The organism is Streptomyces sp. CoH27, from assembly GCF_020181035.1.
GTDB classification, from domain to species: domain Bacteria; phylum Actinomycetota; class Actinomycetes; order Streptomycetales; family Streptomycetaceae; genus Streptomyces; species Streptomyces camelliae.
In genome coordinates, this window is record NZ_JAIQYY010000004.1 from 75,213 (window position 1) to 132,883 (window position 57,671).

At 73.0% G+C, this 57,671-nt stretch carries 48 protein-coding genes and 4 pseudogenes; 24 read left to right on the plus strand and 28 right to left on the minus strand.

The features are described from left to right. The 4 genes from LE548_RS45945 to LE548_RS07385 all read right to left on the minus strand — a co-directional run. Positions 1-998, minus strand: a 998-nt coding sequence (locus LE548_RS45945; RefSeq protein WP_225095845.1) for a WD40 repeat domain-containing protein, incomplete at its 3' end; no start/stop codon positions are given. Then, positions 995-2,017: a GTP-binding protein gene (locus LE548_RS07375; RefSeq protein ID WP_225095846.1), complete on the minus strand. Its 1,023-nt coding sequence runs from the start codon at positions 2,015-2,017 to the stop codon at positions 995-997. The genes LE548_RS07375 and LE548_RS45945, both read right to left, overlap by 4 nt. Positions 2,018-2,026: 9 nt before the next feature. Next, the gene (locus tag LE548_RS07380) at positions 2,027-2,239 is read right to left on the minus strand and encodes a hypothetical protein (RefSeq protein WP_225095847.1); all 213 of its coding nucleotides are present in this window, start codon (positions 2,237-2,239) and stop codon (positions 2,027-2,029) included. Positions 2,240-2,247: 8 nt separating this feature from the next. Then, on the minus strand, positions 2,248-2,742 hold the full coding sequence (locus LE548_RS07385) for a Fur family transcriptional regulator (protein WP_225095848.1): 495 nt from the start codon (positions 2,740-2,742) through the stop codon (positions 2,248-2,250). A gap of 322 nt (positions 2,743-3,064) precedes the next feature. Between LE548_RS07385 and LE548_RS07390 the strand changes: the two genes are divergently transcribed. From LE548_RS07390 to LE548_RS07410, 4 genes and pseudogenes are all read left to right on the plus strand, one after another. Continuing rightward, positions 3,065-3,868: a trypsin-like serine protease gene (locus LE548_RS07390; RefSeq protein WP_225095849.1), complete on the plus strand. Its 804-nt coding sequence runs from the start codon at positions 3,065-3,067 to the stop codon at positions 3,866-3,868. Between the two features lie 774 nt (positions 3,869-4,642). After that, on the plus strand, positions 4,643-5,167 hold the full coding sequence (locus tag LE548_RS07395) for a peptidylprolyl isomerase (RefSeq protein ID WP_225095850.1): 525 nt from the start codon (positions 4,643-4,645) through the stop codon (positions 5,165-5,167). A 516-nt stretch (positions 5,168-5,683) separates the two neighbouring features. Next, positions 5,684-5,986 (plus strand): annotated as a pseudogene (locus LE548_RS07405) (FUSC family protein); the annotation flags it as partial. 137 nt (positions 5,987-6,123) lie between these two features. Further along, the gene (locus tag LE548_RS07410; protein ID WP_225095851.1) at positions 6,124-7,161 is read left to right on the plus strand and encodes a lactonase family protein; all 1,038 of its coding nucleotides are present in this window, start codon (positions 6,124-6,126) and stop codon (positions 7,159-7,161) included. Between the two features lie 100 nt (positions 7,162-7,261). On the opposite strand, the gene LE548_RS07415 is transcribed toward LE548_RS07410, so the two are convergent. The 4 genes from LE548_RS07415 to LE548_RS07430 all read right to left on the minus strand — a co-directional run bounded on the left by LE548_RS07415 (position 7,262) and on the right by LE548_RS07430 (position 11,154). Then, positions 7,262-8,188 carry a sirohydrochlorin chelatase gene (locus LE548_RS07415; RefSeq protein WP_225095852.1) on the minus strand — a complete coding sequence of 309 codons (927 nt, stop codon included), beginning with the start codon at positions 8,186-8,188 and terminating at the stop codon, positions 7,262-7,264. A 152-nt stretch (positions 8,189-8,340) separates the two neighbouring features. Further along, positions 8,341-9,306: a BadF/BadG/BcrA/BcrD ATPase family protein gene (locus LE548_RS07420; protein WP_225095853.1), complete on the minus strand. Its 966-nt coding sequence runs from the start codon at positions 9,304-9,306 to the stop codon at positions 8,341-8,343. After that, complete coding sequence (locus tag LE548_RS07425; protein ID WP_225095854.1) at positions 9,303-9,980, minus strand: uracil-DNA glycosylase; 678 nt, start codon at positions 9,978-9,980, stop codon at positions 9,303-9,305. The genes LE548_RS07420 and LE548_RS07425 overlap by 4 nt, the downstream gene beginning before the upstream one ends. Before the next feature lie 88 nt (positions 9,981-10,068). Beyond that, entirely contained in the window at positions 10,069-11,154 is a 1,086-nt protein-coding gene (locus LE548_RS07430) for an exo-alpha-sialidase (protein ID WP_225095855.1), read from the minus strand. 273 nt (positions 11,155-11,427) lie between these two features. Here LE548_RS07430 and LE548_RS07435 point away from each other — a divergent pair, with 273 nt between their 5' ends. Beyond that, entirely contained in the window at positions 11,428-12,030 is a 603-nt protein-coding gene (locus LE548_RS07435; protein ID WP_225095856.1) for a DUF3592 domain-containing protein, read from the plus strand. A gap of 89 nt (positions 12,031-12,119) precedes the next feature. On the opposite strand, the gene LE548_RS07440 is transcribed toward LE548_RS07435, so the two are convergent. Both LE548_RS07440 and LE548_RS07445 read right to left on the minus strand, forming a co-directional pair. Continuing rightward, positions 12,120-14,114, minus strand: coding sequence for a HEAT repeat domain-containing protein (locus LE548_RS07440; protein WP_225095857.1), 1,995 nt, complete (start codon positions 14,112-14,114; stop codon positions 12,120-12,122). Between the two features lie 206 nt (positions 14,115-14,320). Beyond that, positions 14,321-16,018, minus strand: coding sequence for an acyl-CoA dehydrogenase family protein (locus tag LE548_RS07445; protein ID WP_225095858.1), 1,698 nt, complete (start codon positions 16,016-16,018; stop codon positions 14,321-14,323). Positions 16,019-16,091: 73 nt separating this feature from the next. Here LE548_RS07445 and LE548_RS07450 point away from each other — a divergent pair, with 73 nt between their 5' ends. Then, complete coding sequence (locus LE548_RS07450; protein ID WP_225095859.1) at positions 16,092-16,856, plus strand: PaaX family transcriptional regulator C-terminal domain-containing protein; 765 nt, start codon at positions 16,092-16,094, stop codon at positions 16,854-16,856. Further along, positions 16,853-17,257 (plus strand): DUF6221 family protein, encoded by a 405-nt coding sequence (locus LE548_RS07455; protein ID WP_225095860.1) that lies wholly within the window; start codon positions 16,853-16,855, stop codon positions 17,255-17,257. Before LE548_RS07450 ends, LE548_RS07455 begins: the two co-directional genes overlap by 4 nt. 288 nt (positions 17,258-17,545) lie before the next feature. On the opposite strand, the pseudogene LE548_RS07460 reads toward LE548_RS07455, so the two are convergent. Beyond that, positions 17,546-18,323, minus strand: a pseudogene (locus LE548_RS07460) (pectate lyase). A gap of 240 nt (positions 18,324-18,563) precedes the next feature. Here LE548_RS07460 and LE548_RS07465 point away from each other — a divergent pair. Both LE548_RS07465 and LE548_RS07475 read left to right on the plus strand, forming a co-directional pair. Continuing rightward, complete coding sequence (locus LE548_RS07465) at positions 18,564-19,916, plus strand: SGNH/GDSL hydrolase family protein (RefSeq protein WP_374116032.1); 1,353 nt, start codon at positions 18,564-18,566, stop codon at positions 19,914-19,916. 1,259 nt (positions 19,917-21,175) lie between these two features. Next, on the plus strand, positions 21,176-25,441 hold the full coding sequence (locus LE548_RS07475; RefSeq protein WP_374116033.1) for an HAD-IC family P-type ATPase: 4,266 nt from the start codon (positions 21,176-21,178) through the stop codon (positions 25,439-25,441). A gap of 178 nt (positions 25,442-25,619) precedes the next feature. Here the strand turns inward: LE548_RS07475 and LE548_RS07480 are convergent, their stop codons facing one another. Further along, positions 25,620-26,699: an NADH:flavin oxidoreductase/NADH oxidase gene (locus LE548_RS07480; RefSeq protein WP_225095863.1), complete on the minus strand. Its 1,080-nt coding sequence runs from the start codon at positions 26,697-26,699 to the stop codon at positions 25,620-25,622. A gap of 158 nt (positions 26,700-26,857) precedes the next feature. Between LE548_RS07480 and LE548_RS07485 the strand changes: the two genes are divergently transcribed. Next, entirely contained in the window at positions 26,858-27,214 is a 357-nt protein-coding gene (locus LE548_RS07485; RefSeq protein ID WP_225095864.1) for a helix-turn-helix transcriptional regulator, read from the plus strand. Here LE548_RS07485 and LE548_RS07490 read toward each other — a convergent pair. The 6 genes and pseudogenes from LE548_RS07490 to LE548_RS07520 form a co-directional block, all read right to left on the minus strand. Further along, positions 27,182-28,546, minus strand: coding sequence for a nucleobase:cation symporter-2 family protein (locus tag LE548_RS07490; RefSeq protein ID WP_225095865.1), 1,365 nt, complete (start codon positions 28,544-28,546; stop codon positions 27,182-27,184). The genes LE548_RS07485 and LE548_RS07490 overlap by 33 nt on opposite strands. Positions 28,547-28,667: 121 nt before the next feature. After that, complete coding sequence (locus tag LE548_RS07495) at positions 28,668-30,017, minus strand: FAD-dependent oxidoreductase (protein ID WP_225095866.1); 1,350 nt, start codon at positions 30,015-30,017, stop codon at positions 28,668-28,670. A gap of 177 nt (positions 30,018-30,194) precedes the next feature. Beyond that, on the minus strand, positions 30,195-30,863 hold the full coding sequence (locus LE548_RS07500; RefSeq protein ID WP_225095867.1) for a TetR/AcrR family transcriptional regulator: 669 nt from the start codon (positions 30,861-30,863) through the stop codon (positions 30,195-30,197). Positions 30,864-31,041: 178 nt separating this feature from the next. Further along, positions 31,042-31,734 carry an HAD family hydrolase gene (locus LE548_RS07505; protein ID WP_225095868.1) on the minus strand — a complete coding sequence of 231 codons (693 nt, stop codon included), beginning with the start codon at positions 31,732-31,734 and terminating at the stop codon, positions 31,042-31,044. A gap of 285 nt (positions 31,735-32,019) precedes the next feature. Continuing rightward, positions 32,020-32,796, minus strand: a pseudogene (locus LE548_RS07515) (M56 family peptidase). Positions 32,797-32,889: 93 nt separating this feature from the next. Continuing rightward, on the minus strand, positions 32,890-33,441 hold the full coding sequence (locus LE548_RS07520) for a DUF5134 domain-containing protein (protein WP_225095869.1): 552 nt from the start codon (positions 33,439-33,441) through the stop codon (positions 32,890-32,892). A gap of 175 nt (positions 33,442-33,616) precedes the next feature. Here LE548_RS07520 and LE548_RS07525 point away from each other — a divergent pair, with 175 nt between their 5' ends. Both LE548_RS07525 and LE548_RS07530 read left to right on the plus strand, forming a co-directional pair. Beyond that, on the plus strand, positions 33,617-35,299 hold the full coding sequence (locus LE548_RS07525; RefSeq protein WP_225095870.1) for an FUSC family protein: 1,683 nt from the start codon (positions 33,617-33,619) through the stop codon (positions 35,297-35,299). A gap of 638 nt (positions 35,300-35,937) precedes the next feature. Further along, positions 35,938-36,495 carry a MarR family winged helix-turn-helix transcriptional regulator gene (locus LE548_RS07530; RefSeq protein ID WP_225096112.1) on the plus strand — a complete coding sequence of 186 codons (558 nt, stop codon included), beginning with the start codon at positions 35,938-35,940 and terminating at the stop codon, positions 36,493-36,495. Between the two features lie 77 nt (positions 36,496-36,572). Here LE548_RS07530 and LE548_RS07535 read toward each other — a convergent pair. From LE548_RS07535 to LE548_RS07545, 3 genes and pseudogenes are all read right to left on the minus strand, one after another. Beyond that, positions 36,573-36,816 (minus strand): annotated as a pseudogene (locus tag LE548_RS07535) (aldo/keto reductase); the annotation flags it as partial. Positions 36,817-36,876: 60 nt separating this feature from the next. Further along, entirely contained in the window at positions 36,877-37,641 is a 765-nt protein-coding gene (locus LE548_RS07540; RefSeq protein ID WP_225095871.1) for a VOC family protein, read from the minus strand. A 255-nt stretch (positions 37,642-37,896) separates the two neighbouring features. After that, the gene (locus tag LE548_RS07545; protein ID WP_225095872.1) at positions 37,897-38,289 is read right to left on the minus strand and encodes a VOC family protein; all 393 of its coding nucleotides are present in this window, start codon (positions 38,287-38,289) and stop codon (positions 37,897-37,899) included. A gap of 70 nt (positions 38,290-38,359) precedes the next feature. Here LE548_RS07545 and LE548_RS07550 point away from each other — a divergent pair, with 70 nt between their 5' ends. After that, on the plus strand, positions 38,360-38,899 hold the full coding sequence (locus LE548_RS07550) for a GNAT family N-acetyltransferase (protein WP_225095873.1): 540 nt from the start codon (positions 38,360-38,362) through the stop codon (positions 38,897-38,899). A 3-nt stretch (positions 38,900-38,902) separates the two neighbouring features. On the opposite strand, the gene LE548_RS07555 is transcribed toward LE548_RS07550, so the two are convergent. After that, a complete protein-coding gene (locus LE548_RS07555) occupies positions 38,903-39,586 on the minus strand; it encodes a glycerophosphodiester phosphodiesterase family protein (RefSeq protein WP_225095874.1) in 684 nt (227 codons plus the stop codon). A 393-nt stretch (positions 39,587-39,979) separates the two neighbouring features. Between LE548_RS07555 and LE548_RS07560 the strand changes: the two genes are divergently transcribed. From LE548_RS07560 to LE548_RS07570, 3 genes are read left to right on the plus strand one after another with little or no spacing between them, the layout of a single operon-like run. After that, positions 39,980-41,377: a DUF6421 family protein gene (locus tag LE548_RS07560; RefSeq protein WP_225095875.1), complete on the plus strand. Its 1,398-nt coding sequence runs from the start codon at positions 39,980-39,982 to the stop codon at positions 41,375-41,377. 41 nt (positions 41,378-41,418) lie between these two features. Further along, complete coding sequence (locus LE548_RS07565) at positions 41,419-42,165, plus strand: SDR family oxidoreductase (RefSeq protein WP_225096113.1); 747 nt, start codon at positions 41,419-41,421, stop codon at positions 42,163-42,165. Beyond that, on the plus strand, positions 42,162-43,232 hold the full coding sequence (locus tag LE548_RS07570) for a low specificity L-threonine aldolase (protein WP_225095876.1): 1,071 nt from the start codon (positions 42,162-42,164) through the stop codon (positions 43,230-43,232). Before LE548_RS07565 ends, LE548_RS07570 begins: the two co-directional genes overlap by 4 nt. 89 nt (positions 43,233-43,321) lie before the next feature. Here the strand turns inward: LE548_RS07570 and LE548_RS07575 are convergent, their stop codons facing one another. After that, positions 43,322-44,050, minus strand: coding sequence for a 1-acyl-sn-glycerol-3-phosphate acyltransferase (locus LE548_RS07575; RefSeq protein ID WP_225095877.1), 729 nt, complete (start codon positions 44,048-44,050; stop codon positions 43,322-43,324). Between the two features lie 190 nt (positions 44,051-44,240). On the opposite strand from LE548_RS07575, the gene LE548_RS07580 reads away from it, so the two are divergent. From LE548_RS07580 to LE548_RS07600, 5 genes are all read left to right on the plus strand, one after another. Next, positions 44,241-44,630, plus strand: a complete 390-nt coding sequence (locus LE548_RS07580) for a thioredoxin family protein (RefSeq protein WP_374116039.1) — start codon at positions 44,241-44,243, stop codon at positions 44,628-44,630. A gap of 207 nt (positions 44,631-44,837) precedes the next feature. Continuing rightward, positions 44,838-45,347 carry a flavin reductase family protein gene (locus tag LE548_RS07585; RefSeq protein ID WP_225095878.1) on the plus strand — a complete coding sequence of 170 codons (510 nt, stop codon included), beginning with the start codon at positions 44,838-44,840 and terminating at the stop codon, positions 45,345-45,347. 217 nt (positions 45,348-45,564) lie between these two features. Continuing rightward, positions 45,565-46,353: an electron transfer flavoprotein subunit beta/FixA family protein gene (locus tag LE548_RS07590; RefSeq protein WP_225095879.1), complete on the plus strand. Its 789-nt coding sequence runs from the start codon at positions 45,565-45,567 to the stop codon at positions 46,351-46,353. A 53-nt stretch (positions 46,354-46,406) separates the two neighbouring features. Next, entirely contained in the window at positions 46,407-47,369 is a 963-nt protein-coding gene (locus LE548_RS07595) for an electron transfer flavoprotein subunit alpha/FixB family protein (RefSeq protein WP_225095880.1), read from the plus strand. Positions 47,370-47,554: 185 nt separating this feature from the next. Continuing rightward, on the plus strand, positions 47,555-48,859 hold the full coding sequence (locus tag LE548_RS07600; RefSeq protein WP_225095881.1) for an aldolase/citrate lyase family protein: 1,305 nt from the start codon (positions 47,555-47,557) through the stop codon (positions 48,857-48,859). A 69-nt stretch (positions 48,860-48,928) separates the two neighbouring features. Here the strand turns inward: LE548_RS07600 and LE548_RS07605 are convergent, their stop codons facing one another. Together LE548_RS07605 and LE548_RS07610 are read right to left on the minus strand one after the other, a co-directional pair. Next, entirely contained in the window at positions 48,929-49,657 is a 729-nt protein-coding gene (locus LE548_RS07605; RefSeq protein ID WP_225095882.1) for a hypothetical protein, read from the minus strand. A 7-nt stretch (positions 49,658-49,664) separates the two neighbouring features. Then, complete coding sequence (locus tag LE548_RS07610; protein WP_225095883.1) at positions 49,665-50,714, minus strand: LacI family DNA-binding transcriptional regulator; 1,050 nt, start codon at positions 50,712-50,714, stop codon at positions 49,665-49,667. Between the two features lie 262 nt (positions 50,715-50,976). Between LE548_RS07610 and LE548_RS07615 the strand changes: the two genes are divergently transcribed. After that, positions 50,977-51,927 (plus strand): ROK family protein, encoded by a 951-nt coding sequence (locus LE548_RS07615; RefSeq protein WP_225095884.1) that lies wholly within the window; start codon positions 50,977-50,979, stop codon positions 51,925-51,927. Positions 51,928-52,102: 175 nt separating this feature from the next. On the opposite strand, the gene LE548_RS07620 is transcribed toward LE548_RS07615, so the two are convergent. Continuing rightward, positions 52,103-54,142, minus strand: a complete 2,040-nt coding sequence (locus LE548_RS07620) for an NPCBM/NEW2 domain-containing protein (RefSeq protein WP_225095885.1) — start codon at positions 54,140-54,142, stop codon at positions 52,103-52,105. Positions 54,143-54,356: 214 nt separating this feature from the next. Next, positions 54,357-55,127 (minus strand): maleylpyruvate isomerase family mycothiol-dependent enzyme, encoded by a 771-nt coding sequence (locus LE548_RS07625; RefSeq protein ID WP_225095886.1) that lies wholly within the window; start codon positions 55,125-55,127, stop codon positions 54,357-54,359. Between the two features lie 270 nt (positions 55,128-55,397). Between LE548_RS07625 and LE548_RS07630 the strand changes: the two genes are divergently transcribed. Together LE548_RS07630 and LE548_RS07635 are read left to right on the plus strand one after the other, a co-directional pair. After that, entirely contained in the window at positions 55,398-55,592 is a 195-nt protein-coding gene (locus LE548_RS07630) for a hypothetical protein (RefSeq protein ID WP_225095887.1), read from the plus strand. Positions 55,593-55,734: 142 nt separating this feature from the next. Continuing rightward, positions 55,735-56,778: an NUDIX hydrolase gene (locus LE548_RS07635; protein WP_225095888.1), complete on the plus strand. Its 1,044-nt coding sequence runs from the start codon at positions 55,735-55,737 to the stop codon at positions 56,776-56,778. Between the two features lie 156 nt (positions 56,779-56,934). Here the strand turns inward: LE548_RS07635 and LE548_RS07640 are convergent, their stop codons facing one another. Then, entirely contained in the window at positions 56,935-57,639 is a 705-nt protein-coding gene (locus tag LE548_RS07640) for an MBL fold metallo-hydrolase (protein WP_225095889.1), read from the minus strand. Positions 57,640-57,671: the final 32 nt, after the last annotated feature.

Genomic DNA, 57,671 nt, shown 5'->3' on the forward strand with positions numbered 1-57,671 from the left:
TACGTCCGGATCCGGCCGTCCCGCCAGGCGACGGCCAGCAGATGGGGACCCGCCCAGGCCAGTGCGGCGACCGGCGCGCCTGGGCCGTCCAGTTCGCGCACCGGCCGCAGGCGCGCCTGCGGCCGCCCGGCCGTGGCGTGCCACAGAGCTACGGTGCCGTCGGCGCCGCCGCTGGCCAGATGCCCGGCCGCGCCCGGCCGCCAGGCGAGCGCGGTGACCGTCTCGTGGCAGCGCAGGGAGCGCGGTGCCGTGCCCTCCGGGCCCTTGCCGGAGAAGTCCCACACGGTCACGTCGGGTGCGCCGTCGGCGGCCAGCCAGAAGCCGGTGTCGTCGAAGGCGAGGCGGGAGACCTTCTCCGGGTAGCCGGACATGGTCAGTTCGCCGCCGTCGCGGGCACGCCAGATGTGGATGGAGGCGTCCTGGTTGCCGCTGCAGATCCACCGCCCGGTGGGTGCGACGGCGAGTGCGAGGTGGGAGCCGACGTAGGGGTAGGTGGCGACCGGCTTCTCGGTGTGCCGTTCGTGGCAGCGCACGGCGCCGTACGCCGCGACGGCCAGGCGCCGTCCCTGTCGCATCCAGGCGAGGTCGGTGACGGTGGACGCGGCGGGTTCCGTGCGCCACAACTCGTCGCCGTCCGTGTCGAGTACGAGGGCGCGGCGGCCGGAGGCGACCGCGACCCGGGTGCCGTCGGCCCAGGCGGCGGCGGCCGACCAGGCGCCGGACTCCCGCACCGTCGTACGCCCGTCGGAGCGGCGCCACAGGGCGTACCCCAGGGGGCCGGTCGCCACCACGTGCCCGGCATCCGGGGAGAGCGCGACCGCGAGTGCGCCTCCGGGAAGCTCGAACGCCCCGATCTCGGCGCCCATCGCCGCGTCGAGGACCTTCACGGTGCCCTCGGCTCCGGCGACGGTGACCAGATCACCTCGCGCACTGAGCGCGACGGGTGCGTCGTCGACGTCGGCCTCCCAGGCGAGCGGGGACTGAACCGTCGTACTCACGCGGCCGCTCCCGCCGTGGCCAGGCAGTCGGCGAAGCCGCGTTCGAGGGCCTCGCGGTCGAGGTTGCGGCCGATGAACACCAGCTTGTTCGTACGGGGTTCGCCCTCCCGCCAGTCACGTCCGAAGGTGCCGTCCAGCAGCATGTGCACGCCTTGGAAGACGTACTGCCTGGGCGCTCCGGCGATGGCGAGGATGCCCTTGGAGCGGAACAGGTCGACGCCCTTGGTGCGCAGCAACTGGCCGAGCCAGGCGTTGAGCCGGTCCTCGTCGAGCTCCCCGGTCAGCTCGATGCCGACCGAGGTGACGGTGGTGTCGTGCTGGTGCTCGGTCTCGGTGAGGAAGGCGGGGTCGTCGGCGAGCACCCGCTCCAGGTCGAACGCGCCCACGTCCAGCACTTCGTGGAGATTGATGCGCGCGTGCTGTGCGGGGATGATCCGCACTCCGCCATTGATGCCCCGGATGCGGCGCACGACCTGTCCGATGGTCTCCTCGTCGGCCAGGTCGGTCTTGTTGAGGACGACGCGGTCGGCGAAGGCGATCTGCTCGACGGCCTCGTTCTCCACGCCCTCCGGCTTGACCTCGTCCAGGTGCTGGAGCACGTGGGCGGCGTCGACGAGGGTGACGATGGCGTCCAGCCGCAGCTGGGCGGCGATCTCGTCGTCCATGAAGAAGGTCTGCGCGACGGGTGCGGGGTCGGCGAGGCCGGTGGTCTCGATGAGGATGTGGTCGAACTTCTCGCGGCGCCGCATCAGCGCACCCAGGATGCGGATCAGATCTCCGCGCACGGTGCAGCAGATGCAGCCGTTGTTCATCTCGAAGATCTCTTCCTCGGCGTCGAGGACGAGGGCGTCGTCGATGCCGACCTCGCCGAACTCGTTCTCGATGACCGCGATCCTCATGCCGTGGTTCTCGGTGAGGATGCGGTTGAGGAGGGTGGTCTTGCCGGAGCCGAGAAAGCCGGTCAGAACGGTGACGGGGACCCGTTCGTCGCGCGGCTCGCCGGGTTCGGGGGTGGTCAAGTCGGTCTCCTAGTTGTGCTGTTCAGGTGTGGCGAGGAGGGCGGCCCGCAGGTCGTCCTCGGTGATCTGGTCGGTGGGGCGGTGCAGCGTCCAGCGGCGGGCGTCGCCCTCCATCGGCAGCACGACGACGACCGTTTCCAACGGCGGGCAGCCCGGTTCGGTGCAGGCGAGCTGGCGGATCAGGACGGCGGTGTCGTCGTCGAGGCCGAGCAGGGCGCGCACGGTCTCCTTCAGCTCGCGCAGCTGCGGACTGGGTCCCGGAGGCCCGGGCCGCGATCCCAGTGGCATGGCTGTTCCTCTCCTCCCTCTCCGTCGCCGGACGGCCGGCCTCCGCCGGTGTGGGGCAGACAGTCGGCGCAGACGCCGGTGAGTTCGACGGTGTGTTGCACCGCGGTGAAGCCGGTCGCGGCGGCGATCCGGTCCGCCCACTTCTCGACGACCTCGGAGTCCACCGGCCGGCTGCGGCCGCAGTCGCGGCACATCAGGTAGTGGCGGTGTCCGTCGGCCGGGCGCAGCCGGTAGAGCCGCCCGCCGGTCTCGTCGCGTACGACGTCCACACCGCCGTCCGCCTCCAGTTCGCGCAGGGCGCGGTAGACGGTGGTCAGGCCGATCGCGTGGTCGCCGGCCACCAGAAGGGCGTACAACTCCTGGGCCGACACGAAGTCCTGGCAGCCCGCGAGTGCCCGCGTGACTGCCTTGCGTTGTCGGGTCGTCCGGCCGCCCATGGCGCATCACCCCCTGTGGCTCGTGCCGGGTCGGCACGCTCCACCGTAGATGGAAATGAAATCCATGTCCATATGAATGACCAGTCATGTGCGGATTGGTTGACGACACCTGGTTCAGCAGTGCTGCCGGGACAATCGGACGGCAGGTCCTTGCGGGTGCGGGCTGACAGGCCGGTGCCTTCGGGACGGCGGATTGTGACGGGAATCTCCCCGTGGAGCACCTCCCGGACTCCCGACCCGCGTCGATGATGACCTTGTGCGCTCGCTAGCCAGGAATGCCGTCCTGCCCCTGACGCTGGTCATCGTCGGGACAGCCGCAGTGGTGGGCGACACCGCTTGGGAAACTCATACGGCCAGAAGCAGCGGGCGCAGCGGTTTCGGCAAGTCCGGCGAGCGGGGCCAGTCCCCGCAGGACCAGGACCAGGCCCTCTCCGCGACGGCCCCGGCCAAGGACGGCACCGCGTACACCCCCCGCAGGACCGCGGAGAACGCCCGGATCGGCGCGGTCTTCGAAAAGGACGACAAGGGCGCCCACTTCTGCACGGCGAGCGTGGTGCAGAGTCCGGGCCGGAACATGCTGATCACCGCGGCCCACTGCGCCTTCGACGCCGACTCCGGTCAGCCGGTGAACGACCTGGTCTTCGCCCCCGGCTACCGCAACGGCGACGAGCCCACCGGCCTGTGGAAGGTCAGCAAGGTGGTCGTCGACGACCGCTGGGCCAAGTCGCAGGACGAGGACCTGGACGTCGCCTTCCTCGTCCTCGGCCAGAAGGACGGCAAGGACATCCAGGACGTCCTGGGCGGCAACACCCTCGGCATGAACCACGGCTTCGACAACAAGGTCAAGATCACCGGCTATCCCACCAGCCGTAACACCCCCGTCTCGTGCCAGAACCGCACCACGAAGTTCAGTAACACCCAGCTGCGCATCCAGTGCACCGGCCTTGAGGACGGGACCAGCGGCAGCCCTTGGGTCGCCGGCTACGACTCCAAGAGCCAGACCGGCACGGTCATCGGCGTCCTGGGCGGCCACGAGGGCGGCGGAGACCAGGACGATGTGTCGTACGCCGCGTACTTCGACGACGACATAGCCAAGCTCTACCGGCGCGCTCAGGACGAGGACTGACCCAGTTCATCCGCACCGCGCTCATGGCGAAGGGCCGTACGGGGTTCCGCGGCGACAGCCTGCTGCTCACGCTGTGACGGCGTAGGCACCACCCTTGAACGTCCCTGCGTCGCGATCGTCCTCCGACTTTTCACGGGCAGGCGGCACAACGGAAGGCTCCCGCGAGGCGGGTCCTCGCGAGAGCCTTCCGGCTGCTGATCCGGCCCCTGGCCGAGCCGGATCAGCCCGCGTCTGCGGTGCGGGCGTTTCAGCGCTCCTCTGCCTTGGCCAGGCGCCAGTAACCGATGGCCAGGGCCAGACCGCCACGAGGAGGCCGACGATGACGAGCGTTCGGTGAGGGCCTCTGCGTGGACTGGGGAGGCCGCTCGACCGGGTTCGGGGAGCATCCGTCGTGCACCGGGTGGACGCCCTGATCGGTCGGCCGACGCTGTGCCGCATCCGAACGTGGTGGCCTGCGGCCGCGGGCCGAAAGCTGGGAGGCCGATGTGGCTTGCGGGTGGGTTCTCGCCCGCCGGGCCGCGCTTTAGGCTGCGACCGCTCCGAAATCTGGCGATCTTTTGGAGGGTGTGCAGGATGAACCGAGCTCTCATGACCGCATTGGCGGCAGCAGTGTTGGTCGTGTCCGGGGGCAGCACCACCGCCGCCGCTTCCGTTGCCCCGCCGCGAACCACGCACGGTCCTTGCCAGTACACCCAGACCCCGGATGAGCCGGCGGCACGGCGGGTTCCCCTGCCGCCCGACCCGCGGCACACCCCCAGTCACGGCACGGTCGGTATGGCTGTCCGGACCAGCCAGGGCCCGCTCCCGCTGAGTCTGGACCGGGCGAAGGCGCCGTGCACGGTCCAGAGCTTCGTGCACCTGGCGCGGCACCGGTTCTACGACCGTACGGTGTGCCATCGGCTGACGGCGTATCCGACGCTGAAGGTCCTGCAGTGTGGCGACCCGACCGGCACCGGCGAGGGTGGGCCGGGGTACGAGTACAAGGACGAGCTGCCGGTGGACCTGCCGCCGGCACCGAGCGATCCGACCGGCGTCCGTCGCCTTTACGGGCGCGGTTTGCTGGCGATGGCCAACGCCGGGCCGAACACGAACGGTTCGCAGTTCTTCGTCGTCTACGGCAACTCCGCGCTGCGACCGAACTACACGGTGTTCGGCACGGTCGGTGCCGCCGGCCTGAAGACGCTCGACAAGATTGCTGCTGGCGGTATCGAGCCGACTTCGCAGGACCCGGCGCCTGTCGACGGCATGCCCGTGCTGCGGACCGAGCTGCTCAGCGTCCGGCCGTCCTGCCGGCCCTGATGAACTGTGCGGCTGGGGGTGCTCGCCGAGTGGGTGACCCCGGAGTTGGTGGATGAGGTACTGGCCGAGTGCGACCGGGGCGGGGTGAAGCCGGGTGCCTTGTCACCGAGGTTCATGGTCTAGGCCTCGGTCACAAGGGCTCGGCAGCGGCTCGGCCCGGAGGTTCTGGAGATGCTGTTCCGACGGATTGGCGGAGCGGTGGCCCCGGACAGCCTGGGCGGGTCGTTCTGGCGTGGGATGCGGCTGGCCGCGGTGGACGGGTTCGTACTGGACGTGCCGGACAGCGAGGCCAACCGGGCATTCTTCGGCGGGCCGACCGGCGGGCGCAAGGCTGAGGCGGGGTTCCCCCGGTGCGGGTGGTGACGCTGACGGAGACAGGCGCGCACGCCTCGATCGATGCCCGGATCGGCGGCTTCAACGGCGGCGAGCGGGAACTGGCAGTGCAGATGGCCGGTTCTGCGACCGGGATGCTGGTCATCATGGACCGGGGCTTCCCCGGAGTGGAGCTGTGGAAGGATGCCGGCCCGCAAGCGGCGCGCCCGCCGGGTCCTCGCGCTCCTCGACGACTGTGCCCGAGAGGTGCGCGGTCTGGTGGTGGTCGCGGCCGACCCGGAGGCCTCGCACGACGCCCGGCCGGCCGCGGCCTGCCGGCGCGTGGAGGCGGCCGTCGAGGCGCTCACCCAGGGCCGCCGGGTCACCCTCGTGGCCGAGTCCCCCGCCGGACCCGCCCTGGCCCATCTGCACGGCCTGGAGCGCGCCCTCGCCGACCTCGCCGAGCCCCTGCGGGCGCCGTCGGGATCTCGGCTGGTGGGCACCTGAGCAGACACCGGCGCGAAGGCGACCAGGCGAACAGAAGGCGACCAGGCGAACAAAGGCACCCCGCGCCTCTTGGTCTAGACCGAGCGTGACCGACTGCTAGCGTCGGCCACGGACCGGTAGACCGAGAGGGGACAGCGGTGGCACAGGACGGCAGACCCGGCGGGCGCCGGGCGTTCATCGGCTCGTTCACGGCGGCGGGCGGCCCCGGACTGGTGACCGCGAGGCTCGCGCCGGACGGCGGCGCCCTCGTCCTCGGCACCGCCGTGAACGACGTACCCGACCCGTCCTATCTGGCCCTGTCGCCGGACGGGGCCACCCTCTACGCGGTCAGCGAGACGGCCGACGGCGCCGTCGCCGCCTTCCGGGTCGGCGGCGACCGGCCGGAACTCGCCGGGCCGCCCGTGCCGGTGGACGGCAGCGGCCCCACACACGTCGGTCTGTACGACGGACATGTGCTGACCGCCAACTACGGCTCCGGCAGCGTCACCGCCGTACCCGTGCGCCCGGACGGCTCGCTCGCCGCCAAGCCCTCCGGACTGCTCCAGCACACCGGCTCCGGCCCGCACGACCGGCGCCAGCGCGGACCGCACGCCCACCAGGTGCAGGCCGACCCGACCGGCCGGTGGGTTGTCAGCGTCGACCTCGGCACGGACTCGGTGCGGGTGTGCGCCCTCGCGGACGGCGCCCCGGTCCTGCACCGCGAGTTCGCCCTGCGCCCGGGCTCGGGGCCCCGCCATCTGGCCTTCCACCCCGACGGCCGGCACGCCTACGTCGTCAACGAACTCACCCCGACCGTCACCGTCTGCCGCTGGGACGCCGCCGACGGCTCCCTGAAGCCTCTCAGCGAGGTCCCCGTGCTGCCGGGCGCCCCGGCCGGCGACGCCTATCCGTCCGGGATCGCGGTCTCGCCCGACGGCCGCTTCGTGTGGACCGCCACCCGCGGCGAGGACGTCCTGTCGGTCCTCGCCGTCGAGGGCGCCGGACTGCGCCTCGTCGGCGCGGTGACCTGCGGCGGGGACTGGCCTCGCGCGCTCGCCGAGCACGACGGCTTCCTGTACGTGGCCAACGAGCGCTCCGGCGACGTCACCTGGTTCGCCGTGGACGAGGCGACGGGACTGCCCCGCTACGACGGCTCGGTGCAGGTCCCCGCGGCCTCGTGCGTCGTCTTCGGCTGAGTTCTTGGACCGACGGGCCGACGGGCAAGGTGAAGGGCCCGCTCCGGGGCGTGGAGCGGGCCCTTGGCCGTACGGGACGCCGGGCGGGTACCGGCGCGGGTCAGCGGACCGGCGTGCCCTGCGCCTGCTGCGGGGCGATGCCGAGCGCCGTCGTGTACTTGGCGAGGGCGAGCTTGCCGATCGCCGGGTACGCGCCGAGCGCCTCGGCCGTGGCGCAGCCCGCCTCCTCGGCGGCCGCAGCCAGCAGCCCCGGGTCGATCTCCGGGCCGATCAGATACGGCGCCAGGGCCAGCTGCTGCGAGCCGGAGGAGCGCAGCTGCTCGGCGACCGAGGAGATCGCGCCCTCCTGGTCCAGGGCCGCCGCCATCACCGGCACGGCCAGGCGCGCGGCGAGCAGCATGCCGGTGATCCCGGCCGCCTGCACCGCCTCGTCGCCGCCCACGGACGCCAGGATGATGCCGTCCGCGGCGGTGGCCACGGTGAACAGACGGGCACGGTCGGCGCGGGCCAGGCCCGCCTCGGACAGCCGCACGTGCAGCGCCTCGGCGAGCAGCGGGTGCGGGCCGAGGACGTCCGTCAGGTCGGCGGCGACCCGGCTGTCCATCACGGACTGGCGGATCTGGCGCAGCAGGGAGCTGTCCGGACCGGCCAGCAGCGGTACGACGACGGCGACCGGGCCGTCGGGCTCCTTGATCCCCTCGACGCCGGCGGCGACGGCCTGCTCGTAGCGGGCCGTGCGCTCCTCGGCGGCGTGCGCCAGCACGGACCGCAGCGCGGGGAACTCGGCGTCGTCCCCGTCCAGGTACCCGATCCGGGCGTCCAGGCCGGGCAGCTCGGAGCGGGCGATGCTCACGACCTCCTCGGCGAGGCCGCGGGTGGCGGTGCTGGGCGCGCCGGGCACCGCGAGGACGAGCGCGGGCGCGCCCTCGGGAGCCACCAGCGGTTCCGGTCGGCGGTGCCGTCCGGGCTGGCGGGGTCGCGGCATTCGTACTGGCAGGCCGGACGCGGGTCCAGTGGGGGAGCTCATGGCGCCGCATGTTACTGGCTTTGCGCGTTGCTCCGTTCGGGGAGGGTGCAGGTGAGCGGTATCCGTCCGGATTTGTCTGACTGAGTTATGTACGGGAGGGCACGCGTTCGGGGCACGTGCCGGGCATATGGCTCACGAAAGGCGTAATCCCCTTATGGGATGACCACGTAGAGCATGTGCGGTTCACCCGGGAGGGTGAGCCGCCCCGCCGCCAGCTCGGTCGCGATGCGCACAGCGCCGTGCAGCGGATCCCCCTCGGCCGGCACCTGACGGGTGTGCGGCAGCCGCTGTGCCAACTCCTCGCGCAGGGGTACGAGGAGCGGGTCGCCCATCTTGAAGAGACCTCCGGTGAGCGCCACTTCGGGCGCCCCGTCCGCCGGACACACGGCCGCGACGGAGTCCGCCATGTGCCGGGCCGCCGCGCGCAGGATGCCCGAGGCCACCGGGTCGTGCGCGGCGCACGCGGCCACCCGGGGCGCGAAGGAGGCCAGCACGGCGGGCCGGTCGGTGCGGGGGTAGAGTCGGCCCGGCAGCTCGCGGACCGGACCGAACTGCTCCTCGGCGCAGGCCAGCAGCGGTGCGGAGCCGCCGTCCCGGCCGTCGTGGGCGCGCAGCGCCGCCTCCAGGCCGGCCCGTCCGATCCAGGCGCCGCTGCCGCAGTCGCCGAGCAGATGACCCCAGCCGTCGGCCCGCCGCCAGCCGACGAGGTCGGTGCCGACCGCGATCAGCCCGGTGCCCGCGGCGAGCACCGCGCCGGGACGCGGCCCGAGGGCGCCGACGTAGGCGGTGACGGCGTCGGCGGCGAGCGCCACCCGGCGTACCCCCAGCTCCCGGGCCAGGGCGCCCGGCAGCTCGGCGCGCAGGGCGTCACCCAAGGTGGCGAACCCGGCGGCGCCGACGACGGCCGTGCCCAGCCCGTCCACCCCGGCCTCCGCGGCCGCCGCCCGGGCCGGCGGGAGGAGCTCGGCCAGCAGATGCGCCGGATCGATGCCCCGGGCACCTGTACGGACCGGTTCCCGTGACTCCCGGCGGGCCGGGGGCGCCCCTCCCGGGACACCGACGGCGATCCGGAGGCCGGAGCCCCCGGAGTCGACGGCCAGATACCCGGCCTCGGTCACGGCAGGCGCCAGTCCACCGGCTGTCCGCCCTGCTGGACCAGCAGGTCGTTGGCCCGGCTGAAGGGGCGGGAGCCGAAGAACCCGCGGTCGGCCGACATCGGCGAGGGATGCGCGGACTCCACCGCCGGCAGACTGCCCAGCAGCGGACGCAGATTGCGGGCGTCCCGCCCCCACAGCACGGACACCAGGGGTTTGCCGCGCGCCGCCAGCGCCCGTATCGCCTGTTCGGTGACCTCCTCCCAGCCCTTGCCGCGGTGGGCGGCCGGGCTGCGCGGGGCGGTGGTCAGCGCCCTGTTGAGCAACAGGACGCCCTGCTGCGTCCACGGCGTCAGATCGCCGGTGGACGGCTGGGGCAGGCCCAGGTCGGTGTTCAGCTCGCGGAAGATGTTGATCAGGCTCGGCGGCAGCGGGCGTACCTCGGGCGCGACCGAGAACGACAGGCCCACCGCGTGCCCCGGAGTCGGGTACGGGTCCTGACCGACGATCAGGACCCGTACATCGTCGAAGGGTTGCTGGAAGGCCCGCAGGACGTTGGGCCCGGCCGGGAGGTACGTGCGTCCCGCGGCGATCTCCGCGCGCAGGAAGTCGCCCATCTGGGCGATCCGTCCGGCGACGGGTTCCAGGGCCTTCGCCCAGCCCGGTTCGACGATTTCATGCAAGGGTCGTGGTGCCACGGGCGTCACCCTACTGCCGCACACAGGCAGGTGATCAACCGATGGCCCGAGCACGCGGCCCAGGCCTGCGCCGGCCGGCACGCCCGTCTCAGCCGATCACCGCCGCCCGCACGCACAGCACGTCCGGCAGATGTGCGGCCAGCTGCTGCCAGCTGTCGCCGTCGTCGGCCGACGCGAACACCTCGCCGTTGCGGTTGCCGAAATACACACCCGCCGGGTCGGCGTCGTCCGTGCACAGGGCGTCCCGCAGGACCGTGCCGTAGTGGTCCTCCGCCGGCAGTCCCTGGGCGAGCGGCTCCCAGGTGCGGCCCGCGTCCTCGGTGCGGAAGACCCGGCAGCGGTGCTCGGCGGGCACCCGGTCCGCGTCGGCGTTGATCGGGAAGACGTACGCCGTGTCGCCCCGGCGCGGATGGGCGGCCACCGCGAAGCCGAACGTGGACGGCAGATCCGCGCCGATGTCGGTCCAGTGCCCGCCCGCGTCGTCGCTGCGGTACACCCCCCAGTGGTTCTGCAGATACAGGCGGTCCGGGTCGGCCGCATCCTTGGCGATCTTGTGCACGCACTGGCCGAACTCCGGATTCGGATCCGGCAGGAACACCGCGGACACCCCGGAGTTGGACGGCGCCCAGCTCGCGCCGCCGTCGGTCGTGCGGAACACGCCGGCCGTCGAGACGGCCACGGTCACCGCCTTCGGGTCGCGGGCGTCGGTGATCACGGTGTGCAGGCCCTCACCGCCGCCGCCCGGCACCCACTGCGCGCGCGTCGGATGCTCCCACAGTGCCCGGACCAGCTCGAAGCTCTCGCCGCGGTCCTCCGAGCGGTACAACGCGGCCGGCTCCGTGCCCGCGTAGACCACGCCCGGCTCGGCCGCGGCCGGATGCAGCTGCCAGACGCGCTCCAGCGAAGCGCCGGTGTCCTTCGGGAACTTGACGGCCGGCTGCGCGGGCTCGGTCCAGCTGCGGCCGAGGTCGTCCGAGTGGAACACCGACGGCCCCCAGTGCGCGCTGTCGCCGCCGGCCAGCAGCCGCGGCCGGGATTCGCGGGTGTCGATCGCGACCGAGTAGATCGCCTGCGCATTGAAATACGGGCTGTCGTCGAAATCCCAGGTGCCGCCTTTCCGCCGCCCGATGAACATGCCTTTGCGGGTGCCCACCGCCAGCAGAACCTCGGTCATGCCGCTCACCTCCGGGACGTCGTCGTCCAGGTAGTCGTCAGATATCGGCCAGTGTGCACCCCACCACTGACACTCTCCCCCGGGCCGGCGTTTGCCCAGGTCACAGTGGTGTCGTCGGTGTGTGGCGAAGATGGGCCGGATGCGTTCGGGCATGTGCCTGCGCGAACGGGGTGTCTCGTGCGACCGTCGAGAAGACGGCTCGTCGTGAGCAGAGGAGCGATCTCCCGCGTATGGGAGGGCGGTCCGGCCGGTCGGTGCGCGCTCGTGAGGAGGATGCCTTTGAAGGCGTTCCGTGGTCCGAAGGTGTGGCTGTGGCGCTGGCGGCGCAACCCGCTCAGACGCCGGGCCGATGTGATCGAGGCCTGGCTGGTGCTCGGCACCTGGCTGCTGACCGCCCTCGCCGGAGTGTTCGCCGGCCTCGCGGCGGCCGGGTCCGTGGAGGGCGGGCTCGCCCGGGAACGCGCCGACTGGCGCCCCGTCGTGGCCCGGGTCGTCGAACCGGTCCGGGCGGCGTCCCCCGCGCACTCCCACACCGTCGTGGGGGAGCCGGTGTGGGCCGAGGTGCGCTGGACGGCCGCCGACGGCTCCGTCCACACCAGTCAGGTCCGGGTACAGCCCGGCAGCGCGACCGGCACCCCGGTCACCGTCTGGACCGATCCCCAGGACCGTCTCGTCAGCCGCCCCACCTCCGCGTCCGAGTCCGCCTACCGGGGCGCCCTCATCGGCGCGCTGGTCGGCGTGAGCGCCGCGGCCGTTCCCTTCGCCGGCGGCCTGGCGCTGCGCCGCCGGCTGGAACGGCGGCGGATGGAGGCCTGGGACACGGAATGGGCCCGGCTCGGACCACAGTGGGGCGGATGGTCCGACCACCGGCAATAGGGCCTGCAAGGGCCAGATGGTCCGAGCACACCGTCACCTGTCCTGCCCACGTCCCCACTCATCCCATCTCTTCACCACTCACTCACCAATCACCTCACCCCCTGCACCACCGCCAGCACCTCCCGGCACGCAGTCAACAACGCCTCGTCCATCGGTATGCCGCGGCGGCAGGGCGCGACTGTGCGGGCCAGATGGCGGCGCGGGGCGGACAGTTCCGCCGCCACCAGGTCCCGTAGCGGGGCGGCGGCGGGGCCCATCGCGGTGAGGCACCGGGCGATGGAGCCGCGGGCGGGCGGGTCCTGGGTCCAGGCTGCCCGGAACACCGGCAGGACCGGATCCGGATCCGCGTCGACGTACCACAGCGCGCACGCGGCCGCCGTCCGCTGCCGTATCCGCCCCGACGTGGCCGCCCGGCGCAGCGCGGGCAGGGCAGGGCGCGCGGCCGGGCCCAGCCTGCCCAGCCGCCGGGCGGCCGCGCACCGGCTCGCCGGGTCGCCCTGTGTCAACTCCCGCAGCAGGACCGGGAGTACGGCGCCGGCGTCCCCGTCCGCCGACCAGAGCGCACCGGCCGCGGCGGCCGCGTGCCGGGTGGGCAGGAGTGCCCGGAGCAGCGGTGCCGCCCGTCCGGCAGCGCCCAGTGCCTCCAGCGTCCCGATGGCCCGGTCTGCGACCGCGTCCCGCGCGCCCAGGCCGTCGGGGGCGCCCGAGAGCAGCCGCAGCACCTCCGGGACCGCGTCCCGGTCACCGACGGCTCTCACCGCCTTCAGCAGCGCGGCGGCGAGCGGGGCGGCGGACGGCGAGACCAGCGGGACCCGGCCGAGCTGGTGCCGTACCGCCGGCGCGAGCGGGGCCGCGGCGGCGCCCAGGCAGGCCAGTTCGAACCCCAGGTCCGTGGGTGCGGCCGGGCCGGCCAGGAGCTGGGCCAGGGCCGGGACCGCGCGGGGGTCACCGCATCGGGTCAGGGCTCTGAGCGGGCCGCCGAGTACGGGGGAGCCGCGCTCCCAGCGATGCGTCCACAGGTCGCGGCGGGCGCACACCAGCGCGTACAGGTCGCCCGCCGCGGGCGCGGCCAGCGCGAAGAGCTCCGCCAGCACCGTGACCGCGGCATCCCGCAACGGGTCCTGGTCCGCGCCCAGTTGGCCGCCGAGCAGTCCGACGATGGCCGCGTGGTCGCCGCGCCAGCCGCGCAGCAGGGCCGCCGCCATCCACACGGCGTTGCACCGGTCCACCGGGTCCGGGCTGGTCAACTGGCCGGTGAGCAGGGCGGTCCGGTCGGCCACGCGGTCGCCGAGCGCGCTGTGCAGGGTGCGCAGCAGATGGGCGCCCTCCTCGTCGGAGGGGCGCAGCCGCCGTATCCGCCTCACGAGGGTGTCCGGGCCGGCGGGCTCGGCGGCACCGGCGCGCCGCGCGGACCGCTCCCGCAGCAGCCCGATCGCCGTCGGCACCAGGCCGGCCGGCAGCCGGGCGGGCGCGGCCAGCGCGAGCTGGCCGAGCGCGGCGAGCCGCAGCCTCGCGTCGTACGGCGGCGCGCTCTGCTCGACCAGGAGGTCCACCGCGGCGTCGGCGTGCGCGGGGTACCGGCGGGCGAACAGGCCGAGCGCCTCGGTCAGGGCGAGCAGGACACAGCCGTCCCACTCGGCCCGCAGCCGCTGGTGCATCAGCTCCAAGGTGCGCGCGGGCTCCGTCGCGAAGTGCACGAGGGCCGCGGCCGCCGCGCCGCGCACCGCCGGGTCCGGGTCCGCGGCCAGCGGGACGAACACCTCGGCGCCCGCGCACACCGCTTCCCACGCGCGCGTGTCTCTGGCCCTGCCCTCCGTGCCGATGCCGACCAGCAGTTCCACGATGCCGGCCCGGTCCGGCACCTCCGGGCGGGCCGCGAGCGCGAACAGGAACGGGACGCAGGCCGGCGTCGCGTCGTACACCCGGTCCTCGTGGCGCAGCGCGCCGTACATCACGTCGAGCGCGCTCGCCCGCTCGGCGCTGTCCGCGGACGCAAGCGCCCGTAACCACATGGGCACGTCCCGCGCGCTGCCGTGGGCGTGCCGCAGCGAGGCCCAGTCGACCTCGTCGATCCCCGTGAACACGTAGTCCTCCCCAGACGAGTGCCACCTGATCGCGAGTGTGCACCACGGCACTGACAACGGTACGGAACCGCATGCTGACTGTGTGCGATCCGTCGGCTGTCACCGGCCACGCGCGCGTGTGGGCCGTGTTCGTCCAGGGAGGAGGCAGTTCAGGCCAGACGGTGCTGCTTGCCCGGTGCGGCGGGCCTCGGTCGCCTGAGGAGGTGTCAGTCCGGGTCGGGCAGGGAGCGCTCCAGGATGGCGTCGAGGTCGGTTCCGGTGGGCAGCGTGCCGAAGGCGTGGCCCCAGTCGCCGCCCAGCCGGGTCGCGCAGAAGGCGTCCGCGACCGGGTGCGGGGCGTGCCGGACCAGCAGCGAGGCCTGGAGGGCGAGTGCCATCCGCTCGACCAGCCGGCGGGCGCCCACCTGGCCGGTTTCGGCCAACTGGTCCTTCAAGCCGGCCACCGTGGCGTCCAGGCGGGCGTCCGCCCCGCGCGCGAGGGCGAGTTCGGCGAACAGCGCCTCGGCGGTGTCCCGTTCGCGGCCCAGGGCGCGCAGCACATCGAGCGCGTTGACGTTGCCCGAACCCTCCCAGATCGACAGCAGAGGAGCCTCCCGGTAGTGCCGGGGCATGCCGGAGTCCTCGACGTAGCCGTTGCCGCCCAGGCACTCCAGGGCCTCCGCGGTGAAGGCCGGGCCGCGCTTGGTGACCCAGTACTTGCCCACGGCGGTGGCGATCCGCCGGAAGGAGCGCTCACCGGCGTCCCCGCGCACCGCGCGGTCGGCTGCGCCGGCGAGCCGAAGCGTGAGCGTCGTCGCCGCCTCCGACTCCAGTGCCAGGTCGGCCAGGACGTTGCGCATCAGCGGCTGGTCGACGAGCCGGGCGCCGAACGCGCTGCGATGCCGGGCGTGATGCCCCGCCTCGACCAGCGTCTTGCGCATCAGCGTCGCCGTGGACATCACGCAGTCCAGCCGCGTGCAGTTGACCATCTCGATGATGGTTTTCACCCCCCGCCCCTCCGGCCCGACCAGCCAGGCCACCGTCTGGTCGAACTCCGGCTCCGAAGAGGCGTTGGAGCGGTTGCCCAGCTTGTCCTTCAGGCGCTGGATACGGAAGGTGTTGCGACTGCCGTCCGGCAGCACGCGCGGTACGAGGAAGCAGGACAGCCCGCCCGGTGCCTGTGCGAGCACCAGGAAGACGTCGCACATCGGCGCCGACGTGAACCACTTGTGCCCGCGCAGCGTGTACACGCCCGGCTCGCCGGTGGGCGTGGCCGTGGTGGTGTTCGTGCGCACGTCCGAGCCGCCCTGCTTCTCGGTCATGCCCATTCCCGCGAGCAGCCCCGGCTTCTCGGCCGGCACGCGCAGTTCCGGGTCGTACTCCCGGCTGGTGAGCAGCGGTTCGTACACCTTGGCGAGATCCGGCTGGGCGCGCAGCGCGGGGACGGCGGCGTACGTCATCGATGTCGGGCAGCCGTGCCCGGCCTCGGTGTGGCCCCACACCAGTCCGCCGGCGCTGCGGGCCACGTGTGCGCCCGGCCGTTCGTCCGCCCACGGGGCGCCGGCCAGGCCCTCGGCGATCGCCGTGCGCATCAGATGGTGCCAGCTGGGGTGGAAGTCGACCTCGTCGATCCGGTTGCCGTAGCGGTCGTGGGTGCGCAGCTCCGGCTCGTACCGGTTGGCCAGTTCGCCCCACTCCTGCGCCTCCGCGCTCCCGGCGCGCGCCCCCAGTCGCCGGATGTCCTCCTCGGCCCAGCCCGCGCCCTCCCGCCGCAAGCCCTCCAGCAGGGCCCGGTCGTCGGAGGCGTCGTAAGGAGCCAGGGGCGGGGCCTGGTTGGTGACGTCATGCGTGACGTACTGCGGCCGGGACGGCGACGGCACGTGCGACTGCGACTGCGACTGCGACTGTGCGGGAATCGAGACCATACGGCCATGTTGCACTCTTCCTACGGCTGTAGCAATGACGCAACATCAGAAGGCGCACGTACAGTACGTGCCCATGCGCATGAACGTCTCGCCCGAACCGGAGCAGGCGGACCCGAACCTGCGGCCGCTGTCCGCGCGGTCGGTCGTCCTGAGCCTGCTTCTCGGCGCGCACCCGCCGGAGCTGCCGGTGAAGGACCTGGTCCGGCTGGTGGAGCCGTTCGGCGTGGGCGGCTCCACGCTGCGGGCCGCGCTCAGCCGGATGGTGGCCGCCGGGGATCTGCGGCGCACGGACACCGTCTACCGGCTCAGCGACCGGCTGCTGGCCCGTCAGCGGCGTCAGGACGAGGCGCTGCGTCCCGGCACGCGCGCGTGGGACGGCGACTGGGAGATGGTGGTGATCACGGCGACGGGCCGCGGCCCCGCCGAACGCGCCGAGCTGCGCACCCGGCTGACCGCCCTGCGCCTTGCCGAACTCCGCGAGGGCGTATGGCTGCGCCCCGCCAACCTGGACCGGCCTCTGCCGGGCGACCTGCACACCCTCGCCCTGACCTGCACGGCCCGCCCCGACGAGCCCGCGCGCGACCTCGCCGCCCGCCTCTGGCCGCTGGACGCCTGGGCCGCCACCGCACGCACGCTGCTCACGCACACGGCCGCCGACCGGGCCCCCGCGGACCGGTTCACCGCCTGCACCGCCGCCGTACGTCACCTGCTCACCGACCCGGTCCTGCCGTCCGCGCTGCTCCCCGCCGACTGGCCGGGGGAGCCCCTGCGCGCGGCCTACGCCGCCTATCAGCGGGAGTTGACCGTTTCGGTGGGCCGAAGGGAGCGTGCCGCATGACCGCTCTAGAAGCGTTTCTGCGGGCCCGGTTCGAGGAAGAGGAGCGGGTTGCCCGGGACGCGATCGCCGGTGCGCCCGGTGCGGTCTGGGGCGTCATGGCCGACGAGATCGAGCAGGTGCTCATCTCCCGGCACGGCGCGACCACGCACACACCGATGGTGCAGTTCGGCGCCGACGACCCGGTGAAGCTGCTCACCCATGTGGCCCGGCACGATCCGGACCGGGTGCTGCGCGAACTCGCGGCGAAGCGGACCCTGACGGAGGAGCACACGGCGCAGGGCGACGGCCTGTGCCGCACCTGCCGCCGGGGAGAGCGGCCCCGGTCGCCCTGCACCACACTCCGCCTGCTCGCCGTACCGTTCGCGGACCATCCCGGATACGACGACTCCTGGCGCCCTTAGAGAGGTGCCGACGGACCGGATCGGCGGCGGGCCGGCCTGGTGGACGACGATGCTGCCGCCGGCTCCGCTGCGCGCGCTGCACGAGGGCCCGCAGTTCGCCTTCGGCTTCCGGTCGCCCGCGCGACCGTCTCCCGCTCCCTGCACCCCATCCGCCCTCCCCCTCACCCGCATCCTCCCGCCGCCCGGCCGGGACGTGGCCAAGACCGGAGGGAGACGTCGGTGAGAGGGCGGAGGGCCGACGGGCGCCCGAGGGGCTCACCTGTAGGTGATGTCCGAGCCGGAGTACTTTCAGTAAGTCCCGTCCGGGTCCGAGCCGTTGGTGGTCGGCTCCTTGTCCGTGTCGTTGCCGATGTACTTCTGGCACGGGACGATCTTCTTGCCGGAGTCCCCGACGATGGTGATCCTCTTCAGGGTCGCACTGTCGCCGTAGTTGGTGTTGATGCCGACGATCGCGAGGCCCTTGTAAGTCGCCTCGATGTCACTGAGGTTGATCGTGCGCCTGTACTGCGTCTTGCAGTTGCCGCAACTGCGGACCAGCTTGCCGAAGTTCTGCACCGCGAAGTTCGACACGTTGAGCGTGCCGGCGCCGTTGAACTGGAACACCTTGTCGCTGGCCTCCTTCGCGCCACCGCCCGAGACGGTGTACACGTTGGACGACGAGGAGCCCTTGAACGTCGCCGCGTCCTCGCCGACGTCCTCCCACCAGACGTTCTGCAGGGTGCAACTGCCCTCGCAGTGGATGCCGTCCGCGGCCGGAGCGCCGATGATGACGTTCTTCAGGACCGTGCCGGGGGCGAGGTCCAGGATCGGCTTCTGGTTCTCGCTCTGGCCGCTCGTGCCCAGGTCCCCGCTGCCGTACAGGCGCTTCATCCCGTAGTCCTTGGTGCCGGACAGCGGGATGGTCTTGGTGACCGCCTGACTCCCGTTGGCGGTGGGCCAGGTGGCCGCGTGGGCGGAGACTCCGCTAGTCATGATCATGTCAAGCGTCCAGGGCGGCGAGCCCGCTCGTCAGTGCGTGCCCGGTCCCGGTGCGGGTGTGTGCTCGTGCTCGTGCTCGTGAGGTCATGTCCCGAATGCCCTTCTTCGAAGTGGGGGGGTCATGGGTCATGTCCGTGACCAACGTGCGCCATCTGGAACGCAGTTGGGGTGCGAGCGGCTCTGCATGCCCAGGTGCGGCGCGTTCGGTTACGTTGATGAACGGACCGTAGAGGGCAAGCGCTTTCTGTTCCATGGATCGCGCAGCTCTGCGCCCGCCCGGCAGGAAGTGGGGTGGGAGCGCTTCCAAGGAGGTCGTGTTCATGCCACGATGGCCGCCGTGAAGCAGCCCACCAGGAAGCAGCCCGCCAGAGCGCCCTTCGCCACCGTGCTGAGTGTCTGTGTCCTCGTACTGACCCTGATCGTGACGGGATCGGCGGTCAGGGCACTGCTCGACAGCCCCGGCCCGGCCCCGGCCGGGGGCAGTCCGGGCACCGCCGGCCACTGGGTCGACACGTGGACCGGCATGCCCCAGCTGACCGAGCCCGGCAACCTGCCGCCCGCGCCGTACACCGGTGAGAAGTCCGTGCTGGTGGACACCACGCTCAGGCAGACCGTCCGGGTCACCGCCGGCGGCCACCGCATACGGCTGCGCTTCTCCAACGCCTACGGCGACACCCCGCTGCCGCTGACCGCCGTGACGGTCGCCCTGCCCCAGGGCGGGAAAGCCGGGGTCAGCGGAGTCGAAGCGGGCAGCCTCAGGCGGGTCACCTTCGCGGGCCGGGACGCCACGACCGTGCCGGTCGGGGCCCAAGTGGTCTCCGACGACCTCGACTTCGACCTGCGGGCCGGATCCGAGCTGACGGTCACGGCGTACACCGCGAGCGGTCAGCCGTCGCTGGCGCTCACCTCGCACCCCGGCTCGCGGACCACCTCGTACCTTGTGCACGGCGACCACACGGGCGATCAGGACCTGACCGGCGCGACCGCCGTCAACCACTGGTACCTGCTCAGCGACGTCGAGGTACTGGCGCCCGCGCGCACCCGGGCGGTGGCCGTCGTGGGCGACTCGCTCACCGACGGGCGCGGCTCCACGACCAACGGCAACGACCGCTGGCCGGACCAGTTCTTCGACCGCCTCCGAAGCCGGCCGGACACCTCGGACATCGCGGTCCTCAACCAGGCCGCCGGCGGCAACCGCGTCCTCAACGACGGGCTCGGCCCCAACGTCCTCGCCCGCCTCGACCGTGACGTCCTGTCCCGCAGCGGGGTCTCCTGGCTGATCCTCTTCGAGGGCGTCAACGACATCGGCACCGCCGCCGCCACCCCCGAGGCGCAGCGCGCCGTCGCCGACGACCTGATCGCCGGGTACCAGCAGGTCGTCGTCCGCGCCCACGCCCTGGGCATCCGGGTCTACGGCGCGACGATCACGCCGTTCGCGGGCAACGCGTACGACGACGGGGCGGGCGTGCGCGAGGCCTCCCGGCAGCGGGTGAACGCCTGGATCCGCACCCCCGGCCACTTCGACGCGGTGATCGACTTCGACAAGGCGGTGCGCGACCCCTCGGCGCCGGAACGGCTGCTGCCCGCCCTCCAGGTCGGCGACGGGCTGCACCTCAACCCCGAGGGCTACCGGGTCCTCGCCTCGGCGGTGCCCGAGGGACTGTTCCGGAACAGGGGATGAGGGGATAACTCGCGCGGTGACGGGCACTCGGTGGGGCACGAGAGGCGGTCTCATCCGAGGAGAGTCATGGCTGAGCAGAAGTCGTCGCCGGCCCTCACGGCGCCCGTGAGCGGCGCGGCCTCGGTAGTGCGCAGGGTACCCGGCGCCGGCCTGGTGAGCAGGGCCGCGGTGGACACCCTGGACAAGGTGGGTGCGGTCTCGCCCCGTGGGCGGCGGATCGCGGTGTACGTGGGCGCCGGAGTACTGGGCGCCACAGGCGTGGTGGACTGGCCCGTCGCCCTCACCGGTGCAGCCGTGGCCTGGCTCACCCAGCCCCGGCCGCTGCGTCCGGCGGGTGCTCGCCAGCGCGTGGCGGTGACGGCCGGGAGAGAGGGTCTCGTGGCGCCCGGCAACCGCCGAGCGGCCGAGCCACCCGGTCCGGTGGCCGTCGCGGAGCGAGCAGCCACCGAAGGACCGGCCGCACGCACGGCCGGCGACAAGGACGCCGGCCCGCCCCACGACCTCGGCACAGCGGCCCTCAGGTCCGGCACCGGGGGCGGCCGGTCCCGGTGCGCCGAGGGCGAGCATGGGACGGAGGACTCGGCGGGAGAGGGAGACGAGAGCGGCGGCAGGGGCCGGGCGGAGTCCGATGAGACGGGAGCGGCGGGCGGCGCGGCCTCCGGTGGGGGCGGGGTGGAGGGTGCAGCGGGTTCTGCGGCATCCGGTGCGGCCGAGGCCGGCGGCGAGGGCGCGACCGGGCGACTCGGCGATGCGGAGGCTTCGCGCGGGCGCCAGGCAGCCGGCAGTGGCAGGGCCTCCGGCAGCGCGAGGGTGTCCGGCGGTGCCGGGGGTTCCGGCGCGGCCGGGACGTCTGGTGGTGCCGTGGCCTCTGGTGCTGGTGAGGCTTTGCCTGGGCGCCGGGTGTCCGGTGGTGGTGGGGCATCTGGTGGTGCGAGGGTGTCCGGTGCCGGGGGTTCCGGCGCGAGCAAGACGTCCGGTGGTGCCGGGGCTTCCGGCGCCAGCAAGACGTCCGGTGGTGCAGTGGCCTCCCGTGCCGGTGAAGTTTCGCGTGGGCGCCAGGCGTACGGCACTGCCCAGGCGGCCGGAGGCAGTGGTGCGTCCGGCGGCGCCAGGGCGCCCGCCGGTATCAGGGCGTCCGACAGTTCCCGGGCCTCCCGCGGGGACGAGGGGCCGGAGGTCGAGGATGCGGTGCCCAAGCCGTCCACCGGTCCGCTCGGACCCACCGCGCGGCCCGGCCGCGCCACGCGCTGAGGGCGGCCGTGGTGCCCGGGCTGTTGGCGGTGCCCTCGGCGGCGGCGCGGCTGCTGACTGCCCCGCCACGGCTGTTGGCGCCGGCCGTCGGACTCGTCGCCGGTGCCGCCGCCGGAACGGCGCGTGCCGGAGTGCGCGGCGCGGACACCGCCGTACGGGTGGCGCGGGTCGGGCGCAACGCACTGCCCGGCCCCGGTGGCCGGTGGCGGGCCGGCGCCCGTGCGCACCTTGCGCTGCGTGCTGTGGAGGGGGCGGGCGGCACGGCGCGGCTGGCGCGCGGGGTGGCCCGGACGCTGGCCGAGCGGCCGGACGTGCTCGTCGCGTACTGGGACCAGGGGCTCGCCCGCCTGGTGGTGACCGCGACCGGCGAGGAGGCCGCCGACAGGGTCGTGGAACACGCCGCCGACCTGGCCGAGCGGCACGGGCTGGTGCTGTCCGCCGCGGACGTGGAGGAGACCACGCATCCGGCCGACCCCGCCGGGGTGCGCGCCGCCGTGGCCGCGCTCGCCGCCGACGGGGTGGGGATCGGCGCCGCGCTCACCGCGTACGCGCTGCGGCTGCCGCCCTCGCCCCGGCTGGCGACCGCGGTGGTGACGCTGCTGCGGGAGAACCCGCGGTGTCGTGCCTGGCTGCGGGCCCGGCTCGGTGACGCACCCATGGACCTCGGCCTGGCCTGCGCGAACGCCGCCGTCCACGGTGCGGGACAGACCCCCACCTCCCTGGTGCTCGACGGCGCTCTGCGGAGCTGTCAGGTGGCGGAGACGGTGGCCCGCGCCGCCGCCTTCGACACGGTGCACGACCAGCTCTGCGCGCCCGACCGGCTCAGTCTCCCGGCCGCCGACGCGCCCCGGCCGCCGCTGCCGGAGTCCCCGGCCCAGGAGTACGCCGATCACGCCTTCGCGGGCAGTCTGCTGGGCGCCGCGGCCACCCTGCTGGTCAAGCACGACGGCGCCGAGGCGGCGGAGGCGGTCCTCGCCGGCTCGCCCAAGGCCGCCCGCTACGGCCCCGCCGCCTTCCACGCGCTGCTGAGTGCCGCGCTCGCCCGTACCGGAGTGCTGGTCAGGAACCCGGACCGGCTGCGCCGGCTGGAGCTGGCCGGCACGCTCGTACTGCCCGCCGGCGTACTGCGCACCGACAAGGGCGAGGCGGACCCGTGGGCCGAACCGGTGCTGGACGCGGCCCGCCGGGCGGGCCTGAGGGTCGTGCTCGTGGACGACCCCGCCCTGGAGGACTTCACCGGCCTCGCCGACCAGGTCGTGGACGCGCGCCGGCCGCTGGACGACGTGGTGTACGAGGCGCGCGGCGACGCGGGCGGGGTGCTCGTCGTGGCCCGGGTGCGCGCGGCCGGTGAGCACGACGTCCTGGCCGGGCTGTCCGCCGCCGACATCGGCATCGCGCTCACCGACCGCGCGGGCGCGGTGGTCTGGGGCGCGGACATCCTGGCCCTGCACGGGCTGCCCGACGTGTGGCGGGTGCTGACCGCGATTCCGGCCGCCCGTACGGTCGGCCGGCACGCCCAGACCCTGGCCCGCTCCGGCGCCGCGCTCTCCGGTCTCCTGGTGGCCGTCGGCGAGGCGCGCGGCCCCGGCGGACGCCTTGCCGCCCTGCCGGGACTGCGGCACGCCCCCGTCGACGCCGCCGCCGCGACCGCCCTGTTCTCCGGCGCCCGGGCCGCGCTCGGCGTGGCGGCGGCCCGGCCCCCGCATCCGCGTCCGCGCGTGCACTGGCACGACCTGGAGGCCGCGGCGGCCCAGGAGCGGCTGGAGCACGAACCGGCCGCTGAGACCAGCGACGTGGACGAGCTTCTCGCCCTCGTGCGGTCGGCCGCCGCCGGGGTCACCGGGCACCCGCTCGCCGCTCCCGCGCGCTGGACGTACCGGCTCGGCCGGGCCGTACGCGGCGAACTCCAGGACCCGCTGACCCCGGTCCTCGCGGTCGGCTCGGCGGCCTCGGCGATCCTCGGCTCGGTCGTCGACGCCCTGCTCGTCCTCGGCGCCCTCGACCTGAACGCCCTGGTCGGCGGCTTCCAGCGGCTGCGTGCGGAACGGGCGCTGTCCGGACTGGTCGCGGAGCAGCAGCGCAAGGCGCGGCTCGTACCGCACGAGGCCGAGGCACCGGCCGGCGGCACCCGCACCGTGGACGCGGGCGAGCTGCGTCCGGGCGACGAGATCCGGCTGAAGACGGACGACGTGGTGCCCGCCGACGCGCGCCTGCTGTGGCAGGAGGGACTGGAGGTCGACGAATCGGCCCTGACCGGCGAGTCGCTGCCGGTGGAGAAGCAGACGGCCCCGACCCCGCACGCACTCGTGGCCGACCGGCGCTGCATGGTCTTCGAGGGGACGACCGTGGTCGCGGGCCAGGCCCGGGCCGTGGTGGTCGACATCGGTGAGCACACGGAGGCCGCCCGCGCCGTGCACCTCGCCGCCCGCACGCCCCCGGCCGCCGGTGTACAGGCCCGGCTGCAGGAACTCACCCGTGAGGCACTGCCGTTGACCCTGGGGGGCGGCGCCGCGGTGACCGGACTCGCGCTGCTGCGCGGTGCCCCCGTCCGGGAGGCGGTCAGCGGTGGGGTCGCGGTGGCCGTGGCGGCCGTACCGGAGGGGCTGCCGCTGGTGGCCACGGTCGCCCAGCTGGCGGCCGCCCGGCGGCTGAGCCAGGGTGGTGTCCTCGTGCGCACCCCGCGCACCCTGGAGGCGCTGGGCCGTATGGACACCGTCTGCTTCGACAAGACGGGCACCCTCACCGAGAACCGGCTGCGGGTGGTGCGTACATGCGATGCCGAGGGCACGGTCCGCGCGGTGGACGACCCCGGCTCGGCCGGCACCGTCCGGGCCGCCGCCCGCGCCTGCCCGCAACCCGACGGCGGTTCCGAACAACCGGTGCACGCCACCGACGAGGCCGTGCTGGCGGCGGCCGGTCCCGACCCGGACTGGACGTGGCGCGCGGACCTGCCGTTCGAGGCGGCCCGCGGATACGCCGCCGCCGTCGGCCGCAGTGGCGACGGACCGCTCGTGCTCGTGGTCAAGGGCGCCCCGGAGACCGTGCTGCCCGCCTGCTCCGGAACCCCCGCGCACGCCGCCGAGGCGGCGCAGCGCCTGGCCGGGGACGGCCTGCGGGTGCTGGCGGTGGCGCAGCGGCGGCTCGGCCCGGACGAGGATGAGACCGATGTCCTCGAACAGCCGCTGGGGGAGCTGGAGTTCACCGGTCTGCTCGCGCTGTCCGACGTACCGCGCGAGACCTCCACGGCGCTGGTTCGGGGGCTGCTTGAGGCGGGTGTACGGCCGGTCATGCTCACCGGTGACCATCCGCAGACCGCGCGGGCCGTCGCGGCCGAACTGGGCTGGCCCGAGGACACCGTGGTGGTCACCGGGGACGAACTGGCGGCCGCGGACCGGGCGGACCGGGCCCGGATGCTGCGCGACGCGGGCGTGGTGGCACGGGTGGCGCCCGAGCAGAAGCTCCAGGTCGTGGAGGCGCTGCGGGACGCCGGCCGGGTCGTCGGCATGGTGGGCGACGGCGCCAACGACGCGGCCGCCATCCGCGCTGCCGACATCGGGGTCGGGATCAGCGCGCGAGGTTCGGCCGCCGCGCGCAACGCCGCCGACATCGTCCTCACCGACGAGGACCTGACGGTCCTGATCGCCGCGGTCGGCGAGGGACGGGCGCTGTGGCACAGCGTCGCCGACGCCATCGCCATCCTGATCGGCGGCAACGCGGGCGAGGTCGGCTTCGGCCTCCTCGGCACGCTGCTGTCCGGCCGGGCGCCGCTGTCCACCCGGCAGATGCTCATGGTGAACCTCTTCACCGACCTGTTCCCGTCGATGGCGGTGGCGGTCACCGAGAAGGAGGACGGCGCCGACCCGGCACAGGTGGAGGAGCCGGCCGGGGTGCTGGGCGAGCCGCTGCTGCGGCAGATCCGGCACCGGGCGCTCACCACCTGCCTGGGCGCGGTGACGGCCTGGCTGATCGGCCGGTTCACCCCCGGAACGCCTCGCCGCTCCAGCACGATGGCGCTGTGCGGGGTGGTCGGCACCCAGCTCGTGCAGACCTGGCTGGACCGGCGCGAGAGCCGTCTGGTGCAGCTGACCTGCCTGGGCTCCGCCGTGGCGCTGGCCGTGGTGGTGGAGACCCCGGGCGTCAGCCACGCCGTCGGATGCACCCCGCTCGGCCCGGTCGCCTGGGCCGGCGTCCTGGCGGCGATCTCCGTGGCGCTGGCAGGACAGCGGGCGCTGCCTCGCCTGGAGGAGACGGTACGGCGGATCCTGCCGCGGTGACGTGGGGTGGTACGGCGGATCCTGCCGGGGTGACCTCGGACGGCCGGCGGATCCTGCCGCGGTGACCTCGGTCGTACGGCTGGACCCGCCGCCGTGGCCTCGGACGGTACGGCGGGACCGCTGACGTCGCCTCAGGCTGAAGCGACCTCGGACGGTGGTCGGATCCCGCCGCGGTGACTCAGACCGAGCGCAGGTACTGCTCCGGCACCCGGACCTCGCCGCCCAGCTCGCGGGCCGCGTGCCGGGCCCAGGACGGGTTGCGCAGCAGCTCGCGGCCGAGCAGGACGGCGTCGGCCTCGCCGTTCGTCAGGATCTTCTCGGCCTGCTCCGCCTCCGTGATCAGACCCACGGCGGCGACGGGCAGCGGCGTCTCGGCCTTCACCCGGGCGGCGAACGGCACCTGGTAGCCCGGCTCGGCCGGAATGGTCACGCCGGAGACGTTGCCGCCGGTGGAGACGTCCAGCAGGTCGACCCCGTGGGCGTGCAGCTCGCGGGCGAACCGGACCGTGTCCTCCGTGGTCCAGCCGCCGTCCTGGAGCCAGTCGGTGGCCGAGATCCGGAAGAACACCGGCTTGTCCTCGGGCCACACCTCCCGTACGGCGTCCACGACGTCGAGGGCGAAGCGGGTGCGGTTCTCGTACGAGCCGCCGTAGGCGTCGGTGCGGTGGTTGGAGTGCGGCGACAGGAACTCGTTGATCAGGTACCCGTGGGCGCCGTGGATCTCGGCGACCTCGAAGCCGGCATCGAGTGCACGGCGTGCGGCGGCGGCGAACTCGCGGACGATCACTGAGATCTGATCCACCGTCAATTCGCTGGGCACGGGGTGCCGTTCGTCGAAAGGTACGGCGCTCGGCGCGCTCGGCCGCCAGCCGCCCGCCTCCGGTCCGACGGGCGCGCCGCCCTTCCACGGCCGGTCGGTGGAGGCCTTGCGGCCGCCGTGCGCGAGCTGGATGCCCGGCACCGTGCCCTGGTCGGCCAGGAAGCGGGTGATCCGGCGGAAGGCCTCCACCTGGGTGTCGTTCCACAGACCGAGGTCGTACGGCGAGATCCGGCCCTCCGGCGATACGGCGGTCGCCTCGACGATGATCAGGCCGGCGCCGCCCGTGGCGCGGGCCGCGTAGTGTGCGAAGTGCCAGTCGTGCGGGGCGCCGGTGAGCGGTCCCTCCGGTGCGGCCGAGTACTGGCACATCGGGGGCATCCACACCCGGTTCGGGATGGTCACTTCACGCAGGGTGATGGGCTCGAAGAGCGCGCTCACGACGGACTCCATTCGTCACGGGACCCCTGGTCGACTCGTACCGCCCGGTCGACTCGTACGGCTCGTACGATAACCCTCGTAGTACGAGAGATGTCAAACTACGATGACTCTCGTACAATCCTTGCAGGGCAAGGATCACGCGACGAAGGGCGGCCACCGTGACCGACATCGCCACCACCGGTCGCGCGCTGCCGCACCCGGCGCGGGAGGAGCTCCGCCTGGAGGCCGTGCTGCACGCGCTCTCCGACCCGATGCGGCTGCGTATCGTGCGCGAACTCGCCGCCGGTGAAGCGGAGTTGACCTGCTCGGACTTCGTCCTGCCGGTGACCAAATCCACGTCCACGCACCACTTCCGGGTGCTGCGCGAGAGCGGGGTCATCCGGCAGGTCTACCGGGGCACGGCCAAGATGAACGTCCTGCGCCGGGACGACCTGGACGATCTCTTCCCGGGACTGCTCGACAGCCTGCTCGCCGCAGCCGAGCTACAGACCCGCCGGCTCGGCGACGGAGCCTGAATCCGGCGAACCCGGTGCGCCCGAACCCGCCCTCGCCGGAAGATGGTTGAAGAGCAGGTTCAGTACGATCGCGGACAGACAGCCCGCGCTGATGCCGCTGTTCATCACCGTCTGGAACCAGTCGGGGAACTTCTCGTACACCGTCGGCACACCCACCGGCAGCATGCCGATCGCCACCGAGACGGCCACCACCGTCAGATTGTGGTTGCCCTTGAAGTCCACCCTGGCCAGGGTCCGCAGCCCGCTCGCCGCGACCGTGCCGAACATGACCAGACCCGCGCCGCCCAGCACCGGCGCCGGGATCGCCGCGACCACCGCGCCCAGCTTGGGCAGCAGGCCGAGCAGCACCAGGATCCCGCCGGCCGCCGCGACCACCCACCGGCTGCGCACCCGCGTCATACCGACCAGGCCCACGTTCTGCGCGTACGCCGTGTAGGGGAAGGTGTTGAACACTCCGCCGAGCACGGTCGACAGACCGTCCGCGCGCAGCCCGTCGGCGAGGGGACGCGGCTCGACCTTCCGCTCGGTCAGCTCACCGACGGCGATCAGGTCACCGGTCGTCTCGGTCATGGACACCAGCGCCACCACCAGCATCGACACGATCGCGGAGACGTGGAACGCCGGCGCCCCGAAGTGGAACGGCGTGCTGATGCCCACCCAGTCGGCGTCCTTCACCCCGCTGAAGTCGGTGAACCCGAACGGCACCGCGACCGCCAGGCCCACCGCGATGCCGACCAGGACGGCGATCCGGGAGAGGAAGGCGGGCGCGAACCGCTGCACACCCAGCACCACCGCCAGCACGAACGCCGCCAGCGCCAGGTTCCTGGGCTCCCCGAAGTTCTTGGCGCCGACCCCGCCTGCCGCCCAGTTGCCCGCGACCGGCAGCAGCGAGACCCCGATGATGAGGATCACCGTGCCGGTCACCAGCGGCGGGAAGAAGCGCAGCAGTCTGCCGAAGACCGGCGCGAGCAGCATGATCGCCAGCCCCGCGACGATCACCGCGCCGTAGATCGCGGGCAGTCCGCCGCCCGTCGTCCCGATCAGCACCATCGGCGACACGGCCGCGAACGTACAGCCCTGCATGATCGGGAGCCGGACGCCGAACCGCCAGAAGCCGACACACTGGATCAGCGTGGCGATGCCGCACACCAGCAGATCGGCGGTGATCAGATACGCCAGATCGGCGGGCGACAGCTTCATCGCGCCGCCCACGATCAGCGGTACGGCGACGGCGCCCGCGTACATCGCGAGCACATGCTGCAGACCGAACGCGGCCAGTTGCCGTACCGGCGGTATCTCGTCGACGGGGTGCACCTCTGCGGTGGTGGCCATGGGGACTCCAACATGCTGCGGGTGGACAGTGGCATCCGGACAGGAGGAGACCGTAAGCGCCTTGAACAGTTTGTTGATTTCCGGACTGTTGCCGTGGTGTGTCCTGCCCGACCGGCCTGTGTCACACCCGGCCGGGCTGTGCCGAGCGGGCCGCCGCGCGCAGCGCGTCCCAGTCGGCCAGCTTGACCACGCTCCGCCCGAGCCGGGCGCCCAGCTCGGTCTCGGCCCGCTGGATCGCCAGCCATCCGGTCCACGGCACCGGTTCGAACCCGGCCGCCCGCAGCGCCGGCACCGGATCCTGAAGCGCCCGCTCGCCGAGGAGGCCGGGCGCGTCTGCGAGCAGCGAGGCCGCCGTCTCCTTGGCGCAGGGCCGGTTGGTGCCGATGACACCCGTCGGGCCGCGCTTGATCCATCCGGCGACGTACTCGCCGGGAGAGGGCACACCGCCGCGCACGACCCGGCCCTCCTCGTGCGGCACGGTGCCGCTCGCCGGGTCGAACGGCAGCCCGTCCAGCGGCACTCCGCGATAACCGACCGACCGCAGCACCAGCTGGGCCGGCACCTCCTCGTACCGCCGTGTGCCCGTCACCCCGCCGTGTCCGTCCGGTGCCGTCCTCTCGAAGCGGACGGCGCCCACCCTGCCGCCGTCCGCGAGCAGTTCCACGGGCCGCAGAAAGAAACGCAGATCGATCCGCCGGCCGGCCGCCGTCCGCGGACGCTCCGCCCAGTCGCGCAGCACCTCCAGATTGCGCCGCTGCACCCCGGGCAGCGTGCCGGATTCGGCCGGGTCGAGCGCCAACTCGCCTGGCTGTACGACCACTTCGGTGTCCGGCAGGTCGCCCAGCTCGCGCAGCTCCTTGGTGGTGAAGCGGGCCTGCGCCGGACCGCGCCGGCCCACCATGTGCACCTCGCGGACCCCGCTTGCCGTCAGCGTGTCCAGGGCCGCCTGCGGGATGTCCGTCGGACTCAGCTCCGCGGCACCCCGGACCAGCATCCGGGCGACGTCCACCGCCACATTGCCCACGCCGATGACGACGGCCGACCGCACCCCGCGCAGGAAGCCCGTGTCGGCCGCGTCCGGATGCGCGCTGTACCAGGCCACGAAGTCGGTCGCCGACCAGCTGCCCGGCAACTCCTCGCCGGGGATCCCGAGCCGGCGGTCGCCCGCGGCGCCCACGCAGTACACCACCGCGTGATACAGCTCCCGCAGCCGCTCCACCGGCAGCCCGCCCGGGCCGCCCACCCGGATCCCGCCGAGGAAGCGCACCCGCTCGTGCTCCAGCACCGCCGCGAGGCTGCCCTGCAGGGACTTGATCTTCTCGTGGTCCGGGGCGACGCCGTAGCGGACCAGGCCGTACGGGCACGGCAGCCGGTCCAGGACGTCCACCCGGACCCCGGGATCCCGCTGGACCAGGCTCTGGGCGGTGTAACACCCGCTCGGCCCCGAACCGACGACGGCGACACGCAGCACAGCGGAACTCCTTGGCGGAAGGAGGGTGTGCGGACGGCTCCAGCATGACACCGCCCCGCGCGTGGCGGCAGGGGCCGGCGGGATGACGCGGCCGCGTGTTCCTTCGTATGGAGTGTGATCACGCGGTTACGTCGCGTATGTGCCAGGAGTGAGGGGAGTTGACCATCGCCAGGGGCGTCAGCTCAGGTCCGTGCGCTCCTCCGTCGCGAAGAACCGGGACAGATCCCGCTCCCGCGCCCCGGAACCCGTCTCGCTCTCCGGTGGCATCCCCAGCGACCAGTCGAGCCCGTACCGCTGGAACAGCTCGGCCCGCAGCGCCGGAATCGGCATCGGCACCCCCGGGATCAGTGCCGCGTACACCGCCCCCATCAGCACGGCGCGCAGCATCGGGTAGTCGGCGGCGACGTTCTGGGAGCCGTAGCGGGCGACGGTGTCCCCGAGCAGTTCCCCGAGCCGCTGTTGCTCCGGACACTGCACGAAGCCCTCCCCCTGGAGCAGTCCGGCCATGTGCTGCCGCATCAGCACGGGATGGTCGCGGGCCAGGCCCAGGATCGCGTCGATGGCCCGGGCCAGCCGCTCCGGGCCGTCCTCGGTGCGCGGCTCGCGCTCCAGGGCCTCCTCCAGCGTGCGGTGCATCAGCCGGTGCACCGCGGACTGCACCAACTGGCGCTTGCCGGGGAAGTAGTACGACACCAGCCCGCGCGCCGAACCCGCCCGGTCGGCGATGTCGCCCAGCGTGGTGGCCTCGAAGCCGTGCTCGCCGACCAGTTCAACGGCCGCCTGCAACAGCCGTTCCCGGGAACGCCGTCGCAACTCTTCATTGACCGAGGCGCTGCGCGGGGACATCCTGTAACTCCTGCGTTGACTGGCTGCCAGCCAACTATACTCACGCAGGGAAGCACCGCCGTGTGCGGGGCCCGTCCAGGGCTGCCGTCCGTCTGGGGCGACGCGGGGGATCGTCTCAGGCGGACGGCGTGCGGGCGAGCCCTTGTTCCCGGCCCACTTCCCAGGCCTCCGGCGACGCTCAGCCGACCAGGTCCAGCACCGGCAGCAGCGCGTCGGGCCGTTCCGTGACCGGCAGATGGTCCACGAAGTGCACCCGGCAGCCGAGCGCGGCCGCGCCGCCGTCCGCCTCCTTGCTGTCGCCGACCATGACCACCTGCCGGGGATCGGCGTCCAGCGCCCCACAGGCGACTGAGAACAGCCGCGGGTCCGGCTTCTGCACCCCGTGTTCGTACGACAGCACGTACGCGTCCACGTACGGGTCGAGCCCGTGCGCGCGGAACACCGGGCGCAGGTCCCAGCCGATGTTGCTGACCACGCCGACCCCGATCCCGCGCTCGTGCAGGGTGCGCAGCACCTCGGCGGCGTCCGGGTACGGGGACCAGGCTGCCGGGGCCATGTGCCGCTCGTACAGGGCGTCGTACAACCCCGGGTCGGGCAGCGGCACTTGCCGGGCCGCGCCGGTGTAGGCGGCCCGGTGCAGTTCCGCCGTCTCGTCCCGCACCGCCCAGAGTGCGGCCAGGTCCGCCGGCAGCTCGACCGGATCCACACCGCCGCCCGGCAGTGCACCGGCCGCGTCCAACGCCCGTGCCGTCTCACTCAGTCGGGGCTCGGACAGGGTGTGCCCCGACGCGTCGAGCGTCGCACGCAGCCAGGACTCGGCGGACTCGATCCGGAACAGCGTCCCGGAGAAGTCGAACAGCACAGCAGTCATGTCCTTGACTCTATCGGGGCTGCATTACCGGCGTTTACGGGCGAGTTGCCACTGCCGGGCCGTGGCCACTCGTACGCCGTCACCGCCAGGGCCGCCACTGCCGCCCCGAACAGCCGGCCACCGACCACGTCCGAGGGCCAGTGGACCCCCGGCCATGCCCGGGTCACCCTGAGCGGATCCCGGACCCAGTCCGTCAGCACCCGGAAGACCTGCATGAGACCACGGTCCCGGACGGCCCAGCGATCTGAGCCGGTCGGCCGGGTCGCCGGCCGGCGGGCGGGAGGCTCAGCCGAGTGCCCGCAGCCCCGGTACCAGCGTCACCAGCACCGGGATCACCGGCACCAGCGCCGCCAGTGCCGTCAGGCGGAGCCGGTGCAGGGCGGGGAGGCGGTCCGGGGCGGTGAGCAGGCGGTGCACGCGCTGCGGCACATGGGCCTGCGGGGTGGGGGAGGGGCCGAACACGCCCCGCTCCCCATGGGCGAGGAGCACGTCGAGCTGACGCCCGCTCAGGCGGCGCAGCGCGGCCGTGGTGACGACCAGCTGGGGTGCCGTACCCGACAGCCATCAGGCGTCGGGACGCCCGCCCTCCAGCACCACGAACCGGCCGCTTCCCGGCTCCTCGCCCGACAACAGCGGTGCGCTCACGAGGAGTTCGGCCCGCCGGGCACGGCGTCGCGCCCGGGACCGCACGACCTCACGCACCGGCATCGCGAGGCTCCACAGGCCCCCCGCGGCGAGCAGCACGGCAGTGGCGAGCAGCAGGGCAGTGGCGGCGGACCACGGTCCGGCCGTCCCGAGCGCGTACGCGTCCACGAGCGCGCGCGGAGCCGGGGGCGAACACATGCCCGCGCACCGCCTGCCAGGCCGCGGCCGCGCTGAGCGTCATCGACAGCGCGCAGCACAGCAGGACGGCCACCACGACGCTCCCTCAGAGGGGGTACCCCCAGCCACGCCCAGAGGCACGATCGGTTCGCGGTCCGCCCAGTCGGCCCGGGCGAGCAGCCGGGGGGCGACGACGGTGGTCAAGGCGCCGAGCAGCAGCCGTGCCACGGGGACCGTCATGGGCAACACCCGATGAGCGCGTGGCCGCTCACCGTGCGGCCCATGGGGCCGAAGTGACGCAGACAATGCTTCCGGCGCCGCTGCCCGAGCCGTTCACATGGTGAGCAGCATCGCGACCATGCCGATCCCCATCGACAGCCGGCACGCCCGCGCCAGCTCCGGGCGGTCGCCCCAGCGGGCGGACCCGGGCCCGGCCACCGCGACGGCGGCGGGCACCAGACGGGCGCCGGCGAGCAGCACGTACCCCATGAAGTACACCAGGAGCGCGCCGGTCAGCGGCGGCACCCCGATGCCGCCGTGCACATGGTGGGCGGCGGGCGGGGCGGTGGCCGTCGCCGCCGCCATGTAGACCATCGCGGACATGCCCACCAGGTGGTGCAGATGATGCGAGGCGGTGCGGGCGGCCCACAGCGCGCGCAGCGCCGCCGCACCGAACACCGCCGCGTACACCGGCCACGCCCATTGCGGCGGCGTGAAGACGGCCGCCGGTACGGCCATCAGGGCCATCCCGAAACCCATCAGCGCCTCGCCGCCCGCGGACCGGCGCTGTTCCTCGACCCGGCTGCGCATCCGCAACAGGCAGTAGGCCCCGGTCGCCGTGCACAGCGCGACCAGCAGCCAGGCCGCCGGTACCGGTCCGTGCACGCGCACCTCCCCGCTCGACGGTCGGTCGAAGGACGTCGATGGATGCGATGCCCATGCCGTGCGGGGCGCACGCGAGCGCAAGGGTGTACACGGGGAGCGTTCGGCGGAGCACGGCTGGTGAGGGCCGCCGAGGCAGAGATATTTTACGAGTAAAACACATGCTAAATTGATGGGTATGAGCAGTGTGACCCGCCGTCTTCCCCTCGCTGGAGTGCTCCGCCTCGGGCGGCCCTCGGACATCTGGTTCAAGCCCGCGCTGAGCGTGGTCGCCGCGGTCGCCCCGCCCAATCTGATCCTTTTGGCGCTCGGCCGTCTCGACCTCGCCATGTACACGATGGCCGGATCGCTGTGCGCCCTCTACGGCCACAACCGGCCCTACGCCGCCCGGGCCCGCGTCCTCGCGTGGGTGGTGCTCGGCATGGTCGGCGGCCTCGCGCTCTCGCTGCTCGCGGCGTCGCTCACCACCGACGCCGTCGTCCTGGTCACCGTCGGCGCCGTCATGGCGGCCGTGCAGAAGGCCGTGTGCGACGCCACCCGGGTCGGACCGCCCGCCAACGTGGTCCTCACCTTCATCAGCTCCGCCTCGCTGTTCGCCCCGCAGACTCTCGGCGAGGTCCCCGGGCATGTCGGGCTGGCCCTGGCGGCGGGCGCCTGGGCCTGGCTGGTCGGCATGGCACCCGGGCTGCTGCGCCCGCACGGCCCCGAACGCCGCGCCACCGCCCAGGCCCTGAACTCCGCCGCCGCGTACGCCGCCACGGACGGCACCGGCGACGGACACGCCAGGGTCCGCGCGGCGAGCGCCGCCGCGATCCACGCCGCCTGGCAGTCCCTGCTCGCCGCCCGCCCCGACCGCGCACGACGCGCCCTCGAACAGCTCCTGGTGCGGGCCGAGGTCGCCCTCGCCGCCCCCGCCGACAGCGACCCCGACCGGCTGCGCGCCTGGGCCCGCGAACTGCGGGGCACCGGCCGGATCCCGAGGGTCGAGCTGCCCCGCGAGCCGGCCGACGAGCTCCTCGGCCTGGAGCTGGCACTCGACCGTCCGCAAAGGAAGTCGTGGCAGCGGCTCGCTCCACTGGCGCCGATCGCCGCGCGCACCGCGATCGGCTGCGCCCTTGCCGGCTACGCCTCTCTTGCGCTCGGCGTCGGCCGCCCGTACTGGGCCCTGGTCACAGCGGCCTCCCTCTATCAGGCGAACGTCACCCTCACCTGGAGCCGAGGCGTCCAGCGCGTCGTCGGCAACCTCGTCGGCGTGCTCGCCTTCGCCGCCCTCGCCCCGTTCGCCCATCTCCACCCGGCCGTCCTGGTGCTGTGCTGCCTCGCCCTCAACTTCGGCGCCGAGGCGCTGATCGGCCGCAACTACTGGCTCGGCAGCGTCTGCGTGACCCCGATGGCCCTGCTCATCACCGAGTTCGCCCGCAGCCAGGATCCCGGCCGCCTGATCACCGAACGGGTCCTGGACACCCTCGTCGGCGCGGTGGTCGGCTTCGTCGCGGCCGTCGCCGTCACCAACCGGCGCGCCGGCGACCGCCTCGAACACGCCCTGACCACGGCGGAACGCGCCCGCGAGAACGCCGCCCGGCTGCTCGCCGAGCCGCACCCGGCACCCCACGCCCTGGAGTCCGCCCGCCGCGGCCTCACCGCCGCCCTCGCCGACCTGCGCGCCACGGCCGACGCCGCGGCCGGCGAGTGGTGGCAGCGCGCTCTGCCCGAGGAGCGGGTCGTGCTCGCGGAGCAGAGCGGACACCGTACGCTCGCGGCGACGGTACGACGCCAGGGGTTCGTACCGTGGCAGAACGAGGCCCAGGCCCGCGACCGGGGCCAGGGCCCGGGCAGGGCGACGGAGGACATACGGCCATGACGGCGACGAACGACGGACCGGCGCCCGGGGACGACGGAGCGGGCACGGGCGCGGGGGCAGAGGCCTGGGCGGGCGCGGCTTCGGTTCCGGTATCGGTTCCGGTTTCGGCTCCAGGGACGGAGGCGAGGCCTGGCGGCGGAGCGGAGCGGGGTGGTGGGGGGCGACGGGACGCTGGGGCCTCGGCTGGTGGGGGGCGAGGGGACGTTGAGGTTCCGGTCGGTGCAGGGCGAGCGGATGCCGAGGTCTCGGCCGGCGCGCGGTCGAGGGGGGCCGAGGTTTCGGCCGGCGTGCGGCCAAGGGACGCACATGCTTCGACCGGCGTGCGGCCGGGGGAAGCGGAAGCCCCGACGGGCGTGCGAGCGCGGCGCGTGGCGACCATGGCCGACGCCGGCGCCGGAACGGGGGCGGAGACCGGGGGCGGCGTGGATTCCGGGTCCGGAGCCGGCATCGACCCCGCCTCCGGCACTGCCTCCGGCTCTGGCTCTGGCACTGCCTCCGGCCCTGCCTCTGGCTCCGGTATGGGCACCGGCTCTGGCGCCGGCATCGGCTCTGGGACCGGCATTGGCTCGGGTTCCGGCGTTGAATCCGGCTCTGGGACCAGCTCGGGCCCTGGCACCGATGCCGGCTCCGGCACCGGCATCAGAACCGGCCGCGGCACCGGAGCAGCCGCCGGTATCGGGCGTGGTGCCGGGGCGGGTGACACCGTCGCCGGCGTGGTTCAGCAGTGGCGGGCGGTGCATCCCGGGCTGGACACCGGGCCCATGGAGGTCATCGGACGTATCAACCGATGCGCCGCTCTCCTTCAGCAGGCCGAGGACGCGCCGCTGCGGCGGGCCGGTCTCAGCCGTGCGGAGTTCGACCTGCTCGGCGCGCTGCGCCGCACCGGTCACGAGCTGACCGCGGGGGAGCTGGCCCGGGAGACCTTCTCCTCCGGGGCCGCCGTGACCAAGCGGCTCAAACAGCTGACCGAACGTGGACTGGTCGAGCGGCGCGGCGACACCCGCGACCGCCGCGTCGCCCACCTCCGGCTCACCGACGCCGGCCGTGACCTCGTCGACGGCATCCTCCCCGAGCAACTCGCCTACGAGACCGCCGTACTGGCGGTCCTGGACCCGGAAGGACAGGGTGAACTCGCCGGTCTGCTGGGCGAGTTGCTCAGCCGGCTGGAGGGCCGCATGGGGGCGCTGCGCGCATAGCGGCGCGGGGTCGCAGTCCAGGACGGGTGCTGATCACGTCCTCCTCCCAGGCCTCCGGCTCGGTCGCCGGTTGCAGTCAGCCGGCCCGGCTCCCCGCGCCGGTACGTGCCGGTGAGCTTGCCCGACGCCAGCGGTGCCCAGGCGAACACGCCGGTCGAACGCCCATGTCTGCGGCAGGAGTTTGCACTCCGGGGTGCGCTCCAGGAGGCTGTAGCGCAGCTGCAGATCCGCCAAGCTCGTCCAACTCCTCAGCCACGCAGGGGTGTTGGCATGAGTGATCGCCCAGGCGGTCCAGTCCGACACGCCCACGTACTGCACCTTGTCGGGGTCCCCGTCGCGCGTGCCGCATGGGTACGTGCCGGCTGGAGGGCAAGCCGCGGCTCAGCTCTCCGTGCCCGCGAGGTGTACCCCGAACGCCGCGCCCTGCGGATCCCGCAGCACCGCGATGCGCGGGCCGTCCGGCACCGTCACGGGGGCCAGCACGACGGCACCGCCCGCCCGGTCCGCGACCTCCGCGGTGGCGTCCACGTCGGCCACCGCGAAGTACGGCATCCAGTGCGCGGGTGCCTCGGGCGGGAACCGGTCGCCCATGTCGGCCATGCCGCCGAACTCCGCACCGCCGAGGGCCCACTCCGTGTACCACTCGGAGGACTCGGCGCTCCAGTCGAACACCGTCGTGTAGAAGTCGCGGGCCCGGTCGGTCTCCCGGGTGGCCAGCTCCACCCAGCCGAGGGCGCCGGGCGCGTTGAACAGGCCGGCGCCCGGAAAGGTCCGGGCCTGCCACAGCTGGAACGCCGCGCCGGTCGGGTCGAGGACGACCGCGAACCGGCCCGCGTCGAACACGTCCATCGGGCCGAGGACCACCGTCCCGCCGGCCTCCTCCACGCGCCGAACCGCCGCGTCCGCGTCCGGCACGGCGAACGAGACGTTCCACGCCACCGGCTGGGACTCCTGGTACAGCGGGGTGAGCCCGGCGACCGGCGCGTCACCCAGATGCGCCACCGTGTACCCACCCGCCTCCGACCGCGTGTCCGTCTCCGGCCGCCAGCCGAACAACTCGGCGTAGAACCGCTTGGCCCCCTCCAGATCCCTGGTCCCCAACTCGACCCAGCACGGGCCACCGATCACCGGCTTGTCGAACTCCATGACGGCTCCTTCCGGAGGGGCAGAGGCGGGTGAAGGGCAGAGAGACAGAGACGCAGGCGGGACAGAAGGGCACAGGGGCAGACAGTCGGGCCTCCCGCGCCGCGCGAAGCCCCTCCCGGCACGCTAACCCCGGCCCACGGACCCGGCCATCCGAGCGGGCCCGAGCACGAGCCGGCCGCCCGATCCCCAGCCGCCCCGCACCACTTCCCTCCTCGTTCCCTCCTCGCCCGACCCCCACCCCGGACCTTCGCCCCCTCAGACCCCCGGCCGATACCGCATCGGATGATCCGCCGGGACCTCCACCAACGCGATGCGGACGCCGTCCGGATCGGTGATCCACATCTCGATCAGGCCCCACGGCTCCTTCACCGGTGCCCGGAGGATGTCGACGCCCCTGGCCCGCAACTCCTCGTGCGCGGCCGTCGCATCGTCCACCTGGAGCCACAGCCGTACCGCGGGCGACGGTGGGGTCTCGGAGCGGCCGGAGATCTCCAGGAAGCCGCCGCCGAGGAAGTAGACCGTCCCGCGCTCGGGACCGGTACCGAACTCGCGGTAGACGGACAGTCCCAGCAGCTTGCCGTAGAAGGCGCGGGCACGCTCGGGGTCGGTGGGGGTGAGCAGCGTCCGGCTGCTGAGTACATGCACCATGCCGGCGGAGCCTACTGGCAGGGTTACCCTCGACCCTGGCTCAGCCACGCCCGAGATCGAAAGGCCGCCCATGGACACGCCCGCCGCCGGACTCACCTTCCGTGACGCCACAGACGCCGACGTCGACGCCCTGGTCGCGCTGATCGAGTCGGCGTACCGCGGTGACGCCAGCCGGGCCGGGTGGACCACCGAGGCGGACATCCTGGAAGGCCAGCGCACCGACCCCGAGGGCGTGCTCGACGTGATCAAGTCGCCGGACAGCCGGCTGCTGGTGGTGGAGCGGGACGGCCGTATCATCGCCTGCTGCCAGCTCGAACACCGCGGTGACCACGCCTACTTCGGCATGTTCGCGGTCCGCCCCACGCTCCAGGGCTCCGGCCTCGGCAAGGCCGTCATGGCCGAGGCCGAACGCCGGGTGCGCGAGGACTGGGGCGTCACCGCGATGCACATGACGGTGATCTCCGTACGGGACGATCTCATCGCCTGGTACGAGCGCCGCGGCTACCGCCGTACGGGACAGATGAGCCCGTTCCCGTACGGCGACGAGCGCTTCGGCATCCCGCAGCGTGCCGACCTCCAGTTCGAGCTGCTGGTCAAGCCGCTGGCGTGAGCCTCACGCGGTGAAGCGGCCGGTGCGCTTGATCTCCGGGAAGTCGGTCGTCGCGCCGTCCAGCTCCAGCGCGCGCACCAGCCGCAGATGGTCCTGTGTGTTGACCACCCAGCCGATGATCCGCAGGCCGGACGCGCGCGCGTGCTCGACGATCTCCAGGGTGATCCGGCGGATGTTCAGACACAGGGTCGGGGCGCCGACCGCCACGGCCCGCTCCACCACGTCGGGGCCGTAGCTCCCCGCGACCAGCGCGGTGCGCACCCCCGGCACCAGCCGGACGATCTCGGCGACCGCCTCGTCGTCGAACGAGGACACCTCCACCCGCCCGACGAGGTCCCGCTCGTGCATCACCTTCGCCAGCGCCCGGGCCGCCGCCACATCCTTGATCCCGGCCTGGAGCGGCGTGCGCACCGCGTCCAGCACCTCCTCGAACACCGGCACCCGCTCACCGCGGCCCGCGTCCAGGGAGCGCAGCTCGGCCAGGGTCTTCTCGGCGATCGGCCCGGAACCGTCGGTCGTACGGTCCACCTCCGCGTCGTGCATGACGACCAGGGCGCCGTCCTTGCTCAGGTGCAGATCGAGTTCGATGAGATCGAGGCCGGCGTCCTGCGCGGCGACGAAGGAACGAAGGGTGTTCTCGGGTTCGACACCCATGACCCCGCGGTGACCGATGGTAAGGAAGTTCAAGGTTCGACTCGCTTCCGTCGACGGCGGCTCGGCGCGCGCGGGACGGGCGGACGCCGTCGTCCGCGCGGGCCAGGCTCGCAGCCTAATCGCCGGGACCCGCGATGAACCCGCACGTGCACGCCGTCCGGGTGCACGTCGCGCGCCTCAACTGGCCGGTTTGCGCCCCTGCCGTCACCCACTCGTGGGCGCGTCCCCGTTCTCCTGGCCGACCGGATCGGCACTGCGTCAGGATCCCGTGCACGCGACGGAAGTGAGCGTCGTCACGCTGCGATGCAGGAAAATTGGCGGCTGTCACGCGATCGAACAGAAAAATTTCCCGGTCTGCCTCTTGATGGCGTAAACGGGGTACGCATACGGTGTCCATACGCGAGGTTCTCCCGTGGAGGATGGGACATGACGGAAATTCTTGTGCAGGCGGCTGCGAAGGGGCAGATTCCTTCGTCGACCAGGGTGATCGAGCACCCGGCCTGGCCCGTGCTCAAGGATGCCGTGGAGCAGATCCGGCCATGGCAGAGCAAGGACGGGTCGATCGACTTCACGGCCGAGGGCGCCCCCGCCCCGGCCGATGCCGAGGCCGCCGTGCGGCGTGTCGTCGACGCGGTCGAGCAGCTCTCCCCGCTGCTCCCGCACGACAAGGCGTACCACGAGGCCCTCGTGCGCGACCTGGGCCGCTGGGTCGAGGGCGGCTTCGAGGTGCCCGACTTCCTGGACTCCCTGCTGGCCTTCCAGCCCGCCGCGAACCGCGCGGACGGCCTGCAGCACCTGGTCGTCTTCCCGATGTACACGCAGAACGGCAACCTGGACCGCAACCTGGAGGCGGTCGTGCTGCGCATGGTCTGGCCGGACTGGCTGGCCGAGCTGGAGCGCACCCGTTACGACAACCCGCTGTTCTGCGGCATCACCTTCGAGGACTTCACGTCCGGCTACGACACGAACTCGGCCGTCCTCTTCCCGGAGACCATCGCCGTACGCGAGGCGCCGGAACGTTTCTCCTGGGGTGGCATCTTCTGCGACCGCGAGGCCGCCCGCTTCCGCCGGGTCACCGAGGCGGCCGTCGACCTCCTGGGCGTGTCGCTGCCCGAGGACGTCGCCGCGATGGTCCACGATCAGAAGCGCTGCGAAGAGGCCTTCGTGCTCTGGGACATGGTGCACGACCGCACCCACAGCCACGGCGACCTGCCGTTCGACCCGTTCATGATCAAGCAGCGCCAGCCGTTCTGGATGTACGGCCTGGAGGAGCTGCGCTGTGACCTCACCGCCTTCAAGGAGGCCGTGAAGCTCCAGGCGGACGGCATCCCGCAGGCCCGTGACGTGCAGTACGCGGTACTCTTCGACCGGATGTTCCGCTTCCCGGTCACCGGCGACCGCGTCCGCAACTACGACGGCCTCGGCGGCCAGCTGCTCTTCGCCTACCTGCACAAGCACGACGTCCTGCGCTGGACCGACAACAAGCTCTCCATCGACTGGGAGCGCGCCCCGCAGGTCACCAACCAGCTGTGCGCCGAGATCGAGAAGCTCTACAAGGACGGCATCGACCGCCCGAAGCTGGTGCACTGGTTCGCCGGCTACGAGCTGGTCGCGACCTACCTCGCCCCGCACCCCGGCTCCAAGTGGGCCAAGGGCCCGGACGCGCTGGACCTGACCCAGCCGCCGCGCAAACTCGTGGACGACGTGCTTGCGGACGAGTTTCCGCTCAGCATGTTCTATGAGGCGCTGTCCAAGAAGCTCAAGAACGTGATCGCCGCGACCAAGGGCATCAGGGCGGACGGCGCCGAGCGGATCGCCGCGTGAGCGACCGCCCGAAGAACACTCCTCAAGAGGGGAAGAACATGGTGGGGAACGGGTCTCTCAGTGGTGCGGTGATCGCGGTGGCCGGCGCGGGCGGACCCGCCGGGCACGCGACGCTGGTCCGGCTCGCCGAGGCCGGTGCGGTCGTCGTCGGCGCCGACAACAACCCCGAGCGCCTGGCTGAGGCCGTGGACGCGGCCCGCTATGCCCGCGGCGGCGCCACGGTCACCGGCGATACGGTCGACCTGCTCGACCTGGAGGACACCCGGGCCTGGGCCGACCGTATCGAGAAGGACCACGGCCGGATCGACGGTCTGGTCCACCTCGTCGGCGGCTGGCGCGGCGGCGCGACCTTCGCCGAGACCGACCTCGCCGACTGGGACCTGCTGGAGAAGCTGCTGATCCGCACCGTCCAGCACACCTCCCTGGCCTTCTACGACGCCCTGCAGCGCAGCGACCGCGGCCGCTATCTGCTGATCAGCGCCGCCGGCGCCTCGAAGCCCACCGCGGGCAACGCGGCGTACTCCGCGGCCAAGGCCGCCGCCGAGGCCTGGACGCTCGCCATGGCCGACGGCTTCCGCAAGGCGGGGGGTGAGGAGGGGCCGCGCTCGGCGGCTGCCATCCTGGTGGTGAAGGCGCTGGTGCACGACGCGATGCGCGCCGAACGCCCCAACGCGAAGTTCGCGGGCTTCACGGACGTCAAGGACCTGGCCGCGGCCATCGAGGGCGTCTGGGACAAGTCCGCCGCCGAAGTGAACGGAAACCGTCTGTGGCTGACCGAGAAGCCGTGAACCCCCCCAGGACCGACGCGCGTCGCCACCACGACCCGCAGGTCCGCGGTTTCGCCAGTGACAACTACGCCGGAGCGCACCCCGAGGTGCTGGCCGCCCTGGCCCTGGCCAATGGCGGCCATCAGGTGGCGTACGGCGAGGACGAGTACACCGAGAACCTCCAGCGGATCATCCGCGGCCATTTCGGGGCCACCGCGGAGGCCTTCCCGGTCTTCAACGGCACCGGCGCGAACGTCGTCGCGCTCCAGGCGGTCACCGACCGCTGGGGCGCGGTGATCTGCGCCGAGAGCGCGCACATCAACGTCGACGAGGGCGGCGCCCCCGAGCGCATGGGCGGCCTGAAGCTGCTCACCGTGCCCACACCCGACGGCAAGCTCACGCCGGAGCTGATCGACCGGCAGGCGTACGGCTGGGAGGACGAGCACCGCGCGATGCCGCAGGTCGTCTCGATCACCCAGAGCACGGAGCTCGGCACGCTCTACACGCCGGACGAGATCCGCGCGATCTGCGAGCACGCCCACGCCCGTGGCATGAAGGTGCACCTGGACGGCTCGCGCATAGCCAACGCGGCCGCCTCACTGAACGTGCCCATGCGGACGTTCACCAACGCGGTCGGCGTCGACATCCTCTCGCTCGGCGGCACGAAGAACGGCGCCGTCCTCGGTGAGGCCGTCGTCGTCATCAACCAGGACGCGGTGCGGCAGATGAAGCACCTGCGCAAGATGTCGATGCAGCTCGCCTCCAAGATGCGCTTCGTGTCGGTGCAGTTGGAGGCGCTGCTGGCGAAGGACCTGTGGCTGCGCAACGCCCGGCACGCCAACGAGATGGCCCAGCGGCTCGCCGAGGGCGTGCGGGCGGTGCACGGGGTGGAGATCCTCTACCCGGTGCAGGCCAACGGCGTCTTCGCCCGGCTTCCGCACGACGTGAGCGAGCGCCTGCAGAAGCGGTTCCGGTTCTACTTCTGGGACGAGGCCGCCGGAGTGGTGCGCTGGATGTGCTCCTTCGACACCACGGAGGAGGACGTCGATACCTTCGTGGCGGCGCTCAAGGAGGAGATGGCGCGGTAGCTGTACACAAGTATGCGATCACCCGAGAAGTCGTCGACTCTCGGGTGATCGCATTCCTGTGCTCTGCGTCTCCTGCGAGGTGAACGGGGTCAGTGGGCCTCGGCCGTGCGCAGCTGGTCCATTGTCGGTGCCGTGCCGCCCAGGTGGGCGGGGAGCCACCAGGGGTCCTCCGAGCCCTTGGGGCGGCCGGGGTAGGCGCGCTGGGCGGCGTCCAGGAGCTCCTGGACGGCTTCGCGCAGGCGGCGGGTGATGGCGCCCGCGTACTGGTCGCGAGGGGCCTCGACCGCCTCGCCGACGCGGATCGTGACGGGCAGGTGGCTGCGCTTGAAGTTGCGCGGGTGGCCCTTCGTCCACAGCCGCTGCGTGCCCCACACCGCCATCGGGATCAGCGGGACACCGGCCTCCTGGGCGAGGCGGGCCGCGCCCGACTTGAAGCTCTTCAGGGTGAACGACTGGGAGATCGTGGCCTCCGGGAAGACCCCGATGATCTCGCCGGAGCGCAGCGAGTCCATCGCGTGCGCGTAGGCCGCCTCACCCTGCTCGCGGTCCACCGGGATGTGCTTCATGCCGCGCATCAGCGGGCCGGAGACCTTGTGGCGGAAGACCGACTCCTTCGCCATGAAACGCACCAGGCGCTTCTGCGGGAGGGCCGCCAGGCCGTTGAAGATGAAGTCCAGGTAGCTGATGTGATTGCTCACCAGCACGGCCCCGCCCGAGCGCGGGATGTTCGCCGAGCCCTGGCAGTCGATCTTCAGGTCCCAGACCTTGAACAACGTCTTGGCGAAACCGACGACGGGACGATAGACCAGCTCTGCCATGGGCGGGACGGACCCTTTCTGCTCTGCTCGGGAAAGGGGGCTCCCGGCGGGAAAGTTACGCAGCCGTAGGTTTACGGCGTCTCGCAGATCGTGCCCGAAGAACGGACGGGTAGCCAGCCCTGGTGCCCCGCGGCGGCGAGATCCTCGTCACGTCGGCCTACATCCGGCGTCTTTCTTCCGCCGCCCGGGAATCTTCGCGGCCCGACCGGCGCTGGTGCAGGGTGAGCGGTTGCGGCGGATCGGGAGGGTGCGGGTGCGCGGGCAGGACGACGCGGTGCGGCTGGGGGCCGTCGAACTGGGCGGCGAACTGGGGGAGCGGGCCACCCTCGTGCAGTTCTCCAGCGCCTTCTGCGCGCCCTGCCGGGCCACCCGGCGCGTCCTCGGCGAGGTGGCGGCGCTGGTCCCCGGCGTGGCACACGTCGAGATCGACGCCGAGGCCCATCTGGACCTCGTACGCGCCCTGGAGATCCTGAAGACCCCCACCGTGCTCGTCCTCGACGCGACCGGCCGCGTGGTGCGGCGCGCCGCCGGACAGCCCCGCAAGGCCGACGTCATCGCGGCCCTGGGGGAGGCCGTGTGAGGGGGCCTCAGGAAACGGTACGGCGCCTTCCGGATCCCGGACCGCACTTGACTGCGCGCACCACCTATCGTCAGCCTGACCGTATGCCGATCGAACTCCTTCTCCACCGGCGGGCCCACGTCGACCTCGCCCGCACCGCGAGCGCGTGCTGTCCGGGCTGTTGAGCAGCTACGCATCGACACGTCCCCTCGGCAGAAGGACAACTCCATGACGGCCACGCCCCAACTCGGCACCCCTCGGCTCGCCTCTCCCGACCTGCTCCGCTCGGTCTTCCGCCGGCACGCCGCCGGTGTCGCGGTGATCACCGCGCGCGGCGACTCCGGCCCGGTCGGCTTCACCGCCACCTCGCTCACCTCGGTCTCCGCCGAGCCCCCGCTGATCTCCTTCGGCATCGGCACGGGTGCCTCCAGCTGGCCGGCGATCGCCGAGGCGGAGCATGTCGGCGTGCACATACTCGGCGAGCACCAGAGCGAGCTGGCCGGCACCTTCGCCCGCAGCGGCGCCGACCGCTTCGGCGCCCCCACCTCCTGGCGCGAGGGCCCGGAAGGCGTACCGGTGCTCGACGACGTGCTCGCCTGGCTGGTCTGCCGGATCGTCGGCCGGGTCCCGGCCGGTGATCACCGGATCGTGCTCGCCGAGGTCGTCCTGGGCGACCCCACGGGGGCCGGCCGCCCGCTCCTGTACCACCAGGGGCGTTTCAACGGCCTGCGGGATTGATCACGCCGGCCTCTCCTGCGAAGGCGTCGAGTTCCGGTTACGCTGCGTTGCGAAGGTCACAGTTCAAAGCGCTTGCTTAGCGGGCGTGAACTGGGTGTACTGACGAGTAATATTTCGTTCGGAGCGCGCGGACGCCCCGATCGGGATCGGCCGCTTGAGGCGCCTATGCTGCCTGCAAGAGGCAGCCCGGAAATGACGATGCAGTAGGAGAGCCGGCGTGAGCTTGAGGATCGTTGTCACTGTGAAGTACGTGCCCGACGCCACTGGCGACCGGCACTTCGCCGATGACCTGACCGTCGACCGCGACGACGTGGACGGCCTGCTCTCCGAGCTGGACGAGTACGCGGTCGAGCAGGCGCTGCAGATCTCGGAGAACTCGGACGACGACGTCGAGGTCACCGTCCTGACCGTGGGCCCCGAGGACGCCAAGGACGCGCTGCGCAAGGCCCTGTCCATGGGTGCCGACAAGGCCATCCACGTCGAGGACGACGACCTGCACGGCACCGACGCCATCGGCACCTCGCTGGTGCTGGCCAAGGCGATCGAGAAGGCCGGCTTCGACCTGGTCGTCTCCGGCATGGCCTCCACCGACGGCACCGGCGGTATCGTCCCGGCCCTGGTCGCCGAGCGCCTCGGCGTCCCGCAGGTCACCCTGCTCTCCCAGGTCTCCGTCGAGGACGGCGTGGTCAAGGGCCGCCGTGACGGTGACGCGGCCTCGGAGCAGCTGGAGGCCTCCCTCCCGGCGGTCGTGTCCGTGACCGACCAGTCGGGCGAGGCGCGCTACCCGTCCTTCAAGGGCATCATGGCGGCGAAGAAGAAGCCGGTGGAGTCCTGGGACCTGTCCGACCTGGACATTGAGGCCGAGGAGGTCGGCCTGGAGGGTGCGTTCACCAAGGTCGAGGTCGCGAACGAGCGCCCGGCGCGCACGGCCGGCACCATCGTCAAGGACGAGGGCGAGGGCGGCAAGCAGCTCGCTGAGTTCCTCGCGAGCCAGAAGTTCATCTGACGGCTCGCCCCCGCTGACCGCCCCTCAACTTCGTTTCGCAGGAGAGCATTCCCATGGCTGAAGTCCTCGTCTATGTCGACCACGTGGACGGTGCCGTCCGCAAGCCCACCCTCGAACTGCTGACCCTGGCCCGCCGCATCGGCGAGCCCGTCGCCGTCGCGCTGGGCAACGGCGCCGCCGACACCGCCGCAGCGCTCGCCGAGCACGGCGCGGTGAAGGTCCTCACCCACGACGCCTCCGAGTACGCCGAGTACCTGGTCGTGCCGAAGGTGGACGCCCTGCAGGCCGCCTACGACGCCGTCTCCCCGGCCGCCGTCCTCGTTCCCTCCTCCGCCGAGGGCAAGGAGATCGCCGCCCGTCTGGCGCTGCGCATCGGCTCCGGCATCATCACCGACGCCGTCGACCTGGAGGCCGGTGACGAGGGCCCGGTGGCCACCCAGTCGGTGTTCGCCGCGTCCTTCACCACCAAGTCCCGTGTCATCAAGGGCACCCCGGTCATCACGGTCAAGCCGAACTCGGCCGCCGTGGAGGCCGCCCCGGCCGCGGGTGCGGTCGAGGCGCTCGCCGTGACCTTCTCGGACCAGGCGACCGGCACCAAGGTGACCGCCCGCACCCCGCGCGAGTCGACGGGCCGTCCGGAGCTGACCGAGGCCGCGATCGTGGTCTCCGGTGGCCGTGGCGTCAACGGCGCCGAGAACTTCTCGATCATCGAGGCGCTGGCCGACTCCCTCGGCGCGGCCGTCGGTGCCTCGCGCGCCGCGGTGGACGCGGGCTGGTACCCGCACACCAACCAGGTCGGCCAGACCGGTAAGTCGGTCTCGCCGCAGCTGTACATCGCCAACGGCATCTCCGGCGCGATCCAGCACCGCGCCGGCATGCAGACCTCCAAGACGATCGTGGCCGTCAACAAGGACGCCGAGGCCCCGATCTTCGAGCTGGTCGACTACGGCGTCGTCGGCGACCTCTTCGACGTCGTCCCGCAGCTGACCGAGGAGATCAAGGCCCGCAAGGGCTGAGCCTCGCCCGGCACACCCGAGGCCCCGGTGACCGAAGTCGGACACCGGGGCCTCGGTGCATCCTGGTGAGGATCCCCCAGGGGCCGCCCAGGGTCCGGACGGGGTGTTGACCAGCGGGAACCACCCAGATAACTTCATTCTACGGATTGTTGATTCCGTAGAGCGGAAAAATTGGAGGGTGTGGGATGGGTCAGCAGGAGAAGGTGGCGACGAGCCTCGCGGGAGCCGTCAGCGAGGAGATCAGCGCCTCCCTCGCACCGGTCGACGCGGAGCTGGAGCGCCGCTACCCCGGGGACCCCGGCACCCGGCAGCCCGTCCACACCGTCTACGTCCCCGGTGACGCCTTCGCCGCCGAGACCATCCGCTCCTGGGGCGACCGGGCTCTCGCCGCCCTCGACGAGCACGCCCCCGACGCCGCCTCCTTCGCAGCCGTCCTCGGCCTCGCCGACGAACTCGCCGAGCCGGTCTACTCCCGCGTCCGCGCCAAGCTGGAGCGCGAGCCCGTCGAGGATCTGCGCGTCGACTTCGAGGACGGCTACGGCCCCCGCCCCGACGCCGAGGAGGACGAGACGGCCGCCCGCGCGGCCCGCCTGATCGCGGAGGCGTACAAGAACGGCACGGCGGCGCCGTACATGGGCATCCGCATGAAGTGCATGGAGGCGGCTGTCCGTGACCGGGGCATCCGCACCCTCGACGTGTTCCTCACCGGGCTGATGGAGGCGGGCGGGCTGCCCGAGGGCCTGGTCCTGACCCTGCCGAAGGTGACGTACCCCGAGCAGGTCGGCGCGTTCGTACGTCTCCTGGAGGCCTTCGAGAAGGCGCACGGGCTGGCGGCCGGGCGGCTCGGCTTCGAGATCCAGATCGAGACCAGCCAGTCCATCCTCGCCACCGACGGCACCGCGACCGTCGCCCGGATGATCCAGGCCGCCGAGGGCCGCGCCACCGGCCTGCACTACGGCACCTTCGACTACAGCGCCTGCCTCGGCGTCTCCGCCGCCTACCAGGCCAGCGACCACCCGGCCGCCGACCACGCCAAGGCCGTCATGCAGGTCGCGGCGGCAGGCACCGGCGTACGCGTCTCGGACGGCTCCACGAACGTCCTGCCCGTCGGTCCGACCGCCAAGGTCCACGACGCCTGGCGGCTGCACTACGGCCTCACCCGCCGTGCCCTCGCCCGTGCCTACTACCAGGGCTGGGACATGCACCCGGGCCACATCCCGACCCGCTACGCCGCCGTCTTCGCCTTCTACCGCGAGGGCTTCGAGCAGGCCGCCGGCCGTCTCGCCCGCTACGCGAACCGGGCCGGCGGCGACGTGATGGACGAGCCCGCCACCGCCAAGGCCCTCAGCGGCTATCTGCTGCGCGGCCTGGACTGCGGCGCCCTCGACATCGCCGAGGTCGCCCGCCTCACCGGCCTGACCCGTGCCGACCTGGAGGGCTTCGCCGCTCCCCGGCGCGGCGACCTGACCGCCTCGGCCCAGCACAACTGACAGCGGGCACAGCCCGCTTCACCGCCGCCCCGGCCGCCGCCGCGGGGCGGCGGCGCGTGGACCGACGGCTCAGGAGGGCCCGGGATACGGTTCGAGCCCCGACCCCATGAGCCACCCCTGCTCCGCGAACAGCCGTGTGCCGAGGGCGCTGAGCCCCGGATCGGCCTGCACCCGGCTGACGAACTCCTCCGGTGTACTACCGAACAGTTTGCGCAACGGGGCGGACTCCAGGAGCAGTTCGGTGGGCAGGGCGCGCTGTCCCGGATGCCGGCGCGGCGCGCCGCAGCCGTCGCGCAGCACCCCGTGCCGGTTGACGTACGCGTGCACGTCCGAGAGCACCGCACCGTCCGGCAGTTCGATCCGCACGTGCTGCGCGGGCAGCGCGACCCGCCAGTAGTGGGGCTCGCTCGCGTCGACCACTTCCAGCTGGCGCCGGTCCAGCCAGATCACGAATAACTCCCTTGAGGAATAAGGTGACTTGACCGGGGAAGCGGAGATGTAACCCGAGAGGCTGACATGCCCGGAGACGCCCACGTCGAGGCCCGTCACCCGTGTGCGTACCATCGGCACCGGGGCGTCGATCCCGAACGCGGCCATCTTGTACCGCAGATGGCCCGGACAGGCGTTGGAGCCGACGGCGAGCTCCGGCATCCGGTCGTCGTACACCAGGCGCTCCAGCGGGAGCATCCGGTCGCCGTGCAGCAGCCCGGAGTCGGCGGGCCAGGCGCCGGGATAGGTCAGCGGATGGTCGCGGGGGGTGTCGGCCAGGCCGAGTTCCGCCAGGGTGCGTCCGGTCATGCGCGGCTCAGTCGGCCGGCGGCAGCTCGCCCGAGCCGCGCGTGATCAGCCGGGTGGGCAGTTCGATGCGCTCCGGGGTGACGAGGCCGCCGTCCAGCTGACGGAAGAGACGCTCGGCGGCCGTACGGCCGAGGGCGGCCGCGTCCTGGGCGACGACCGTGACGCCCGGCTGGAGCAGATCGGCGAGCTCGAAGTCGTCGAAGCCGACCAGAGCGACCCGGCGGGAGCGCTCGGCCAGCACCCGGACCACGGTGACCGTCACCCGGTTGTTGCCCGTGAAGATCGCGGTGACGGGCGCGGGCCCGGCGAGCATCTCCTCCGCCGCCCGGCGCACCCGCTCGGGGTTCGTCTGCCCGAGGGACATCCAGCTGTCCTCGACCGGTATCCCGGCGTCCTCCATGGCCGCCCGGTAGCCGCGCAGCCGTTCGGCGGCGGTGTGGATGCGGGGCATGTCGCCGATGAACCCGATCCGGCGGTGGCCGTGGGCGATCAGATGGGCCACGCCGTCCCGGGCCCCGCCGAAGTTGTCCGACAGAACCACGTCGGCGTCGATCCGCCCGGCCGGACGGTCCACGAACACCGTCGCCACCCCGGCCCTGATCTCCGGTTCCAGATACCGGTGGTCGTCCCCGGCCGGGATCACCACCAGCCCGTCCACCCGGCGTGCGCACAGTGCCAGCGCCAGCTCCTGCTCGCGCTCCGGGTCCTCGGCGCTGGAGCCGTTGATCAGCAGGGCGCCATGGGCCCGGGCCACCTCCTCGACGGCGCGGCTGAGCGGGCCGTAGAACGGGTCGGCGAGGTCCTCCAGCACCAGGCCGATGCTCGCCGTACGGCCCTTGCGCAGCACCCGGGCGCTGTCGTTGCGGCGGAAGCCCAGCGCGTCGATGGCCTCCTGCACCCGCCGCTCGGTGTCCGGGGTGACGCCCGGTTCGCCGTTGACCACCCGGGAGACCGTCTTCAGTCCGACTCCGGCCCGCGCCGCCACGTCCTTCATCGTCGGGCGGTTGCCGTAGCGGTTCCCGGGCAGGCGGTCTGCGGGGCTGGTGGTGTCGGGCACAGTGCGGTGTCCTGTCCTGTCGTCCGGTTTGTCGTATCCGTCCGGTCCGCGCGGTCGGAGCGCCCCTCCGCGCGTACCGAGGGGGTGCGCCGATCCGGCGTTCGTATGAGGATGTGGCGTCGAGCATAGAGCCTGGACAACGTTGTCAGATGCGCGAGAGACTGTCCACCGCTCACTGTCGGCCTGCGCCCCCACCGCTTGACCGGCCTGCTTCGTCTTTGGTCTTTGGTTCTCAAGCTTCAACGGGGAGATTCTGACTCTCATGCACACCGACTTCGTGGCGGCTCTGGACATCGGTGGCACCAAGATCGCCGGCGCCCTGGTGGACGGCGACGGCCGCATCCTGGCGCGCGCCCAGCGCGGTACGCCCGCCCAGCAGGACGGCGAAACGGTCATGCGGGCCGTCGAGGAGGTGCTCGCCGACCTCGCCGGCTCGCCGCTGTGGGACCGCGCCGGCGCCCTGGGTATCGGCAGCGCCGGCCCGGTGGACGCCTCGGCGGGCACCGTCAGCCCGGTGAACGTGCCGGGCTGGCGCGACTTCCCGCTGGTCGAGCGGGTCCGCGCGGCCACCGGCGGCCTTCCCGTCGAGCTGATCGGCGACGGCGTCGCGATCACCGCGGCCGAGCACTGGCAGGGCGCCGCGCGCGGCCACGACAACGCGCTGTGCATGGTGGTCTCGACGGGCGTCGGCGGCGGCCTGGTCCTGAACGGGCAGCTGCACCCCGGCCCGACCGGCAACGCCGGGCACATCGGCCACATCAGCGTCGATCTCGACGGCGACCCGTGCCCGTGCGGTTCGCGCGGTTGCGTGGAGCGGATCGCGAGCGGCCCCAACATCGCCCGCCGCGCCCTGGAACAGGGCTGGCAGCCGGGGCCCGACCGCGACACCTCGGCCGCCGCGGTGGCCGCCGCCGCCCGCGAGGGCGACCCGGTCGCCGTGGCCTCTTTCGAGCGGGCGGCCCAGGCGCTGGCCGCCGGCATCGCGGCCACCGCGACCCTGGTCGAGATCGACATCGCGGTCATCGGCGGCGGCGTCGGCAAGGCGGGCGACATCCTCTTCACCCCCCTGCGCAAGGCCCTCACCGACTACGCGACGCTGTCCTTCGTCCAGCGGCTGACGGTCGTGCCCGCGCAGATGGGTACGGACGCGGGGCTGGTCGGCGCGGCAGCCGCTGCGCTGGCTCTGCGGCCGGACGCCACGGCGGGGGTCTGAGCCGCGGGGTGGGTGCACGCCGGCAGGGCGCGGCCACGGTGCCTGGAAGGCCGACGGCAGCAGCTCCTTGAGGGGCGCGGGGCAGCGTTGGACGGCGGCTCCGCCGCGGGGCGCGACCGGCCCCACGCCCCGCAGTCGCGTACGGTCTCCACCGCCCCGGCGGATGGGCGCCCCGTCAGCAACTCACGCGCGCATCCGCCCAGTCCGCGTGGTCGGAGTCGTTCCCGTCGCCGGCGTCGGTGACGACGAGGTGGACCACCTGGGCGCCGGTGACGTCGGCGGTGAGGGGCTGGGCGGGCATGGCGTTGGTCAGGACGCCCGTCGAGGCGACCTTCGTGCCGTCCGCCCAGATCTCGAAGGTGACGGTGCCCTGTGCGCCCTTCTCGTCGTCGACGCCGACGTCCGCGCTGACCTTCGTACAGGCTGCGCCGGTGTAGTAGGAGATGTCACTCGGCGCGTGCGCCCCGAGACCCTTGGCGTACACCGTGCCGCCGATGGTGATCGGATGCCCGTCGCCCGCGGCGCTCTCCCCGTTGCTGGTGTCGCGCTCCACCGGCCCCCAGCCACTGGCCGCCGACAGCCAGGGCAGATCGCTGAGGTACGACGTCCCGGCGGGCGGCCGTACCACCACGGACGCGGTCAGCGGGAGGGCGGTGGTCACGCGCTGCCCGGACGGGGAGCGGTAGTCCGCCCGGAGCGTGAGGCCGTAGGCGCCCGTCGGGGTTCCGGCCGGGGCGGTGACGCGCCAGCCGGTGCGCAGGGTACGGCCGGCGGGGAGGGTGGCGGCCGTGGTCGCCGTGGTGGGCCGTACGGTCCAGCCGGCGGGGCCGGTCAGGGACACCGAGACGTGGCGCGCGGGCGTCCGGCCCAGATCGGTGACCGTACCGGTCAGCGCCGCCGGGGTGGCCGCCTCCAGCAACGGGCTGCCGGCCAGGCCGAGTTCGGCCGCCGGCGGGTAGGCAGCCCAGTGCGGGTCGGCCGCGACGCGCAGCAGCACCGTGCCGTGGGCCGGTACGGTCGCCGCGATGGTGCCGGCGGTGTGGGAGCTGCTGTGCTGCCACAGGTCCCGCAGGGTGTAGGCGGTGGCGCGGGGCAGACCGACGGCGCTCGCGCTGGTGGCGATCCGCTGGGCCGTGCCCGACTCGTTGAACAGGGCCACCGCGCGGCTGCCGTCCTTCATCTCCTTGGCGATCACCCAGCGTCCGCCCGCGGAGGAGACGACCGCGCCCTGCTTGCCGAGCGGGTCCTGGTCGACGGCGACGACCTCCTTGTTGTCCAGGATGTCGAAGGTCGCCTGGGAGGCCTTGCGCAGATCGGTGCCGATGAGCAGCGGCGCGGCCATGACCGACCAGAGCGAGAAGTGCGAGCGGTACTCGGTGTCCGTCATGCCGCCGTTGCCGACCTCCAGCATGTCGGGGTCGTTCCAGTGGCCGGGGCCGGCGTAGGGCGCGAGCGGCAGGTTCTGCTTGAGGATCGACAGCATGGAACCCCAGTTGTCGCTGATGTCGCCGGTGGTCCGCCAGAGGTGACCGACGTCCGCCGCCCACTCCCAGGGCTTGTTCTCGCCCCATTCGCAGATGCTGTAGACGATGGGCCGGCCGGTCGCCCTGAGCGCGTCACGCATGGTCGTGTAGCGCTTCTTGGCGTCGACGCCCTGGTTGTTGCAGTTGTCGTACTTCAGGTAGTCCACGCCCCAGTCGGCGAACTGCCGTGCGTCGCTGTACTCGTGACCGAGCGCGCCCGGGAAGCCCGCGCTGTTGCAGGTCCTGGTGCCGGCGCTGGTGTAGATGCCGAGCTTCAGCCCCTTGGCGTGGACGTAGTCGGCGACGGCCTTGATGCCGTTCGGGAAGCGGGCCGGGTCGGGCACCAGCTTGCCGTCGGCGTCGCGGTTCGGCAGGGCCCAGCAGTCGTCCAGGTTGACGTACCGGTAGCCCGCGTCCTTCAGGCCCTTGGCCACGAAGAGGTCCGCGATCCCCTTGACCATGGCTTCGTCGAAGTCGGCCCGGCAGTGGGTGGAGTTCCAGTTGTTGAAGCCCATCGGCGGGGTCAGGGCGAGTCCGTCGGCCAGGGCGGGGGCGGCGGACGCGGCCGGGGCCCGCGTGGGGGCCGCGACGGCCGGGGCGGCCAGGCCCGCCGTGCACAGCAGGCCGGCGGTGAGCGCTCCGGCCAGTCTCAGGCGGGTGGTGCGGGTCGTGCGGGTGTGAGGGTGACGCATCGTTGACGTTCCTCCGACTCGCGAGACGTGGCTGACGACACGAGCGCCCCCTGGGCGTCATGTATGCGTCAGCTGTGCGCGTTTACGGTAGGACCTGTCGGACTGTGTTGGAAGAGGCGTGCCCGGCCGTTCGATATCCCGTCAGAAACCTTGACAGCTGGGCAGATTCACCCCGTGCGCGCGCCGCGTGTTCGGATGTGTTGGCTTCCCGGGCTCACGTCTCGTCGTCGACGCGGCCCCATCCCGGCAGCGGTGGCTGGGGCCAGGCGGGCGGATCCGGCAGGAGGCGGGCCGGGTGACCGGTCGTCAGTACGCCGGCCGGAAGCCGTCCGGTGAGCCAGCCGAGCACCTGGTGTCCGGCCCCGGCGACCGACGGGCCGTCCGCCGCCACGGCCCAGCGCCGACCGAGGTCCGGGGCCTCCACCGAGGCGAGCGGAAAGCCCTGGGTCCGCAGCGTGCCGAGGGTGTCGTCGAGCGCCCAGGAGACGTACGCGTCCGGCCACTGCTCGGTGCCGTGGCCGACACCCAGGTCGAAGTGATGCGTCTCCAGCTCCCGCAGACAGCGCAGCAGGAGGTACCAGGCCGGGTGCCGCCAGCCGGCCAGCGCCGCGACGGGCCGGTCCCAGGCGGGAGCGGGCATCGCGCGCGCCTGCGCCGTGAACCGGTCGAGGCTCTCCCGCAGCAGGGCCGTGAGCGGGTCGGCGGACAGCGCCGCGTCCCGCTTCAGCGCCGCGGCCAGGGTCGCCGGGTCCGCGCGCGGACCCGGCTCACGGCCCGTGCGCGCGAGCCGCAGCAGCCACACATAGGCGTCGGCGGAGTGGGCGACATGGGCGAGCACATGGCCGCGCGTCCAGCCGGGCAGCCCCGAGGGGGCGCGTAGCCCGGCGTCGGACAGGGCGGCGGCGGAGCGCACGAGCCGGTCGCCGGAGCGAACGACGTCCGCGACGCGATCGTCCAGGGCGCCGAGGACCGTGAGCCCGCTCACCGGCGCCCCCGCACGAGCCTGCGCCGGGAGTGGGGCACGAACGGCTCCTCGGGGCCCGTCGGGCGCCGGAGGCCGGTACGGGAGCGGGGTCCGGTCATGGCGGCCGCCTTCCTGGTCGGCGAGGGCACTGCGGCCCCGGACGATACCGGTCGCATGATCGTCCGGGCCACGGGATATCTGCTCACCCGTGGGCCGGACGGCGATCGAGCGGAAGGACGGATCTGCGGTGGTCCGCGTGACCCGAGGGCCGCATCCGTAGTTGATCAGCGCATGAAGAAGCGCAGCATTCTCGCCCTCGCCACCCTGGCCACCGGATTCGTCGTGGCCGCCGTCACCCCGTCCCACGCGGCGGACGAAGGCCCCCTCGGAGACCTCGGCGTCCAGGACACCGTGCACTCGGCCGGTGACCTCGTCAGCCAGGACAGCTTGTCCCCGGTCGGCGATCACGTCCTCGGGCAGGAGTAGCCCGGCGGCTCAGCGCGCGAGTGCCGGTGTCCCCGTCGTGGGGGGCACCGGCACTCGCGTACGGGCACCCTCACCGGGGCGGGGTTTCCGTGGCAGGGTGGAGCGGGCAAGCCACAGGGGGCCAACAGAAGAGGGGGAGTCCGTGACCGTCGTCTGGATCAACGGCGCGTTCGGTGCGGGGAAGACCACGACCGCACGGGAACTGATCGAACTGATCCCGAACAGCACGCTCTTCGACCCCGAGGTCATCGGTGGGTCGCTCACGCACCTGCTGCCGCCCAAGCGCCTCGCCGAGGTAGGTGACTTCCAGGACCTGCCGATCTGGCGCCGGCTGGTCGTCGACGCGGCGACCGCGATGCTCGCCGAGCTGGGCGGAACCCTCGTGGTGCCCATGACCCTGCTCCGCCAGGAGTACCGCGACGAGATCTTCGGCGGCCTCGCCGCCCGCAGGATCGCCGTCCACCATCTGCTGCTCGCTCCGGCTGAAACGATCCTGCGAGAGCGGATGGCCGAGCGGGAGATCCCACCGGAGCCGGCCGAGGGCGAGATACGCCAGGGCCAGTGGGTGTACGACCACATCGAGCCCTACCATGCCGCCCTCGCCTCCTGGCTCACCGCCGACGCCCATCTCGTGGACACCAGCGCCCTGACCCCGTACGAGACCGCCGTCCGCATCGCCGACGCCGTCGCGAGCGGTGCCGTACCGCCCTGTGACATCGTGCAGACCCCGGAGCCGACAGCCGAGACACTGGCCGCCGGGGTGTTGCTCTTCGACGAGCACGACCGGGTGCTGCTCGTGGACCCCACGTACAAGCCCGGCTGGGAGTTCCCCGGCGGTGTGGTGGAGCGCGGCGAGGCACCGGCCCGCGCCGGGATGCGTGAGGTCGCCGAGGAGACCGGGATAGAGCTGCGGGAGGTGCCCCGGCTGCTGGTCGTGGACTGGGAGCGGCCCGCGCCGCCCGGCTTCGGCGGGCTGCGGCTGCTGTTCGACGGCGGCCGGCTGGAGCCCGGCGAGGCCTCCCGGGTGCTACTGCCGGGCCCGGAACTGCGCGCCTGGCGCTTCGCGAGCGAGCAGGAGGCCGCCGGCATGCTCCCGCCGGTGCGCTACGAACGCCTGTGCTGGGCCCTGCGGGCCCGGGAACGGGGGACGGTGCTGTATCTGGAGGGCGGGGTACCGACCGGCTGACCGCCCGCCGGGGCGCCTGGCTCACCGCCGGTTCATGGGGCGGGTCCTCGGTGCGCGGGTCGGCCGGGCCCCTGGCTCACCGTCGTCCACGTGCGTCCGTCCGGGACGTACCTTCGCGTCGTCCCGGACGGGCGGCGGACTCGGCCGGCCTCGTGGTCAGCAGGCGGCTGCCAGCCCGCGCAGTGCCGCCGCCGCGTGCTGCCGTACCGGGGCGCCATGGCCGAAGCAGGCCATCTCCGGTTCCAGCTCCGCCAATCGCCGTACGGAGTCCAGGAGTCGGGGGCGGTCGAGGTTGAACACCCCCGGGATCGGAGTTCCGTCGGCGGGTGCGGCCGCGATCGTGTCGCCGGTGAAGAGCACGCCCTCGGCGGGGAGGAACAGCGCGATGCTGCCGTTCGTGTGCCCCGGGACGTGGAGCACCCGCGCCCCGCCCCCGAAGTCGAGGATCTGGCCGTCCGACACGCCGGTGACCGCGGCCGGCGGCACCGGTGTCCCCTGGGGCAGCCGCTCGGCCGCCGCCGCGTGCAGCGGCAGCTCCCAGTCCTCGAACCGGGGCGGCGGGCCCGGGAGTTCACCGCGCACGAACGGGGCGTCCAGGTGGTGCGCCAGCACGTCGGCACCGCTCAGCGCCGCGAACTCGCCTGCCCCGCCCGCGTGATCCTCGTGGAAATGGGTCAGCACGATCCGTCGTACGTCCACGGGTGCCCGGCCCAGTGACCCGACCGCGTCGGCGATCGCCCGGCCGGCCCCGAGCGCGCCCGCGTCGATCAGAGTCAACTCGTCGTCGTCGCGCCAGAGATAGGCCTGACCGACGGGGAAGCGCAGCAGGTGCAGCCGGGGCAGCAGTGCGATGACGTCCATGGGCCGACGGTAGGCAGCGCCCCCGCCGGGAG

Coding starts and splice junctions, on each gene's coding strand:
- LE548_RS07455 (WP_225095860.1), top strand. CDS start 16,853: ATGACCGCTCTAGAAGCGTTTCTGCGGGCCCGGTTCGAGGAAGAGGAG.
- LE548_RS07560 (WP_225095875.1), top strand. CDS start 39,980: ATGACGGAAATTCTTGTGCAGGCGGCTGCGAAGGGGCAGATTCCTTCG.
- LE548_RS07640 (WP_225095889.1), bottom strand. CDS start 57,639: ATGGACGTCATCGCACTGCTGCCCCGGCTGCACCTGCTGCGCTTCCCC.
- LE548_RS07615 (WP_225095884.1), top strand. CDS start 50,977: ATGCACACCGACTTCGTGGCGGCTCTGGACATCGGTGGCACCAAGATC.
- LE548_RS07540 (WP_225095871.1), bottom strand. CDS start 37,641: ATGGAGTTCGACAAGCCGGTGATCGGTGGCCCGTGCTGGGTCGAGTTG.
- LE548_RS07575 (WP_225095877.1), bottom strand. CDS start 44,050: ATGGCAGAGCTGGTCTATCGTCCCGTCGTCGGTTTCGCCAAGACGTTG.
- LE548_RS07585 (WP_225095878.1), top strand. CDS start 44,838: ATGACGGCCACGCCCCAACTCGGCACCCCTCGGCTCGCCTCTCCCGAC.
- LE548_RS07385 (WP_225095848.1), bottom strand. CDS start 2,742: ATGGGCGGCCGGACGACCCGACAACGCAAGGCAGTCACGCGGGCACTC.
- LE548_RS07605 (WP_225095882.1), bottom strand. CDS start 49,657: ATGACCGGACGCACCCTGGCGGAACTCGGCCTGGCCGACACCCCCCGC.
- LE548_RS07505 (WP_225095868.1), bottom strand. CDS start 31,734: ATGACTGCTGTGCTGTTCGACTTCTCCGGGACGCTGTTCCGGATCGAG.
- LE548_RS07595 (WP_225095880.1), top strand. CDS start 46,407: ATGGCTGAAGTCCTCGTCTATGTCGACCACGTGGACGGTGCCGTCCGC.
- LE548_RS07430 (WP_225095855.1), bottom strand. CDS start 11,154: ATGACCGAGGTTCTGCTGGCGGTGGGCACCCGCAAAGGCATGTTCATC.
- LE548_RS07630 (WP_225095887.1), top strand. CDS start 55,398: ATGAAGAAGCGCAGCATTCTCGCCCTCGCCACCCTGGCCACCGGATTC.
- LE548_RS07465 (WP_374116032.1), top strand. CDS start 18,564: ATGGCCGCCGTGAAGCAGCCCACCAGGAAGCAGCCCGCCAGAGCGCCC.
- LE548_RS07445 (WP_225095858.1), bottom strand. CDS start 16,018: ATGGTCTCGATTCCCGCACAGTCGCAGTCGCAGTCGCAGTCGCACGTG.
- LE548_RS07395 (WP_225095850.1), top strand. CDS start 4,643: ATGGCTGTCCGGACCAGCCAGGGCCCGCTCCCGCTGAGTCTGGACCGG.
- LE548_RS07450 (WP_225095859.1), top strand. CDS start 16,092: ATGCGCATGAACGTCTCGCCCGAACCGGAGCAGGCGGACCCGAACCTG.
- LE548_RS07600 (WP_225095881.1), top strand. CDS start 47,555: ATGGGTCAGCAGGAGAAGGTGGCGACGAGCCTCGCGGGAGCCGTCAGC.
- LE548_RS07550 (WP_225095873.1), top strand. CDS start 38,360: ATGGACACGCCCGCCGCCGGACTCACCTTCCGTGACGCCACAGACGCC.
- LE548_RS07490 (WP_225095865.1), bottom strand. CDS start 28,546: ATGGCCACCACCGCAGAGGTGCACCCCGTCGACGAGATACCGCCGGTA.
- LE548_RS07525 (WP_225095870.1), top strand. CDS start 33,617: ATGAGCAGTGTGACCCGCCGTCTTCCCCTCGCTGGAGTGCTCCGCCTC.
- LE548_RS07415 (WP_225095852.1), bottom strand. CDS start 8,188: ATGAGCTCCCCCACTGGACCCGCGTCCGGCCTGCCAGTACGAATGCCG.
- LE548_RS07545 (WP_225095872.1), bottom strand. CDS start 38,289: ATGGTGCATGTACTCAGCAGCCGGACGCTGCTCACCCCCACCGACCCC.
- LE548_RS07500 (WP_225095867.1), bottom strand. CDS start 30,863: ATGTCCCCGCGCAGCGCCTCGGTCAATGAAGAGTTGCGACGGCGTTCC.
- LE548_RS07620 (WP_225095885.1), bottom strand. CDS start 54,142: ATGCGTCACCCTCACACCCGCACGACCCGCACCACCCGCCTGAGACTG.
- LE548_RS07435 (WP_225095856.1), top strand. CDS start 11,428: ATGCCTTTGAAGGCGTTCCGTGGTCCGAAGGTGTGGCTGTGGCGCTGG.